Here is a 57,671-nt window from a genome sequence, read left to right on the forward strand (position 1 = left end):
CAGCACTGCCATCCATGATCGGGATTTCCGGAGCATCGACTTCGATAACAATGTTATCGATACCCAAACCCGCCAGAGCAGCGTTAAGGTGCTCAACGGTTGAAATCCGTACATCATGCTCATTAACCAGACATGTACAGAGCATGGTATCACGCACAGATTTGGCATCGGCCGGGAAATCTACCGGTGGATTCAAGTCGGTGCGACGATAGATGACCCCGGTGTTGGCCGGCGCAGGGCGTAATGTCAGGGTGACTTTCTTGCCGGTATGTAAACCGACACCAGTCGCCTGAACGATACGTTTAAGTGTCCTTTGTTTGATCATCGTATAATCTCGCCAAATTACCTATCCAACCGAAGTGTACTATACATTCGGTGGGCCAGTTTAGCACAAAGAGCCTCGAATCCCAAATTCCAGCCAATTCTTAATCGGCTTGCTTGCGCAGGAACGCAGGGATATCCAGATAATCCGGTTCTTTCGCGGTTTGCGGCGTATTATCGTTCACCACTTTCGCGACCGGTTTCTGCTCTTGCGTCAACGGCGCCATGCCATGCTGCTGGTAACGATCCATCACCGGCTGCTGCACCTGTTTATTGGTGACCAGGGTGATTTCAGGACGCTTGTCCATACCGATACCGGTAGCAACAACGGTCACGCGCAGCTCGTCGTTCATATCCGGGTCCAGAGAGGTACCGATCACCACGGTCGCGTTATCCGATGCAAAGGCACGGATGGTGTTACCCACGGTTTCGAACTCATCCAGACGCAGGTCGAAGCCCGCCGTGATGTTGACCAGTACGCCACGCGCGCCAGACAGATCGATATCTTCCAGCAGCGGAGAAGAGATCGCCATTTCAGCAGCTTCTTCTGCACGGTCTTCACCGCTCGCCACACCAGAGCCCATCATCGCGTAGCCCATTTCGGACATCACGGTGCGCACGTCAGCAAAGTCGACGTTCATCAGGCCCGGACGGGTAATCAGTTCCGCGATGCCCTGAACAGCGCCTTTCAGCACGTCGTTCGCCGCGCCAAACGCGTCGAGCAGGGAGATACCACGACCCAGCACTTTCAGCAGTTTGTCGTTCGGGATGGTGATCAGCGAGTCCACATGCTTGGACAGCTCAGTGATCCCCTGCTCCGCGAAAGCCATACGCTTTTTGCCTTCAAAATTGAAAGGCTTGGTCACGACCGCAACGGTCAGGATCCCTAAATCTTTAGCTACTTCAGCAACCACTGGCGCTGCACCGGTACCGGTACCGCCGCCCATGCCTGCTGCGATAAACACCATGTCTGCACCGTCAAGCGCTGCACGCAGAGCTTCACGATCTTCATCTGCTGCATTGCGACCGACTTCCGGGTTCGCACCCGCACCCAGACCTTTGGTAATACCGCTACCGATCTGAATAGTCTGGCCAACCGCCGTCTTGCGCAACGCCTGAGCGTCGGTATTTACCGCGAAGAATTCAACACCCTCAATGCGCTCGCGCACCATGTGTTCAACGGCGTTACCGCCGCCGCCACCGACGCCGATGACTTTAATCACCGCGTCGTTGGTCAGTTCCATAGGTTCAAACATAGTTTCTCTCTCCGTTGTGCCTGTCGCCTGAGGCCGTAATTTTCGCCGGCCTCATAAAAAATTAAAACTCTTTTCGCAGCCAGCTATTAAGACGTTTAATCCAAGAGCCAACTGAAGCCGTAACACGCTTTTCTACTTCAGCTTCACCACTTAAGTGGGACTCTTTCCCGTAGTGAAGCAGCCCCACCGCCGTTGAGTAATACGGCTCCTGAGCGTAATCCGTCAGACCGGTAATATTCAGCGGTGCGCCGATACGCACTTGCGTATGGAACACGCGTTGGGCACAGGCGGCAAGACCTTCAATTTGCGCCGCGCCACCGGTCAGTACAATCCCCGCCGCCAGATGATGTTTCACACCCTGCTGGCGAAGCTGTTCCTGTAATTGCAATATTTCTTCGTTGACCAGGTTGAGCAGTTCGGTATAACGCGGCTCAATCACCTCTGCCAGCGTCTGTCGTTGCAGACTGCGCGGCGGACGCCCGCCCACGCTTGGCACTTCAACGCTTTCGTCTTTCCCCACGATGGATCCCAGCGCGCAGCCGTGGCGAACTTTGATCGCTTCGGCGTCGCTCGGCGGCGTACCGAAGGCATACGCGATGTCGCTGGTGACCACATTCCCTGCATAAGGGATCACTTTGGTGTGGCGCAACGCCCCGCCAGTATAAACGGCGATGTCCATTGTACCACCACCAATATCGACGACGCAGACGCCCAGTTCGCGTTCATCTTCCGTCAAGACGGAATAACTGGCCGCCAGTCCGGCGAATATCAGTTGGTCAACTTTCAGGCCACAACGTTCCACAGCTTTAACAATGTTCTTCGCCATATCGTTGTGGCAGGTGATCAAATGCACTTTTGCCTGCATACGAACACCGGAAAGACCGACCGGATTTTTAATCCCTTCCTGATAGTCAATCGCATATTCCTGCGGGATGACGTGCAACACACGGTGCTCATCGCGAACACGCACTGATTTCGCGGTATGCACGACGTTTTCCACGTCTTCCTGCGTCACTTCTTCTTCCGAAATTGGCACCATGCCGATTTCATTCTGACAGCTAATGTGTTTGCCCGAAAGCGCCAGATAGACCGAGGAGATTTGGCAATCTGCCATCAGTTCTGCCTGGTCAATGGCGCGCTGTACGCATTTCACCACGGATTCGAGGTCGTTCACCCCGCCTTTATCCATCCCCCGTGATGGGCAACTGCCCACGCCAATGATATTGACCATACCGTCGGGCAGAACTTCCCCTACTAAAGCGGCGACCTTCGCGGTGCCAATCTCCAGTCCAACTACCAGTTTTCTGTCCGTCGCCTTGATCATTGTTGTTCTGCCTGTACCTGATTCTGTTGCTGATTAGATTCCTCAGGAGGCAAGGGAACCCACCCTACTGCCGCTCCTGAGTCATAACGCAAATCAACGTAGCTAATCCGTTTGCCATCGGTTTGCGCCTGCTGCTGTAAAACCGGATACAGTTCTACAAAGCGAGCCAAACGTTTCATCGTGTCGCCCCTGCCAAGATTGAGCTTAATATCGTTATTAAGCGTCAACTGCCAGGAACGACGAGCGGTCATTGCCGCCTCCTTCAGGGTAAACCGGTCCTTCGCCAACACCTGCGACATGTCACGATACCCTTGCAACACTTCACTCGCACTGCCTTCCGGGCCAGATAACATGGGTAAAACCTGCTTGCTGGTGCGATCGGCCGGCACGCTGAAGGCATTTCCTTCGGCGTCCACCATATGCTGATCATTCCAACGCGCAATCGGCACATATTCAACCAGATGAATCTTCAATTCATCGGGCCATTGCTTTCTGACGCTGGCCTGCTTGATCCACGGCAAGCGTTCGATCTGACTCTGGATGATATTCACGTCCTGGGTCATAAAGGTGCCGGGCGCACCCAGCGCCAGAATCGACTGGCGAATATCATCATTCTTCGTGTAATGGCGCTCACCGGTTAACACCAGCTTTGACAGCGGCAAACGCTGCGCATCTTCCATCCACCCCAACACCACCCAGCCGCTGACCAGCACGGTACACAGCACCGTCAGCAGGAAGAAAATACCTGCAAGACGCGTTCCATTATTGCGACGTGAGGAAGAAACCTCTTCATCACTGTTTCGCGTGTTCAGCGCAGCCTGCGACATATCAGTCCGCCAACTCCAGAATTCGTACTACCAACTGCGAGAAACTCATCCCCGCCTGACGCGCCGCCATCGGCACCAGGCTGTGGCTGGTCATACCCGGAGAGGTATTCGCTTCCAGCAGATAAAACTGGCCATCGTTATCCAGCATGACGTCAATGCGACCCCAGCCTTTACAGCCCAGAGTTGTCCATGCTTTCAGCACGACTGCCTGTAAAATATCTTCTTGCTCGCTTTCCAGACCTGCAGGGCAGAAATACTGTGTCTCATCAGACAGATACTTCGCCTCATAATCATAGAAGGTTCCGGCAGGTTGGATACGAATTGCGGGTAAAATTTCTTCACCCAGTATCGCGACCGTAAATTCCGGACCGCTGAGCCATTTCTCGATCAGAACGTCTTCATCATGCTGAAATGCCAGTGTTAATGCATCCTGTAAAGCGTCATATTCTGACACTTTCGACATTCCCACGCTGGAGCCTTCACGACTGGGCTTCACAATCAGCGGTAAACCCAGCGCAGAAATTTGCTTAACCAGTTCTTCGTCAAGACCTTTTTCAAACTGAGATCGCGTCAGCGCGACCCATGGCGCGACAGGTAATCCTGCCCCCTGCCACAGCAGCTTGCTGCGCAGTTTATCCATGGAGATCGCCGATGCCATCACGCCGCTGCCGGTATAAGGCAAACCAACCAGCTCCAGCAGTCCCTGTAAGGTTCCGTCTTCCCCACCACGGCCATGCAGGGCGATAAAGACTTTCTGAAAGCCCATTGATTTCAGCAGCGTCACGTCGACCTCTTTCGGGTCGACCGGATGTGCATCCACGCCGCCTTCCCGTAATCCGGCCAACACTGCCGCGCCGGAATTCAGCGACACATCACGTTCAGCAGAGGTACCGCCCAGCAGGACCGCGATTTTATCAGCCATGTTGTTCGTCCTCCTGAATTTGCGGCTTCAGTTTGATTTCGGCTAAGGAACGCGCGATTTTGCCGATATTTCCCGCGCCCTGTACCAGAATCAAATCGTTGCCGGTTAATACCGGTGCCAGCATTTCTGCGACCTGCGCCGGATCGGAAACCAGAATCGGGTCGATTTTACCGCGACCACGAATAGTGCGGCACAGCGAACGGCTGTCCGCTCCTGGAATCGGCGCTTCACCCGCTGCATAGACATCCAGCATCAGCAACGCATCAACCTGGGTCAGCACGTTGGCAAAGTCGTCATACAGATCACGCGTACGCGTGAAACGGTGTGGCTGAAACAGCATCACCAGATTTTTGTCCGGCCATCCCGCCCGCGCCGCTTTAATGGTCGCATCCACTTCCGTCGGGTGATGCCCGTAATCATCCACCAGCATTGCCGTACCGGCTTTACCGTTCACCGGCTCGAGCGGGTACTCACCGAGGAAGTCGAAGCGCCGCCCAGTCCCCTGGAAGCTTTCCAACGCACGCAGGATCGCATCGTCTGCAATACCTTCTTCCGTCGCAACCGCCACGGCCGCCGCCGCGTTCAGGGCGTTATGGCGGCCTGGCGCATTCAACGTGACGCGCAGGTCTTGCATCCCCTGACGCAGCAGAGTGAAGTGCCCTTGCGGGCCCACCTGCTGATAATCTTCGACGCGAACGTCTGCGTCATCGCTAAAGCCATAAGTAGTGGTCTGACGGCCCACGCGCGGCAAGAGCTCGCGGATCACCGGATCGTCAACACACATCACCGCACGACCATAAAACGGCAGGTTGTGCAGGAAATTAATAAACGTCTGCTTTAAATTTTCGAAATCGCCATGGTAGGTATCCATGTGGTCGGCTTCGATGTTGGTGACAATCGCCACCATCGGCTGCAGATGAAGGAATGACGCGTCGCTCTCATCCGCTTCCGCAATTAAGTAACGGCTATGGCCCAGACGCGCATGCACGCCTGCCGCTTTCACCAGACCGCCGTTAACGAAAGTGGGATCCAGTCCCGCTTCCGCGTAAATACTGGAGACCATCGCGGTGGTAGTCGTTTTACCGTGCGTCCCGGCAATCGCGATGCCATGACGAAAACGCATCAGCTCCGCCAGCATCTCCGCGCGGCGGATCACTGGGATGCGCGCTTCATGCGCCGCCACAATCTCCGGGTTATCAGCCGAGATGGCGCTGGAGACCACAACCACACTCGCATCTCGCACGTTTTCCGGGCGATGGTTGAAATAAATCGTTGCTCCCAGGTTCGTCAACTGCTGCGTCACCGGGTTAGGCGCTAAATCTGAACCACTGATCTGATACCCTTCATTGGCCAGAACTTCGGCAATACCGCCCATCCCGGCACCACCGATGCCGACAAAGTGGATGTGCCGAACGCGACGCATTTCGGGCACGATAGAACGCAGTTTTGCCAGTTGTTGTGTATTCATTCTTTACGCCATTCACTTCTCAATTCAGGCGATGCAAAAGGCACCGCTACAATTACGCCCGGGCAGCCCGGATCACTTCATTTGCGACACGCTCGGTGGCATCCGGAATGGATGCAGCGCGGGCACGTTCTGCCATGGTTAACAAACTTTCTCGCGACCACCCGGACAGGGTGCTGGCGACGGCATCCACAGTAAACTGCGGCTGCTCGAGAATTTTGGCTGCGCCCGCTTTTTCCAGCGGCAGCGCATTCCAGTACTGCTGTCGGTCTTTATGTTGAAACGGCACAAACAGCGCCGGTAAACCGGCGGCGGCAATCTCACTTACCGTCAATGCGCCAGAACGACAGACCACCACATCGGCCCACGCGTAGGCGGCCGCCATGTCATCAATAAATTCCGTTACCTTATGCTGGGGTTGCCCCACGTCGGCATAGGCCTGTTCTACGGTCTGCTGCGCGCCTTTCCCGCTCTGATGCCAGATAGTCACCGCATCACCCAGTCTGGCGGCAACCTGCGGCAGGGTCTGGTTCAGCACGCGAGCGCCCTGCGATCCGCCGACCACCAGCACACGAATCGGACCTTCGCGTCCGGCAAGACGATCCTGCGGCAACGGCAGCGCCAGTACGTCTGTACGTACCGGGTTCCCAACCACTTCCGCATTCGGAAACGCGCCAGGAAACGCCTGCATGACCTTGGTAGCAATTCTCGCCAGCCATTTATTCGTTAACCCGGCGATACCATTTTGCTCGTGCAACACGACTGGAATGCCCAGTGACCACGCGGCCAGACCGCCGGGACCGGAAACATACCCGCCCATCCCCAGCACCACATCGGGGTTAAAACTTTTCATGATTGCGCGCGCCTGACGCCATGCGTTGAAAATACGCAAAGGGGCGGCCAACAGCGCTTTCACGCCTTTTCCGCGCAATCCGGAGATACGGATAAAGTCAATATCGATGCCATGCTTAGGGACTAAATCCGCTTCCATACGGTCTGCGGTACCCAGCCAGCGAACTTCCCAGCCCTGGGACATTAAATGGTGCGCGACCGCCAGTCCCGGGAACACGTGTCCGCCGGTACCGCCCGCCATCACCATTAACCGCTTCGCTTGACCACTCATCGTGAACCTCGTGTAAACGCCTGTGCTTTTTCCAGGCGCGTTTCATAATCAATTCGCAACAAAAACATGATGGCCGTCGACATAATCAGCAAACTCGAGCCACCATAACTGATGAGCGGCAGCGTCAGACCTTTAGTTGGCAGCATGCCTGCCGCCGCACCGACGTTCACCAGAGCCTGAAAACTAAACCAGATACCGATGGAACAGGCCAAAAATCCGGAAAAACGGTGGTCGATCTCCAGCGCTTTGCGGCCAATCGACATCGCGCGAAAAGCGACGAAGAATACCATTAAAAGCGCCAATACCACACCGATATAACCCAGTTCTTCCCCAATGATGGCGAAGATAAAGTCCGTATGCGCTTCCGGCAGATACTCCAGTTTCTGTACCGAGTTGCCCAGCCCCTGCCCCCACATTTCACCGCGACCGAATGCCATCAGTGACTGGGTAAGCTGATATCCGCTACCAAACGGATCTTCCCACGGGTTCCAGAACGAGGTTACGCGGCGAATACGATACGGTTCGGCGAGAATCAGCAGTACGACCGCAGAAATCCCCATGCCGATAATGGCAATGAACTGCCACAACTTTGCCCCAGCCAGAAACAGCATCGCCAGCGTGGTCACGAACAGCACGACCACCGTACCGAGGTCAGGTTGCGCCAGCAGCAGGATCGCCAGTACCAGAATCACGCCCATCGGCTTTAAAAAGCCGCGCAGGTTATTACGAACTTCGTCAACCTTGCGCACCAGATAGTTCGCCAGATAGCAGAACAGCGACAGCTTGGTAAATTCCGCAGGCTGAATACGCAGAGGACCTAATGCAATCCAACGCGATGCCCCGTTCACCGAACTCCCCACCACCAGCACGATCAACAGCATAATGATCGAGGCGATCAGCATCGTGGTACTGTATTTCTGCCAGAACTCCATCGGCAGACGCAGCGTGATCATCGCCAGACAAAATGCCAGAAAAATATAGAGCGCATCACGCTTGGCAAACAGAAACGGATCGCCCGCCAGACGCTGCCCAACGGGCATGGATGCCGACGTCACCATGATGAAACCGATCGCCGCAAGGCCTAACGTCAGCCATAGCAGCACGCGATCGTACATGATCAGACTGTCAGAATCTTTGTCCCGTGAGGCCATCACCCAGCCTTTAAGCGCCGCAAAGATCCATCCCAGGATGCCAAATCCCGGCAGGCGCGGCAGTCTCAGGCGAGGGAGAGATAAACGCATCAACCCAGCTCCTTCGCCAGACGGGTAAAGACATCACCCCGTTGCTCAAAATTCTTAAACTGATCGAGGCTGGCGCAGGCCGGAGACAACAGCACCATATCGCCTGACTTCACGCGCGGCGCCAGCAGGCGCATCGCCTCTTCCATCGTCTCGGTTTGTTCCGCAATTTCCGGGCGCAGCGCCGCCAGTTGCGCGCCATCGCGACCAAAACAGTACAACCGCACGCGATCGCCTTCCAGATAACGACTCAGCGAAGAGAAGTCCGCCGATTTACCATCGCCGCCCAGCAACAGATGCAGCGTGCCATCAACATGCAGGCCGTTCAGCGCCGCTTCGGTGCTGCCGACGTTGGTCGCTTTCGAGTCGTTAATCCAGCGCACACCGTTATGATCCAGCGCTAACTGGAAGCGATGCGCCAGACCGGTGAACGTCGTCAGCGCTTTCAGGCTGCTGGCGCGCGGTAAACCTGCCGCATCCGCCAGCGCCAGCGCCGCCAGGGCGTTGGTGTAGTTATGCTGGCCGGAAAGCTTCATCTCTTTCACGTTCAGCACTTTCTCACCCTTCACCCGCAGCCAGGTCTCGCCCTGCTGACGGTTAAGGTGATAATCGCCCATGTTGACGCCAAAGCTCACACAGCGCGCATCGGCTCCACGAATCGGCATCGTCAACGCATCATCGGCATTGACCACACAGACTTTCGCATTCTCGTAAACGCGCAGTTTTGCCGCGCGATACTGTTGTAAACCAAACGGATACCGGTCCATGTGATCTTCAGTAACGTTCAGAATAGTGGCCGCGGCCGCCTGCAGGCTGAACGTGGTTTCCAGCTGGAAGCTGGAGAGTTCAAGGACATACAGTTCGCGTTCTGCATCCAGCAGCATCAAGGCGGGCAGGCCAATGTTGCCGCCAACGCCGACGTTCACACCTGCCGCTTTCGCCATTTCACCCACCAGCGTCGTGACGGTGCTTTTCCCGTTCGAACCGGTGATCGCCACAATCGGTGCCTGCGCTTCACGGCAAAACAACTCGATATCGCCAACAATCTCAACGCCCGCATCAGCCGCTGCGCTCAGTGACGGATGCGCGAGGGCGATACCAGGGCTTGCCACAACCAGATCCGCCGCCAGCAGCCAGTCGTCGTTCAGACTGCCGACATGACGCTCTACCGCCTCCGGTAACTTATCCAGTCCCGGCGGTGTCGCACGGGTATCCATCACGCGAGGGGTTACGCCACGAGCGAGGAAAAAGTCCACGCAAGAGAGTCCGGTTAACCCCAGACCGATAATGACGACGTTTTTACCCTGGTAATCAGCCATGATTAACGTACCTTCAGCGTTGCCAGGCCAATCAGGACCAGCATCAGCGAAATAATCCAGAAGCGCACAATCACGCGCGGTTCCGGCCAGCCTTTCAGTTCATAGTGGTGATGAATCGGCGCCATGCGGAAGATACGCTGCCCGCGCAACTTGAAGGAACCGACCTGCAATATCACCGACAAGGTCTCCACGACAAATACCCCACCCATGATCACCAGCAGGAACTCCTGACGCAGCAGCACGGCGATAATGCCAAGCGCGCCGCCCAGCGCCAGCGATCCGACGTCGCCCATGAAGACCTGCGCCGGATAGGTGTTAAACCACAGAAAGCCTAAGCCCGCGCCGACAATCGCCGTACAGACGATTACCAGTTCGCCGGCATGACGTAAGTACGGAATATGCAGATAGTTAGCAAAATTCATGTTACCGGTCGCCCACGCCACCAGCGCGAATCCCCCCGCGACGAAGACGGTTGGCATAATCGCCAGACCATCCAGACCGTCAGTCAGGTTCACCGCATTGCCGGTGCCGACAATCACGAAATACGCCAGCAGAACGTAGAACAGCCCCAACTGCGGCATGACGTCTTTGAAGAACGGCACCACCAGCTCTGTCGCTGGCGTGTCTTTCCCGGCGAGGTACAGTGCGAAAGCAACACCCAGCGCAATGACCGACATCCAGAAGTATTTCCAGCGCGCAATCAGGCCTTTGGTGTCTTTGCGGACCACTTTGCGGTAGTCATCGACGAAGCCGATAATGCCGTAACCAATCAACACCACCAATACGCACCAGACGTACGGGTTTGACGGATAGGCCCACAGCAGAACGGAAATAACGATCGCCGTCAGGATCATGATCCCACCCATCGTCGGCGTGCCGCGCTTGCTGAAGTGGGACTCCGGACCATCGTTACGTACAACCTGACCGAAGGAGAGTTTTTGCAGACGGGCGATCATGCGCGGGCCCATCCACAATGAGATGAACAGCGCGGTCAGCAGGCTGACAATGGCGCGAAACGTCAGATAGGAAAAGACGTTAAAGCCGGAATAATATTTGACCAAATGTTCGGCCAGCCAAACTAGCATGATCCTTTCTCCTGTAATGCGCGTACGACCTCTTCCATGGCGGCACTACGTGAACCTTTCACCAAAATGGTAATTATCTGTTGCTCTGCAATCAGCGTCTGCAGACGCGCGATCAGCGCGGCTTTATCCGCAAAATGTTCGCCGATGCCACTCGCATCGCTGATAGCCTTGCTCAGTTTCCCTGAACTCAATACGCAGTCGATGCCTGCCGCTTTCGCCGCCTCACCGACCTGCACGTGGCAGGCTTCGCTTTCTGCGCCCAGTTCGGCCATATCGCCGACAACCAGCACACGGTAACCCGGCATTTCGGACAGCACCTGTACCGCGGCGGTCATTGACCCGACATTGGCGTTATACGAATCATCAAGCAGCAGTTGGTTTTCCGCTAACTGGACAGGGAACAGACGGCCCGGTACCGCTTTTAAATTTGCCAGACCGGTTTTGATCGCCTCCAGCGTCGCGCCAACAGCCATCGACAACGCTGCCGCCGCCAGGGCATTGGCGATATTGTGACGTCCGGGCAATGGCAGCAGTACATCAATGCTTCCGCCAGGCGTTTGCAGTAAAAATTCGGTGCCATGTGACGTCACATGGACATTGGTGGCAGTGAAATCGCTGTTGGTGGCATTCGGTGAAAAACGCCAGACTTTTCGATCGCCGATAATGTTCTGCCAGTTCAACCAGTCATTGTTATCGGCATTCATAATGGCAATGCCGTTTTCAGGCAGACCGGTAAAAATTTCGCCCTTCGCCTTCGCCACTCCCGCCAGCGAACCGAAGCCTTCCAGATGCGCCGCCGCCAGGTTGTTGACCAGTGCCGCTTCCGGACGCGTCAGGCTGACGGTCCAGGCGATTTCGCCCTGGTGGTTGGCACCTAACTCAATGACCGCATAGTCATATTCCTGGGTTAAGCGCAGCAGCGTCATCGGTACCCCAATGTCGTTATTCAGGTTGCCTGCGGTATAGAGCGTATTGCCACACTGGCTGAGAATCGCCGCCGTCATCTCTTTCACAGAGGTTTTACCGGACGAGCCGGTTAACGCCACCACGCGTGCCGGAACCTGAGCGCGAACCCACGCAGCCAGTTCGCCGAAGGCCAGACGGGTGTCTTGCACAATCACCTGTGGCAAATCAACCGCCAGCGGACGGCTAACCAAGAGCGCGCCCGCCCCCCCCTCTTTTGCCTGTTCGGCAAAATCGTGAGCATCAAAACGTTCGCCTTTGAGCGCCACAAACAGGCAGCCCGGCGTCAGCTTACGCGTATCGGTGGTGACGGCATCGAGGGACAGATCGTCCCCTTTCAGTTCGCCGCCGAGAATACCGGCGAGTTGGCTGAGCGTTACGCGAATCATGCGATCACCCCCAACAAGCGCGCCGCAGTTACGCGGTCGGAATAGTCGAGACGCTGCGTACCGACAATCTGGTAATCCTCGTGCCCTTTACCTGCCACCAGCACTACATCGTTATCTTTCGCCTGCATAATGGCGTTGGTCACCGCTTCGGCACGGCCTTCCATCACTTTTACCCGACCGGCATCCAGCATACCTGCCAGAATGTCGTCGATAATGGCGCGCGGCTCTTCAGTACGCGGGTTGTCGTCCGTTACGACCACAACATCAGCGAACTCTTCGGCAATCGCCCCCATCAGTGGGCGCTTCCCTTTGTCACGATCGCCGCCGCAGCCAAAGACGCACCAGAGTTGCCCGGTGCAGTGCAGACGCGCCGCCTGTAGCGCTTTTTCCAGCGCATCAGGGGTATGGGCATAATCGACAACCACGGTGGTTTTACCCGGCGCGCTAAAGACTTCCATACGCCCGCAAACGGGTTGCAGACGCGCAGCAGTTTTCAGCAAGTCAGCCAGTGGATAGCCCAGCGCCAGCAGCGTGGCCAGCGCCAGCAACAGATTACTGACGTTAAACGCGCCCATCAGACGGCTTTCAATTTCACCCTCGCCCCAGCTTGAGGCGAAGCGGATGGTCGCGCCGCTGTCGTGATAATTCACCTCAACGGCCTTCAGCCACCGGCCATGACAGTTAGGGTTAATATGATCTTCCATTGAGACGGCCACGGCATCCGGCAGTTTCGCCAGCCAACGGCGACCGACTTCATCATCCGCGTTGATAATTGCCTGCCCACAACGGTGCGTGGAGAAAAGCAGCCATTTCGCCGCTTCGTAATGCTCCATATCGCCATGATAATCCAGATGGTCACGGCTTAAATTGGTAAACACCGAGGCGGCAAATTTCAGCGCCGCGACGCGATGCTGCACCAGACCGTGGGAAGAGACTTCCATCGCGCACAGAGTCGCACCCTGATCAACCAGCCCCGACAGCACCTGCTGAACGTCTACGGCCGAGCCGGTGGTATTTTCCGTTGGGATCACTTTACCGAGCAGGCCGTTGCCTACCGTGCCCATCACCGCGCTGGTTTCGCCGAGCAGTTGGCTCCACTGCGCCAGCAGTTGGGTCGTGGTGGTTTTACCGTTCGTGCCGGTGACGCCGACCAGACGCATGTTTTCAGATGGCTCGTGATAGAAGCGGCCCGCCAGCGCAGATAAACGCTCGTTAAGCTGGCTCAAATAGACAACCGGTACGCCGTGCATTTCACGCACTTCACCGTCGGTTGCCTCGTCTTTTGCCTCTGCAATAATGGCAGCCACACCTTGCGCTATCGCCTGCGGGATATATCGACGCCCGTCCGCCTGATGACCTTTCACTGCCACAAAGAGATCGCCCGCCGCAGCCACACGGCTGTCGAGTGTCATCTCTCGCAGTTCTCGCGCAGGTAAACCTGATACCCACGGAGCAAGAAGGTCGCGCAAATTACGATCTGCCACCTGTTCCCTCGCCTTGATTAATTACGAATTCACTTTTTTCGCCCGTTGCCAGCGCATCCGGTTCGATGTTCATGGTGCGCAGAACGCCGCCCATGATGGCACCGAATACCGGCGCGGAAACGGCGCCGCCGTAGTATTTACCCGCCTGCGGATCGTTGATAACAACAACCAGCGCGAAGCGCGGCTGACTCGCAGGCGCAACGCCTGCGGTATAAGCAATGTATTTGTTGATATAGCGACCATCCGGACCAACTTTCTTCGCGGTACCGGTTTTAATGGCGATGCGATAACCTTTAATCGCCGCCTTCACCCCACCGCCGCCCGGCAACGCCACGCTTTCCATCATGTGCACAACGGTACGTACAGTCGATTCCGGGAAAATGCGCTCGCCGGGAACCGGGGGATCAACTTTGGTAATCGACAGCGGACGATAAACGCCATAGCTGCCAATCGTTGCGTAGACTCGCGCTAACTGTAACGGGGTTACCATTAGCCCGTAGCCGAAAGAGAAGGTGGCCCTCTCTATGTCAGACCACCGTTGTTTTTGAGGATATAAGCCACTGCGTTCTCCGACCAACCCCAAATTGGTCGCCTTTCCTAGCCCAAAACGTGAGTAAGTATCTACTAACGCTGAGGACGGCATCGCTAACGCCAGCTTAGAAACACCGACGTTACTCGACTTCTGTAAAACCCCAGTCAGGGTCAATTCGCTGTAGCGCGCCACGTCTTTGATTTCGTGGCCGTTAATTCGGTAGGGAACGGTATTGAGCACGCTGTTTTCCCGCACCACGCCACGCTGGAGCGCGGTCATCACCACCATCGGTTTGACGGTAGAACCCGGCTCGAAAACGTCGGTAATGGTACGGTTACGCATCGCGTCTTTTGGCGTGCCGCTCAGGTTGTTCGGGTTGTAGGACGGGCTGTTCGCCATTGCCAGCACTTCGCCGGTACTCACATCAACCAGCACCGCGCTCCCGGATTCTGCCTTGTTAAACGCCACCGCATTGTTCAGTTCGCGATACACCAGCGCCTGTAGGCGTTCATCAATGCTCAGCGCAAGGTTATGCGCCGCCTGGCTGTCGGTAGAAGAGATATCTTCAATGACGCGACCGTAGCGGTCTTTACGCACAATACGCTCGCCCGGTTGACCGGTGAGCCATTTGTCAAAACTCTTCTCAACGCCTTCAATCCCCTGGCTATCCACGTTGGTAAAACCAATGAGGTGAGCGGTCACTTCGCCGGAAGGATAGTAACGACGGGACTCTTCGCGCAGATAAATACCCGGCAGCTTTAGCTTTTTGATGTAATCCGCCATATCCGGGTTTAACTGACGCGCCAGATAGATAAAACGCCCTTTTGGGTTGGCGTTGATCCGGGCAGACAGTTGGTCGAGGGGAATATTCAGGGCGGTGGAGAGCGCTCTCCAGCGGTCGCCAACGGTAATGCCCCCGGCTTCATGCACCTCTTTTGGATCGGCCCAGATAGCTTTCACCGGTACGCTGACGGCCAGCGGACGGCCCGAACGGTCGGTGATCATACCGCGCGACGTTGCCACTTCCTGTACGCGAAGCGAACGCATGTCGCCCTGACGGACCAGCATGTCCGGCGCGATAATCTGCAGCCAGGCGACGCGGCCCAGCAAGAAACCCAGCGCCAGTAAAATGCAGCCGCACAGCAACGCAAAACGCCAACTGATAAAGTTGGCCTGTTCTTCCTGACGTTTTGGTTTTAGCGTTTTTGCCGCTGCTTTCATGCGTCGCGTTTTTCCTTATTTTTGCACTACGATATTTTCTTGTGAGGGATCAACATGCTGCATTTGCAGCTTCTCCGTTGCGATCCGTTCAACCCGGCTATGATCGCCGAGGGCATTCTCCTCAAGAATCAGGTTGCGCCACTCGATATCCAGCGCATCGCGCTCCAGAACCAGTTGTTCGCGTTGCGCAGTCAGTAATCGTGTGTGGTGCGCGGTTGTTACCACCGTCACCGCCGTCACAATGATGCAAATGAACAGGCAGAGTGGCAGCTTCCCAAATCGCAAAAGATCGTCACCGATCACGCCAGGCAAAGCATGGCGCTCGTTGCTTCCAATCGATCCCTTAACTTTGCTGAGGGCCTCTGTCACTCTGCTGATCATGCGTTCGTCCTCTCTGCAATACGCAGAACTGAACTACGGGCACGAGGATTCTCTGCAACCTCTTCTTCACCCGGCATCAACTTGCCTAATGCTCTTAGCTCACGACCGCCCAGTTTTTTGAGCTGCTCTTCCGTCATCGGTAATCCTGCCGGAACCTGCGGACCACGGCTTTGCTCACGCATAAAGCGTTTCACAATGCGGTCTTCCAGCGAGTGGAAACTGATGACAGAAAGCCGCCCCCCCGGGGCCAGCACGCTGAGCGAGCTTTTTAGCGCCTGCTCTATCTCCTCCAGTTCACTATTCACCCAGATGCGCACCGCCTGGAAGGTACGGGTCGCGGGATGTTTGAATTTGTCTTTCACCGGCGTTGCCGCCGAGACCACTTCCGCCAGTTCTTTCGTGCGGGTCATGGGCTGTTCGCGGTTGCGCTCAACGATGGCGCGGGCAATACGTTTGGCAAAACGCTCTTCGCCAAAGGTTTTCAGCACCCAGGCGATATCGGCTTCTTCTGCGGTTTGCAGCCATTCAGCAGCCGACTGGCCGCGAGTGGGATCCATGCGCATATCCAGCGGGCCGTCACGCATGAAAGAGAAACCGCGCTCAGCGTCGTCAAGCTGCGGTGAAGAGACGCCAAGATCGAGAAGAATCCCGTCGATCTTGCCGGTCAGTTCGCGCTCGCCAACATAGTCAGACAGCGCGGAGAAAGGTCCATGAATGATGGAGAAGCGAGGATCATTGATGGTCTGGGCGACGGCGATCGCCTGCGGATCGCGATCGATTGCCAGCAGACGTCCCTCTTCGCCAAGCTGCGAGAGAATGAGACGCGAGTGACCACCGCGACCAAATGTTCCATCAATGTAGATGCCATCAGGACGAATATTGAGACCGTTTACGGCCTCGTCCAGCAGCACCGTGGTGTGTTTAAAATTTTCCATCATCTTATAGAGACAAGTCCTGCAGGCGCTCCGACAACGTCCCGGTCGCACTCTGCTCAGCGTCGATATCTTCCTTGACCTGTTGATACCAGGTCGTTTCATCCCACAGTTCAAACTTATTAAACTGTCCAACCAGCATCACTTCTTTTGTCAGCCCGGCATGTTGCCGCAGGACAGGCGCCACCAACAATCGCCCGGCACTGTCCATCTGACATTCACTGGCATGCCCCAACAGTAAACGCTGCACACGGCGTTCTACCGGGTTCATGCTCGACAGACGCGATAATTTTTGCTCGATAATTTCCCATTCAGGCAGGGGGTAAAGCAGCAGGCACGGGTGATGGATGTCAATGGTACAAACCATTTGACCGGTAGCACTCTCGATCAGTTGATCCCGGTAACGGGTAGGCACAGATAAGCGCCCTTTACTGTCGAGATTGACTAACGTTGCTCCCCGGAACATGCCAGTCTCCCCCCTCATTACCACTTTGCCCCACAAATTCCCACTCAAAGGAGTTTACGGAGCGGAGGAAAAGCTTGTCAAGCGAGTCACAACGCTTACCTGAGTAAAAAACCCAATGTTTACGGCTAATATCAGCGTTGATTAAATTCTGTCCAACGAACGAAGCAAATTAACGTCATGAATATTTGTAAGAAAAAATCCCAAAACTCATCACCGCTTTAAAACGAACAATTATTCTCAGGAAGGAATATAAAGTGTCAGTTTGCGACGCGAGCGGCATTTTAGGACATATTGCATCATGAATACAGTCCCTGTTTATGGCTGCAAACACCGCGCACCAACAAGCCCGCCGAGACATTCGTGCTACGGCGACAAAAAGTGTTTGTTAATTCGGCAATTCACGACAAGCATGTAACAAAATAATACATATCTAACCTGCCGTTACGTCTCAATAACCTGAAACCGCCTCTGTTTCGTTTAAATACGGATTATTTCGGTAAAGTTGAGAAAATTATAAGGAATAATCTTAATTATGGTGAGGGTATTGTGGAGAGGGGAGCGTTACGTTGCGCCAGAAAAATTGTCTTCTGGCGCAGAATTCAGAAATTAACTAGCTACGGCTTAATACGCCACGACGATAGAGATTACGTTTAATGCGCGTTAGACCTGGTTTTGGTTTACGCGGCTCATCCAGACTCGCCAGGACAATTTCCAGCACGCGCTCTGCAACATCACGATGGCGCTGCGCCACGGCCAGAACCGGGCACTGCAAGAAATCCAGCAGTTCGTTGTCGCCAAAGGTCGCAATCGCCAGGTCGGAAGGCAGCTTACCATCACGACGCAACGTCACATCCATCACCCCCTGCAACAGGGCAAATGAGGTGGTAAACAGCGCCTGCGGCATCGGATGCGTCTCCAGCCATTTTTCAAATAGCTGTGCCGCCGCGTCACGCTCATAGCTGTTGGCATACAGAAAATTCACTTCACGCGGATCGTCTTTCCAGGCCGCACGGAACCCCTGCTCGCGCAGGAAGCTGACAGACAACTCCGGCAGCGCGCCCAGATAGAGCACGGTGTCAGCCGGGAACTTACGCAACTCTGCGGCCAGCATTTCGGCATCGTCCTGATCGGCCCCCACGACACTGGTAAAATGTTCACGATCTAATGCACGATCCAGCGCCACAATTGGGAAGGTATCATTGGCCCAGCGTTGATAGAACGGGTGTTCCGGCGGCAACGATGTGGAGACAATGATCGCATCAACCTGACGCTGTAAAAGATGTTCAATGCAACGCATTTCGTTATCAGGCTGATCTTCCGAACAGGCAATCAGCAGTTGATAACCACGCTGGCGCGCCTGGCGTTCAAGATAATTCGCAATACGGGTATAGCTCGTGTTCTCCAGATCCGGGATCACCAGACCGATAGAACGTGTGCGTCCAGCACGTAGCCCGGCAGCCACAGCATTCGGGTGGTAATTATGCTCACGCACCACCGCCATGACTTTTTCGACAGTCTTGTCGCTCACGCGGTATTGCTTTGCTTTTCCGTTAATTACGTAGCTTGCAGTCGTTCGCGATACACCAGCCAGCCGAGCGATTTCATCCAGTTTCACAATTGCCCCTTGCGTAAAATGTACAAACCATAACCATTGTAACGGCATGGGTTAAAATCGGTAACATCTAAGCGCAGAATAGTTACTGCGGCAACCGCTTTTATTCCGGGTTACCACGGATTTCGCAAAAAAATGCCCAACGGAGGACGTTGGGCATATGAATTAACGAAAAGAGAATGATTAGCGCATTATTTTGTCGCCGCGCGATAGTCCCACCACACCGGAACGCGCAACCTCAACGATTTTCGCCACTTCGCGCAGCGTTGCCAGAAAAGCGTCCAGCTTATCGCTGGTCCCCGCCAGCTGAACGGTATAGAGGTTTGGCGTGACATCAATAATCTGCCCACGAAAAATCTCCGTGTTGCGTTTCACCTCTTCCCGACCATAGCCGCTGGCCTGAATCTTCACGAGCATGATTTCGCGCTCGACGTGCGCGCCGTGCCCAAGTTCGCTGACCCGCAACACATCCACCAGCTTGTGCAGTTGCTTTTCAATTTGCTCCAGTACTTTCTCGTCGCCTACCGTCTGGATGGTCATACGAGAGAGCGTCGGATCGTCCGTCGGCGCGACGGTCAGGCTCTCAATGTTGTAACCTCGCTGAGCAAAAAGGCCGATCACGCGCGACAGCGCACCGGATTCGTTCTCCAGCAGTACTGATAATATCCGGCGCATAATCAGGTCCTCTCCGTTTTACTTAACCACATTTCATCCATCCCGCCGCCGCGAATCTGCATCGGGTAGACGTGTTCGCTGCCATCGACGGTAACATCAACAAATACCAGACGACCGTTTTTCACTTGCGCCAGCGCTTCAGTCAATTGACTTTCCAGTTGATCAGGACGAGAGATCTGAATGCCGACATGTCCGTAGGCTTCCGCCAGGCGAACAAAATCAGGCAGCGACTGCATATACGATTGAGAGTGACGACCCGAGTAGATCATGTCCTGCCACTGCTTCACCATGCCCAGATAACGGTTGTTCAGGTTGAGCACCAGAACCGGCAGTTTATACTGCAGCGCGGTCGACAACTCCTGAATGTTCATCTGAATACTGCCGTCACCGGTCACACAGACCACCGTTTCCTCCGGCAGCGCCATTTTTACCCCCAGTGCCGCAGGCAGGCCGAAACCCATCGTACCGAGACCACCAGAGTTGATCCAACGGCGCGGTTTATCGAAGGGGTAATAAAGGGCGGCAAACATCTGATGCTGACCCACATCCGACGTCACATACGCATCGCCATTGGTCAGACGCCAGATAGCCTCAATGACCGCCTGCGGTTTGATACTTTCGCTGTGCGTGTCATATTTCAGGCACTGACGCGCGCGCCAGCGTTCAATCTGTTGCCACCAGTCACGAATATCATCCAGCGGCTGCTGAGCGGATTCCTGCGGCAATAATTCCAGTAACTGCTCCAGCACCTGACGCGCATCCCCGACAATCGGGATATCCGCCGTCACCGTTTTGGAAATTGACGTCGGGTCGATATCAATATGCAGCACCGTTGCATTCGGGCAATACTTGGCCAGATTATTCGTTGTGCGATCGTCAAAACGTACCCCAACGGCAAAAATCACATCGGCGTTATGCATCGTCATGTTGGCTTCATAAGTGCCATGCATGCCCAGCATCCCGAGCGACTGACGGTGCGTTGCGGGAAATGCCCCAAGCCCCATCAGCGAAGAGACCACCGGCAGGTTAAGCATTTCGATGGTCTGACGCAGCTGCTCATGGCACCCCGCCGTCACCGCCCCGCCGCCGACATAGACAACCGGTTTTTTTGCCGCAACCAGCGTTTGCAGAGCGCGCTTAATCTGCCCTTTATGGCCCGCCGTGGTCGGGTTATACGACCGCATGCTAACTGATTCTGGCCAGGAATAAGGCAGTTTTTTGCCGGGATTAAGAATATCCTTCGGCAAATCCACCACCACCGGTCCCGGACGACCGCTCGCCGCCAGCCAGAAGGCTTTTTTCAGCACCTGCGGAATATCTTCCGTCTGCTTCACCAGAAAACTGTGTTTCACGACCGGGCGGGAGATCCCCACCATGTCGCACTCCTGAAAGGCGTCGTAGCCAATCAACGAGGTCGCGACCTGACCGGAAAGAATCACTAACGGAATAGAATCCATATACGCCGTCGCGATTCCAGTAATCGCATTGGTGGCGCCTGGGCCGGAAGTTACCAGCACCACGCCCACTTCCCCCGTTGCCCGCGCCAGGCCATCGGCCATATGCACGGCCGCCTGTTCATGGCGGACGAGCACATGATCGATCCCACCGACCGTATGCAACGCATCATAAATATCGAGGACGGCGCCCCCGGGATAACCGAATACCTGCTTAACGCCCTGATCGATAAGCGATCGGACGACCATTTCGGCTCCAGACAACATCTCCATGGCTTGCCTCACTGAATGACGATTAATGATGTGTAAAACACCTTAACCGCTCCCCAGGACGCAGGCAATTCAGAGAAAGGGGGAAAGACGCCGGAAAATAAGCATAAAAGAAAGGTTAGCGACGAAGAAACGGTGAATTAAACTAAATTTTTCTCAGGTAATGATAATTAATCGGTTGAAAATGGGCGCATACAGCGAATCATCAATTTTTTCGCGAATGAAAGAAAGAACGGCAGACTCAATTCAGAATAAAATGCCAATAAATAAAAAACAGACAGGATAAACCGGATGTTTGCACCCGGTTTATCTCATTCATGCCTAACGCTTGCAGACGGAAGCTAACAGTTCTTCCATCCATTGGTGCCCTTTGTCCCGACCCGCAGCTTCATGCCATGACAGATAACAAGTTCTGCTATTCAATTTTAAAGGTAACGGTAATATTTGTAGATCCAGAGAGGGTGCAAACTCTTCAGCTAACCAGCGAGGGGCAATAGCCACCAGATGCGTTTGCGAAACAACATTAAGCACACTGATTAATGCCATCCCCTGATAGGCCACACACGATTGCGAATCAACCGAGTCATACCAGGGCCGACTAAACGAGTCAAAACGGTCAAGTGAAACGACCGCATGCTGTTCATTATAGACATCGCTTTCCACCAATGGTCCGTTAATGCGTGGATGCTTACGACTGGCGACCAGCACCATTTCGTCATTAAACAATGGAATACTTGTAAATTCAGGACGACGGAATTCTTCATAACTAATAACGAACTCAGTTTCCTGATAACGTAATTGGTGTTCAGTATCCTTATTTAAAGAGGACTTAAATACAACATGAATATTCGGGGCGATTTTTTCAATACGATTATAAATTAAAGAGGTCAGAATATTATCCAGCGGACTGCAAACGCAAAGATGAAACACGCGCTCACTGCTGCCAGGTTCAAATCCAGAACCGGGCAATTCATTCTGCACTAATTGCAGCGCCTGGCGGACGGAACCGAAAAGCTGGAAGGCCCGCGCGGTGGGTTGAATACCGCGACCGTAGCGCACAAAAAGTTCGTCATTAAACATCACTTTAAGACGCGCCACGGCGTTACTTACGGCTGGCTGCGACATGCCGAGAGCATGCGCGGCACGGGTAATATTCTGCTCCTGCATTACCGCATCAAATACAGTCAATAGATTAAGATCAACCATACGAAGTTGCGGTTTATCCATCTCTAAATGATGGGGATTAGGTTTATCAACGGTTACTTCTGGCATACTTAACTCCACTGTCACGCTTAACTCCCTTTTTGCTTGCCGGAATGCAGAGAAATAATCTCGGAAAATATGATTTACCATGCATATAAAATAAGAAAAAGGGCAGAGATAAAATTTCGGAAAACATAAAGGTGCGGGAAGATCGCCGTAAAAACCCCGCATCAACACGATGTGGAATCCTTCCCCGCACGATAAATCATAAATTTCAATGACGGGAGCAATATAAACATAAGCGACGCCAATAAACAATCATGAGCTTTATGAATAAAATGCTGGCATTCAATTAAATTTTTATATTACTCACGCGTTAATTCTTAACATTAGCTTATCAATTGCCATATTCACCCCCATTATTAATTTATTATTAATTACCATAAAATCTTCAAAATCATATGGATAACTAATTTATTGCATTCGTGACTTATCAGACTGCCGTGACAGCATTTGAAAAAAAGCGTGCTTAAATATGTCAAACGATGAAAAGTGTAAGCCCTCCGCCGTTTTTTCATCGGCAATAACAGAAAAAGTTCAGCACAATTAGCTAAATCAGCCCCTCCCTTTTCTTCTGACTGGGGCGGTGTTTTCAGCGGTGGGGTTGACATCAGTCATCGTATCCAGTACCACTAGAAGCATATCGCATTCGCCTGGAGTTGATTTAATGATTCGTATCGCTCGCTTTAACGGTCTACTACTACTAAACGCATCTTCGTTGCGCGGTAGACTGGTGAGCGGCATTCAGCATTAAGTCGTATCCAGTAAGATAAAAAACCCGCGCCGTTGCGCGGGTTTTTTTATGCTCGAAGCAAGGCGCCCTAAAGACTAAGGACCTAAAACATGAGCCAGCAAGTCATTATTTTCGATACCACTTTACGCGACGGTGAACAGGCGTTACAGGCAAGCCTGAGTGTGAAAGAGAAGCTGCAGATTGCGCTGGCCCTTGAGCGTATGGGTGTTGACGTGATGGAAGTCGGCTTTCCGGTCTCCTCTCCCGGCGACTTCGAATCCGTACAAACTATCGCTCGTCAGGTCAAGAACAGCCGGGTTTGCGCATTAGCCCGCTGTGTGGAAAAAGATATCGACGTAGCGGCTGAGTCGCTGAAGGTTGCTGAAGCCTTCCGTATTCATACCTTTATCGCCACCTCACCGATGCATATCGCTACTAAACTGCGCAGCACGCTGGACGAGGTGATTGAGCGCGCGGTCTATATGGTGAAACGCGCACGTAATTACACCGACGATGTTGAATTCTCTTGTGAAGATGCTGGCCGTACGCCGATCGCCGATCTGGCCCGCGTTGTGGAAGCTGCCATTAATGCTGGCGCTAAAACCATCAACATTCCGGACACCGTCGGCTACACAATGCCCTTCGAGTTTGCGGGCATTATCTCCGGTCTGTATGAGCGCGTACCAAACATCGATAAAGCGATCATTTCCGTCCACACCCATGACGACTTAGGTCTGGGCGTCGGCAACGCGCTGGCTGCGGTTCACGCTGGCGCACGTCAGGTAGAAGGCGCGATGAACGGCATTGGCGAGCGTGCCGGTAACTGTTCGCTGGAAGAGGTGATCATGGCGATTAAAGTTCGCCAGGATATCCTGAACGTCAATACTCGCATTAACCATCAGGAGATCTGGCGTACCAGTCAGTTGGTCAGCCAGATCTGCAACATGCCGATCCCGGCGAACAAAGCGATTGTCGGCAGCGGTGCGTTTGCCCACTCCTCAGGGATCCACCAGGACGGCGTGCTGAAGAACCGTGAAAACTACGAAATCATGACGCCGGAATCCATCGGTCTGAATCAGGTGCAGCTGAACCTGACCTCCCGTTCCGGGCGCGCAGCGGTAAAACACCGTATGGATGAGATGGGTTATAAAGAGAGTGAATATAGCCTGGACAATCTGTACGACGCCTTCCTGAAGCTGGCCGACAAGAAAGGTCAGGTGTTTGATTACGATCTGGAAGCGCTGGCGTTTATTGGCAAGCAACAGGAAGAGCCAGAGCACTTCCGCCTGGATTATTTCAGCGTCCAGTCGGGCTCTAACGATATCGCCACTGCCTCCGTCAAGCTGGCCTGCGGCAGTGACGTGAAAGCCGAAGCGGCTAACGGTAACGGCCCGGTCGATGCCATTTACCAGGCGATCAACCGCATTACCGATTACGACATTGAACTGGTGAAATATAGCCTGTCCGCCAAAGGGCATGGCAAAGACGCACTGGGTCAGGTCGATATCGTCGCCAACTATAACGGGCGTCGTTTCCACGGCGTCGGTCTGGCGACAGACATTGTTGAATCTTCCGCGAAAGCGATGGTGCACGTGCTGAACAACATCTGGCGTGCGGCAGAAGTCGAAAAAGAGTTGCAACGTAAAGCTCAGAACAACGAGAACAACAAGGAAACCGTGTGATGTCGAAGAACTACCATATTGCTGTTTTGCCGGGCGACGGTATTGGTCCGGAAGTGATGACGCAAGCCCTGAAAGTCCTGGACGCTATTCGCCATCGTTTTGAGATGCGCATTACCACCAGCCATTATGATGTCGGCGGCGCGGCGATCGACAACCACGGTCAACCGCTGCCGAAGGCGACGGTGGAAGGCTGCGAACAGGCCGACGCCGTTCTGTTTGGCTCAGTCGGCGGCCCGAAATGGGAACATCTGCCGCCAGACAGCCAGCCGGAACGCGGCGCGCTGCTGCCGCTGCGCAAGCACTTCAAACTGTTCAGCAACCTGCGTCCGGCAAAACTGTATCAGGGACTGGAAGCTTTCTGCCCTCTGCGCGCCGACATCGCCGCGAATGGCTTCGACATTTTGTGCGTCCGTGAACTGACCGGCGGGATCTACTTCGGTCAGCCAAAAGGTCGCGAAGGCAGCGGCCAGCATGAAAAAGCGTTCGATACCGAGGTCTATCACCGCTTTGAAATTGAACGTATCGCGCGCATTGCGTTTGAATCTGCGCGTAAACGCCGCCGTAAAGTGACCTCCATCGACAAAGCTAACGTTCTGCAAACGTCTATTTTGTGGCGCGAAATCGTCAATGAAATTGCTAAAGAATATCCGGACGTTGAGCTGGCGCACATGTACATCGACAACGCCACCATGCAGTTGATTAAAGACCCGTCCCAGTTTGACGTGCTGCTGTGCTCCAACCTGTTTGGCGACATTCTGTCTGATGAATGCGCGATGATCACCGGCTCAATGGGGATGTTGCCCTCCGCCAGTCTGAACGAGCAGGGTTTTGGTTTGTATGAACCGGCGGGCGGCTCCGCACCGGATATTGCCGGCAAGAATATTGCTAACCCGATTGCGCAAATTTTGTCGCTGGCGCTGCTGCTGCGCTACAGCCTGGATGCCGATGACGCGGCATCCGCCATTGAACGTGCGGTTAACCGCGCATTAGAAGAAGGTATCCGCACCGGTGATTTAGCCCGTGGCGCGGCTGCCGTCGGTACCGATGAGATGGGCGACATCATTGCTCGTTATGTCGCACAAGGGGTGTAATCATGGCTAAAACGTTATACGAAAAATTGTTTGATGCGCACGTCGTCTATGAAGCGCAAAACGAAACCCCGCTGCTGTATATCGACCGACATCTGGTGCATGAAGTGACCTCTCCGCAGGCGTTCGACGGCCTGCGTGCGCATGGTCGCCCGGTTCGCCAGCCGGGTAAAACCTTTGCCACGATGGATCACAACGTCTCCACGCAGACCAAAGATATCAATGCGTCCGGCGAGATGGCGCGTATCCAGATGCAGGAACTGATTAAGAACTGTAACGAATTTGGCGTTGAGCTGTACGATCTGAACCACCCGTATCAGGGCATCGTTCACGTGATGGGGCCCGAACAAGGCGTCACCCTGCCGGGAATGACTATCGTCTGCGGCGACTCGCATACCGCGACCCACGGCGCCTTTGGCGCGCTGGCGTTCGGTATCGGCACCTCCGAAGTCGAGCACGTGCTGGCAACCCAGACCCTGAAGCAGGGCCGCGCCAAAACCATGAAGATTGAAGTCAAAGGCACCGCAGCGCCGGGAATCACCGCCAAAGACATCGTACTGGCGATTATCGGTAAAACCGGTAGCGCCGGCGGTACCGGTCACGTCGTTGAGTTTTGTGGCGATGCCATCCGAGCCCTGAGCATGGAAGGCCGCATGACCCTGTGCAACATGGCGATTGAAATGGGTGCCAAAGCCGGATTAGTCGCCCCGGATGAAACCACCTTTAACTACGTCAAAGGTCGTCTGCACGCGCCGAAAGGTAAAGATTTTGATGACGCAGTCGCGTACTGGAAAACGTTGCAAACCGACGCCGACGCACGCTTTGATACGGTTGTCACCTTACAGGCTGAAGAGATTGCTCCTCAGGTGACCTGGGGAACCAACCCGGGCCAGGTGATCTCCGTGACGGACAACATTCCCGATCCAGCGTCGTTTACCGATCCGGTTGAGCGCGCCAGTGCTGAAAAAGCGCTGGCCTATATGGGCCTGAAACCGGGTGTACCGTTAACGGAAGTGGCGATCGATAAAGTGTTCATCGGCTCGTGCACTAACTCGCGTATTGAAGATTTGCGCGCCGCCGCAGAGGTCGCCAAAGGTCGTAAAGTCGCGCCGGGCGTCCAGGCGCTGGTGGTTCCAGGATCCGGTCCGGTCAAAGCGCAGGCAGAAGCGGAAGGGTTAGATAAGATCTTTATCGAAGCCGGATTCGAATGGCGTCTGCCGGGTTGCTCCATGTGTCTGGCGATGAATAACGATCGCCTGAATCCGGGCGAACGCTGCGCGTCAACCAGCAACCGTAACTTTGAAGGGCGTCAGGGCCGCGGTGGGCGTACCCATCTGGTCAGCCCGGCGATGGCTGCGGCTGCCGCCGTTACCGGTCATTTTGCCGACATTCGCAGCATCAAATAAGGAGACTCCCATGGCAGAGAAATTTACCCAACATAACGGCCTGGTTGTCCCGCTGGATGCCGCCAACGTCGATACTGACGCCATCATTCCTAAGCAGTTTTTGCAGAAGGTTACCCGCACCGGTTTTGGCGCGCACCTGTTCAATGACTGGCGTTTTCTGGATGAAAAAGGTCAGCAACCGAATCCGGAGTTCGTCCTGAACTTCCCTGAATACCAGGGCGCCTCGATTCTGCTGGCGCGTGAAAACTTCGGCTGCGGCTCTTCTCGTGAGCACGCGCCGTGGGCGTTGACGGATTACGGCTTCAAAGTGGTGATTGCGCCGAGCTTCGCGGACATCTTCTACGGCAACAGCTTTAACAACCAACTGCTGCCCGTGAAGTTAAGTGATGAAGAAGTCGACGAGTTGTTTACGCTGGTACAGGCGAATCCGGGTATTCACTTCGAAGTGGATCTGGAAGCGCAGGTCGTGAAAGCAGGCGAGAAAACGTATCACTTTAACATCGACGCCTTCCGCCGCCACTGCATGTTGAACGGTCTGGACGGCATCGGGTTGACGCTGCAACACGAAGACGCGATCGCCGCCTACGAAGAGAAACAACCGGCGTTTATGCGCTAAGCCCGCCATGCCGGAAGCACTGCACTTATCCGGCCTACGGATTTCTGTAGGTCGGATAAGGCGTTAGCCGCCATCCGGCAATCATAATTCAAACGTCTTTCACCCGCCCGGTCATCACCAGCGTAACAAGCGAAATCGCCGCAATCACCCAGTATACCGCGAAGTGACCATAGCTTTGGGCAACCGCGCCCTGGATCACCCCCGCCAGAATTACGCCGGTCGAAATACTGTTGGTAAATAGCGTCGTCGCCGATCCGGCCCTGCCCGGCATCAGATCCTGAAACCAGAGCATGCCAATACCGGCAATGATCCCGATAAACGCCGCATTAAACAGTTGCAATATCAGCAGCGCCTGATGGCTGTGGAAGAAAATCAGCCCGAGATAAAACAGCACGCCCGCGGTGACGGCAATAAGCATCATCCGGCGCTTACCGAAGCGTTTTACGTAAAAGCCGGCAAGGATCATGATCGGAATTTCCAGTCCTGCGGCGGTGCCCATCAGGATCCCGGCAAGCTTATCCGGCAGTCCAAGCTCCGCGCTAATCCATAGCGGCATATCGATGATATACATGGTGTTGCAGGTCCACATCAGCGTGGAAGCGATAAACAACATGCGTACGTTTTTATCCTGCCAGCCACCAGTCTGGATCACCGGCGCATCCGCCGGTTGTTCAACGCGGGCGACAGACGGCAGCATAAAGGCAATCAGGATGAAACTGAGCGCAAAAATCGCGGCGGCAATCGAAAACATCACGGTAAAACCGTATTTCAGCGCCAGCATAAAGGCCATCGGCGGGCCAATCACCCACGCCAGTGAAAGCTGCGCACGCATCACAGAGCTGAACATCACCACTTCACGCGCCGAGCTGTCGGCATATTCCCGCGCCAGCGCGAACAATTGCGGCATCGCGGTATTTGCCAGCGACGCCAGCAGTACGCCGCAGGTGATCAGCGTCAGGTAGTGGCGATTAAAGGCAAACAGCAGCGCATTACCGATGGCCATCAGGCAACAAAACAGAATCAGCTTGCGCCGGTCTCCCTGGCTGTCCGAGCGTTTTGCCAGCGCAAGACTTACGCCAATCCCGGCGATGGCGTTAACGGTGTAAAACAGCCCCACCCAGAACGGCTGCGCCCCGACCTCGCGACTGAGAAACAGGCTCAGCGTCGGCGCCTGTAGCGCCCCCGCCACGCCCATCATAAATGCGACGAGCATAAACGCCGCGTAAACACCGTTGAGACGTCGTCCCATCGTCATTAACCAGAGCATATCTTTCCTTAGTCAGCGCAGCCGAAACGAAAAAAGCCAGCAGATCATACCTGCTGGCGCGGTGATTAACACCAATACTCAGTCACACATGATGTCTGCTACTCCAGGGTCAGGCTGTCACCTCCCACTGCATCAGTTCTTCCAGCATCTTTAAGCGCTGCGGCGCGCTCAGGCAAGCCAACCAGGACAACCCTTCTGTCGCGGCAAAGTACTTCTGATAAAACTGGCGCATATAGATGACCCCGTCATAGTGCTTCATCGGAATGTATTATTGGCCTAATATAGGGATAATAAAATTGCTGAGTTTTCCGCAGGAGTTCCCCTTTTATGTCTTCTGGCCGTCTGCAACAACAGTTCATCCGCTTGTGGCAATGCTGCGACGGCAAAACACAGGACACCACGCTCAACGAACTGGCGGATCTGCTGAGCTGCTCGCGCCGTCATATGCGCACGCTGCTCAATACTATGCAGGAGCGCGGCTGGCTGACGTGGGAGGCGGAAGTGGGACGCGGAAAACGTTCACGCTTAACCTTCCTGTATACCGGACTGGCGCTCCAGCAACAGCGCGCGGAAGATCTGCTGGAGCAGGATCGCATCGATCAACTGGTGCAACTGGTCGGCGACAAAACGGCCGTGCGGCAGATGCTGGTTTCCCATCTGGGCCGCAGCTTCCGTCAGGGCCGTCACATCCTGCGCGTACTTTACTATCGTCCCATGCAAAATCTGCTGCCCGGCAGCGCACTGCGTCGCTCAGAAACCCACATTGCCCGCCAAATCTTCAGCGCCCTGACCCGCGTAAATGAGGAAAATGGGGAACTGGAAGCCGACATAGCCCACCACTGGCAGCAAATCTCCCCCCTGCACTGGCGCTTTTTCCTGCGTCCGGGGATCCATTTTCACCACGGTCGTGAACTGGAAATGGACGATGTGGTGTCGTCACTGACACGCATTAACGTCTTACCGCTCTATTCGCACATCAGCGAGATCGTTTCACCCACGCCCTGGACGCTGGACATTAATCTTTCGCAACCCGATCGCTGGCTCCCGTGGCTGCTGGGCCAGGTCCCGGCGATGATCCTGCCGCGCGAATGGGAAACCCTGAGCAATTTTTCCAGCCATCCGATTGGCACCGGCCCATACGCGGTGATACGGAATACTCGTAATCAGCTGAAAATTCATGCATTTGATGATTTCTTCGGTTATCGGGCCCTGATTGATGAAGTGAACGTCTGGGTTCTGCCGGATATCGGCGACGAGCCAAACGGCGGCCTGACGCTGAAAGGTCCCACGGAAGATGAGAAGGCTATCGAAAGCCGCCTGGAAGAGGGGTGCTATTACCTGTTGTTCGACGCTCGCACTCATCGCGGCGCCAATCAGGAGGTTCGGGAGTGGGTCAGTCGCGTACTGTCACCAAGTAACCTGCTTTACTATGCCGATGAACAGTATCAACGTCACTGGTTCCCGGCCTATGGCTTACTGCCCCGCTGGCATCACGCGCGACCGGGTCACGGCGAGAAACCTGCCGGGCTGGAGACGCTCACGCTGACCTATTATCACGAACACATCGAACACCAGGTGATTGCACAGATCTTGAGTCAGCTTCTGGCTGCACATCAGGTGAAGCTAGAGATTCAGGAGATCGACTACGATCAATGGCATGCCGGGGAAATCGAAAGCGACATCTGGCTTAACAGCGCCAACTTCACCCTGCCGCTCGACTTCTCTTTGTTCGCGCATCTGTGTGAAGTCCCGCTGTTACAGCACTGCATTCCGCTGGACTGGGAAGCCGACGCCGCGCGCTGGCGCACCGGCGAGATGAATCTGGCAGTGTGGTGTCAGCAATTGCTTGCCAGCAAAGCCATTGTCCCGCTGATCCACCACTGGCTGATTATTCAGGGTCAGCGCAGTATGCGCGGCCTACGCATGAACACCCTCGGCTGGTTCGACTTTAAGTCTGCGTGGTTTGCGCCGCCGGATCCATGATTGCCGCAACGCGGCAAAATCACTACACTAACGCCGTTCTCAACGGGGTGCTAATAAACATACACAAAATCATTCAAGCTGCAGCAAGGCGGCAAGCGAGTGAATCCCAAGGAGCATAGAACACTATGTGACTGGGGTGAGCGGACGCAGCCAACACAGAGGCTGCTTGAATGATGAAGCGTATGGGCTGAGATAATACCCGTCGAACCTGATCCGGATAACGCCGGCGAAGGGATTTGAGGCTACTGCTCAAAATCCTTTGCCACCCATCTTTTGAGGTGCAAAGTGTTAAAAAAATGTCTTCCCCTTTTACTCCTGTGCGCAGCGCCTGCCTTCGCAAAACCGGTTCTCACCGTCTACACCTACGACTCGTTCGCCGCAGACTGGGGCCCTGGCCCGGCGGTGAAAAAAGCTTTTGAAGCCGACTGCAACTGTGAACTGAAGCTGGTGGCGCTGGAAGATGGCGTGTCGTTACTTAATCGCCTGCGAATGGAAGGGAAAAACAGCAAGGCCGACGTGGTGCTGGGACTGGATAACAACCTGCTTGAAGCAGCGACGCAAACCCAATTGTTCGCGAAAAGCGGTGTCGCCAGCGAGGCGGTCAATGTCCCAGGCGGCTGGAAGAATGACACCTTCGTCCCGTTTGATTACGGCTACTTCGCTTTCGTGTATGACAAAAACAAACTGAAAAACCCACCGAAAAGCCTGAAGGAGCTGGTCGAGAGCGATCAGAAATGGCGGGTGATTTATCAGGATCCGCGCACCAGTACGCCAGGACTTGGGCTGATGCTGTGGATGCAGAAAGTGTATGGCGATAAAACACCGCAGGCGTGGCAGAAGCTGGCGGCCAAAACCGTCACTGTCACCAAAGGCTGGAGCGAAGCTTATGGCCTGTTCCTGAAAGGTGAAAGCGATTTGGTGCTGAGCTACACCACCTCTCCGGCGTATCACATCATCGAAGAGAAAAAAGAGAACTACGTGGCGGCCAACTTTAGCGAAGGCCATTACCTGCAGGTGGAGGTCGCCGCGCGTACTGCCGCCAGCAAGCAACCTGAGCTGGCAGAAAAGTTCCTCAAATTCATGGTGTCACCCGCGTTCCAGAATGCTATCCCGACCGGCAACTGGATGTATCCGGTGGCAAATGTCACCCTGCCTGCCGGATTCGAACAACTGACTCAACCCGCAACGACCCTGGAATTCACGTCAGCGGAAGTGGCGGCACAACGCCAGGCATGGATTAGCGAATGGCAACGCGCCGTCAGCCGTTAATTGCCGGCTGGCTGATCCCAGGCCTTTGTGCCGCCACGTTGATGGTGACGGTGGCGCTGGCCGCATTTCTGGCATTGTGGTTCAACGCGCCGCAGGCGGCGTGGTCCTCGCTGTGGCAGGACAGCTACCTGTGGCACGTGGTGCGTTTTTCCTTCTGGCAGGCCTTCCTGTCGGCGGTGCTTTCTGTTGTTCCAGCCATCTTCCTTGCCCGTGCACTGTACCGACGCCGTTTTCCGGGGCGTCTGGCCCTGCTGCGCCTGTGCGCCATGACGTTGATCCTCCCCGTGCTGGTTGCGGTGTTTGGTATTCTCAGCGTCTATGGACGCCAGGGGTGGCTGGCTTCGCTCTGGCACATGCTTGGACTGGAGTGGACCTTCTCGCCTTACGGGTTGCAGGGCATCCTGCTGGCTCACATCTTTTTTAATCTGCCGATGGCAAGCCGCCTGCTGTTGCAGTCGCTGGAGAATATCCCTGGCGAGCAGCGTCAGCTTGCCGCCCAACTGGGTATCCGCGGTTGGCAGTTCTTCCGCTTTGTCGAGTGGCCATGGCTGCGTCGCCAAATCCCACCGGTCGCTGCGCTGATTTTTATGCTCTGTTTTGCCAGTTTCGCCACCGTGCTGTCGCTGGGCGGCGGGCCGCAGGCGACCACCATTGAGCTGGCGATTTATCAGGCACTGAATTTCGACTACGATCCTGCCCGCGCCGCCATGCTGGCGCTGATCCAGATGGTGTGCTGTCTGGCGCTGGTGCTCCTCAGTCAGCGATTGAGTAAAGCTATCGCTCCCGGCACAACCCTGGTTCAGGGATGGCGCGATCCGGACGATCGGCTGCACAGCCGTTTAACCGATGCCCTGCTGATCGTCCTCGCGCTGCTGCTGTTGCTTCCACCGTTGTTGGCGGTGATGGTCGACGGGGTGAATCGCCATCTGCTGGACGTGCTCGCGCAGCCCATTTTGTGGCAGGCGGTGTGGACTTCGCTACGTATTGCGCTGGCAGCGGGTCTGCTGTGCGTGATCCTGACGATGATGCTGCTGTGGAGCAGCCGCGAACTGCGCGCCCGTCAGCAGTTGTTGGCAGGACAAGCGCTGGAGCTAAGCGGGATGCTTATTCTGGCGATGCCAGGCATCGTGCTGGCCACCGGCTTCTTCCTGTTGCTCAACAACAGCATCGGCCTGCCGGAGTCCGCTGACGGCATCGTGATTTTCACCAATGCGCTGATGGCCATTCCCTACGCGCTGAAAGTGCTGGAAAACCCGATGCGCGATATTACCGCCCGCTACACCATGCTGTGTCAGTCGCTGGGGATTGAAGGCTGGCAGCGGCTAAAAGTGGTAGAACTGCGGGCATTGAAGCGTCCGCTGGCGCAGGCGCTGGCCTTTGCCTGTGTGCTGTCTATCGGCGATTTTGGCGTGGTGGCGCTGTTCGGCAACGATGATTTCCGCACCCTGCCGTTTTATCTGTATCAGCAAATTGGCTCTTATCGCAGTGAGGACGGTGCCGTCACTGCGCTCTTATTGCTGATCCTGTGCTTTATTTTATTTACCGTTATTGAGACGTTACCGGGGCGAAATGCTAAGACTGACTGATATCACCTGGCTCTACCACCATCTGCCCATGCGCTTTACGCTGTCCGTGGCGCGCGGTGAACAGGTGGCGATTCTGGGGCCAAGCGGCGCAGGGAAAAGTACGTTACTGAGTCTGATTGCCGGTTTTCTCACGCCTGCCCGCGGCACCCTGTTGCTCGAAGGGGAAGACCACACCACCACGCCGCCATCACGTCGTCCGGTTTCGATGTTGTTTCAGGAGAACAATCTGTTCAGCCATCTAAACGTTGAGCAAAACATCGGTCTGGGGTTGGATCCAGGACTGAAATTAAGCGCCGAACAGAAAGAGAAGCGCCTGCATATCGCGCAACAAATGGGGATCGAGACGCTGATGGCCCGCCTGCCCGGAGAGCTTTCCGGCGGTCAACGCCAGCGTGTGGCACTGGCGCGCTGTCTGGTGCGCGAACAGCCGATCCTGCTGCTTGACGAGCCCTTTTCAGCCCTCGATCCCGCGCTACGCCAGGAGATGCTGACCCTGGTAAGCGATATCTGCCATGCCCGGCAACTGACGCTACTGATGGTGTCGCACAGTGTCGAAGATGCGGCGCGCATCGCCCCGCGCTCAGTGGTCGTGGCCGACGGTCGCATCGCGTGGCAGGGCGAAACGGATGAGTTGCTGAGCGGTAAAGCCAGCGCCTCAGCGCTGTTGGGGATTAAAAAATAATGGATTGCCGGATGGCGCTTACGCTTATCCGGCAGGAATATCAGTAGCCCACCACTTTTTGCAGAATATCAAGATACATCGGCATCAGCGGGTGGCGCAGCAACGTCACCAGCGCAACAATCCCCATCCCCAACACGATCGGCGCCAGCCAGAGCAGACGTCTTTTTGGCAGGTAATGCGTTAAGCGATCCGTCGCGGCTTTTCCACTACGCCACAGGCGCCAGCACAGCCAGCCACCGAACCACAGCAGGATGGCTGTCGCCAGCAGCAGCCACTTAAACTCGCCACTTTGCATACCCGCCGGAATATCAATTGCCGCACCAGCCAGAATCCCCGGCAGAAAATAAAATGGCGGCCAGAGCAGGCAGCCAATAATGTTGGGCGTGATGAATTTCGCCACCGGCAGATCGAGCATTCCGGCGACCATCGGCACCAGCGGGCGCGTTGGACCAACAAAGCGTCCCACCAGAATCGTGAACATACTGTGCTGATGCAGTGCGTGCTCGGTTTTATCGAGCAGCGCTTTGTTCTTTTTCATGAACGACCAGCGGTGCAGCGGTTTTTTGAAACGCCAGCCCAGCCAGAACGAGATCCAGTCGCCAAGCAGACAGCCGATAATTCCCGCCAGCCATGCATGCCAGAAGTTGAGTTCCCCGCTGCCTATCAGGGCGCCCAGCCCGGCCATCAATACCGTTCCCGGTAAAATCAACCCCACCAGCGCCAGCGATTCCAGGAAGGCCACCAGCGCCACAGCAATCAAAGCGTACATGGCGGACTGGAGAATAAAGTGTTCCAGCAATGCTTGCATAATGCGTCCGTCAGTTTTACGAAACAGGGATTCTGCAAACCCATCCCTGCGACGTCAAGCGACCAATCATCTGAATAGTTACAGGTTATGACATCTTCACGGGCACATCATTCACTTTTTCTTCACAACCGGCACGGAACTCGCTCGGACTGGCGCCAGTACATTTTTTAAAGACGCGGGAGAAATAGAGCTGGTCGTCGAACCCGACATTGCGTCCAACGGTAGCAATCGGCATGCGTGTTGTACTGAGCAGCAGCTTCGCCTGGCTGATCCGCTGATCCTCACGCCAGCTCAACACGCTGATACCCAACTGTTGACGGAACAGGTGCGACAGGCGCGATGGCGACAGGCAGACATGCTGAGCAACGCTGGCAATATCGAAATGGCTGTCCGCCAGATGATCGCTAATGTACTGACAGGCATCGCGCACGCGGTTATCCATCGGCGGATGCAGCGAAGCGTTGATCGCCTCCATGCGCCTCAGCAGTAACTGCTCCAGCAGGTTGATCGCCAGCAGTTCAGAGTAGCGCCCTTCCCCCTGTCCGGCGTGGATAATTTGGCCGAATAGCTCATTAAAGTGCGGCTGATGCGCTTCGTCCGGACGGAAAAAACCGGTCTGCGCAAAAATGGACGGCCAGGTGAGCCACTCCTGCCAGTAGGCGCGGGGACGAAAGTAAACCCACTGGTGATACCACTCGCTGGCATCCGGATGGCGTCCGTAGTGATGAATTTCACCCGGCGGGAACAACAAAATGTCACCGGGTCGGCAGACAAACTCCCGTCCCTGATTTTTAATCACCCCTTCCCCCCGAATCGTGAGGTTAAGGATATAGCCTTTCATCCCCAACGGCCTGTCGATAAAAAAATCCAGATATCCGTTGGCGTCTATCGGCGTTAAACCGGCGACCAGATGCGCGTTAAACGAGTACCCTGGCAGGAGAGGGTCATTTTGCGGTTCAGCCATAATTTCACGACTCCCGAGGTTCAGTGAGGAAACAAATTGTCCATATTACGCAGGACAGTATGGTTTGCGTCCTGCCTTGTTGCCGCACCATCACGGGCGGCCCCATCAACCCCGCTTGTGAAAAGCATTATGTCACGACTCAGTGCGATGACTGCCACAAAAACGGGTAACAAAAGTGTCTATAACCAGAGCAGAAATGTCCACATTGATTATTTGCACGGCGTCACACTTTGCGATGCCATAGCATTTTAATCCATAAGATTAGCGGATCCTACCTGACGGTTTTTATCCCCACTCACTACTGTTTCTCCATACCCGTATTTCTGGATGGAGCAAGAGGATGGCAATTGCAATTGGCCTCGATTTTGGCAGTGATTCTGTGCGCGCGCTGGCTGTGGAATGCGCCACCGGCGAAGAGATCGCCACCAGCGTTGAGTGGTACCCGCGCTGGCAGGAAGGACGTTTTTGTGACGCCCCGAACAACCGGTTCCGCCATCATCCCCGCGACTACATGGAGTCGATGGAAGCCGCACTGAAAAGCGTATTGGCGGAACTCAGCGCGGCGCAACGTGCCGAGGTCGTTGGAATTGGCGTCGACAGTACGGGCTCAACGCCAGCGCCGATTGACGCCGATGGCAACGTGCTGGCACTCCGGGAAGAGTTCGCGGAAAACCCAAACGCGATGTTCGTCCTGTGGAAAGACCACACGTCAGTGGAAGAAGCCGAAGCCATTACCCGTCTGTGCCATACGCCGGGCAACGTCGATTACTCCCGTTACATCGGCGGCATTTACTCCAGCGAATGGTTCTGGGCCAAGATCCTTCATGTCACCCGCGAAGACCGCGCAGTTGCCCAGGCTGCCGTCTCGTGGGTTGAGCTGTGCGACTGGGTGCCAGCCCTCCTTTCTGGTACTACGCGCCCGCAGGATATCCGCCGGGGTCGTTGCAGCGCCGGGCACAAATCATTATGGCATGAAAGCTGGGGCGGTCTGCCGCCTGCCAGTTTCTTCGACGAGCTCGATCCGCTGATTAACCAGCATTTGCAATACCCCCTGTTCACCGACACGTTCACTGCCGATCTGCCAGTTGGAACGCTGTGCGCCGAGTGGGCGCAGCGCCTTGGTCTGCCGGAGAACGTCGTCATCTCTGGCGGCGCGTTCGACTGCCACATGGGTGCCGTCGGCGCGGGCGCACAGCCCAATGCGCTGGTGAAAGTCATTGGAACCTCCACCTGCGACATCCTGATTGCGGACAAACAGAGCGTCGGCGAGCGCGCCGTGAAAGACATTTGTGGGCAAGTCGATGGCAGTGTGGTCCCCGGTTTTATCGGTCTGGAGGCCGGACAGTCTGCCTTTGGCGATATCTACGCGTGGTTTGGCCGCATTCTCGGCTGGCCGCTGGAGCAACTCGCCGCGCAGCATCCGGAACTGAAAGCGCAGATCAGCGCCAGCCAAAAACAACTGCTGCCCACGCTGACCGACGCCTGGGCGAAAAACCCATCGCTGGATCACCTGCCGGTGGTGCTTGACTGGTTTAACGGCCGCCGCACGCCGAACGCAAACCAGCGTCTGAAAGGGGTGGTGACCGATCTGAATCTGGCCACGGATGCCCCGGCGCTGTTCGGCGGTCTGATAGCCGCAACCGCCTTTGGCGCAAGAGCCATTATGGAATGCTTTACCGAACAAGGTATTGCGGTTAACAACGTCATGGCGCTGGGCGGCATCGCCAGGAAAAACAAGGTCATTATGCAGGCCTGCTGCGATGTCCTGAACCGTCCGCTACAAATCGTCGCCTCCGATCAGTGCTGTGCGCTGGGCGCAGCCATCTTCGCCGCCGTGGCTGCCGGGGTGCATGCCGATATTCCTGCGGCGCAGCAGAAAATGGCCAGCGCGGTGGAAAACACGCTGCAACCTCGCCCCGACCAGGCACAACGTTTCGAACAGCTTTATCGCCGCTACCAGCAGTGGGCGGTAAGCGCTGAGCAACATTATCTTCCGACTGCCACCCCGGTTAATACTGCGCCGGCTGACCAGGCAACCCTGACTCACTAAGGACACGACAATGACTATTTTTGATAACTATGAAGTGTGGTTTGTAATTGGCAGCCAGCATTTGTACGGCCCTGAGACGCTGCGTCAGGTTACTCAGCACGCGGAGCACGTCGTCAAAGCGCTGAATACCGAAGCGAAACTACCCTGCAAGCTGGTGTTAAAACCACTGGGGACCACACCGGATGAAATCACCGCCATTTGCCGTGACGCGAACTATGACGATCGTTGTGCGGGTCTGGTGGTCTGGCTGCATACCTTCTCTCCAGCCAAAATGTGGATCAACGGCCTGACTATCCTCAATAAACCGCTGCTGCAATTCCACACCCAGTTCAATGCGGCCCTTCCGTGGGACAGCATCGACATGGACTTTATGAACCTCAACCAGACTGCGCACGGCGGTCGTGAGTTCGGCTTTATCGGCGCACGCATGCGCCAGCAACATGCGGTAGTCACCGGTCACTGGCAGGATCAACAGGCTCATGCCCGTATCGGTTCCTGGATGCGTCATGCGGTGTCGAAACAGGATACCCGTCATCTGAAAGTGTGCCGCTTTGGCGACAACATGCGTGAAGTGGCGGTTACCGATGGCGATAAAGTCGCCGCGCAGATCAAGTTCGGCTTCTCGGTCAACACCTGGGCAGTGGGCGATCTGGTGCAGGTGGTGAATTCCATCAGCGACGGCGACATCAATGCCCTGATTGACGAATACGAAAATAGCTACACCCTGACCGCCGCCACTCAGGTTCACGGTGAAAAACGCCAGAACGTGCTGGAAGCGGCGCGTATTGAACTGGGTATGAAGCGCTTTCTGGAGCAGGGCGGCTTCCACGCCTTCACGACCACCTTTGAAGATTTGCACGGTCTGAAACAGCTTCCGGGTCTGGCCGTACAACGCCTGATGCAGCAGGGCTATGGCTTTGCTGGCGAAGGCGACTGGAAAACTGCCGCTCTGCTTCGCATCATGAAAGTGATGTCAACCGGTCTGCAGGGCGGCACCTCCTTTATGGAGGATTACACCTATCACTTCGAGAAAGGCAACGATCTGGTGCTCGGCTCCCACATGCTGGAAGTGTGTCCGTCGATCGCGGTGGACGAAAAACCGATCCTTGATGTTCAGCATCTCGGCATTGGCGGTAAAGACGATCCTGCCCGTCTGATCTTCAATACGCAGACCGGTCCGGCGATCGTGGCCAGCCTGATCGACCTAGGCGATCGCTATCGTCTGCTGGTCAACTGCATCGACACCGTGAAAACCCCGCATGCGCTGCCGAAACTGCCGGTCGCCAACGCGCTGTGGAAAGCTCAACCGGACCTGCCGACCGCGTCTGAAGCGTGGATCCTGGCCGGCGGCGCGCACCATACCGTCTTCAGCCATGCGCTGGATCTCAACGACATGCGTCAGTTCGCCGAAATGCACGATATCGAAATCACCGTGATTGATAACGATACCCGCCTGCCCGCCTTCAAGGACGCGCTGCGCTGGAACGACATGTATTACGGCTTTAAACGTTAAGCAAATGGTTGCCTGATGGCGTTTTGCTGAATCAGGCCTACATCTCTGTGTAGGCCTGATAACGCGTTTACACCGTCATCAGGCAGGGAGAAAAACATGCTAGAAGATCTCAAACGCCAGGTACTGGCAGCGAATCTGGCGCTGCCAAAGCACAACCTGGTCACGCTCACCTGGGGGAACGTCAGTGCCGTCGATCGCGACCACGGCGTCTTTATCATTAAACCTTCCGGCGTTGATTACAGCGTGATGACCGCAGACGATATGGTGGTTGTCAGCATCGCGACGGGTGAAGTGATTGAAGGTCAGAAAAAACCCTCGTCCGATACGCCGACGCATCGTCTGCTGTACCAGGCTTTTCCCACCATTGGTGGTATTGTGCATACCCATTCGCGCCACGCGACCATCTGGGCGCAGGCCGGACAGTCCATTCCGGCAACGGGCACCACGCATGCCGACTATTTCTACGGCCCCATCCCTTGCACCCGCAAAATGACCAGCCACGAGATCAACGGCGAGTATGAATGGGAAACCGGCAAGGTGATCGTCGAAACCTTTAAGATGCATGGAATAGACGCCGCGCAAATGCCAGGCGTACTGGTGCATTCACACGGTCCCTTTGCGTGGGGGAAAAATGCCGAAGACGCGGTGCATAACGCCATCGTCTTAGAAGAGGTTGCCTACATGGGCATTTTCTGCCGCCAGCTCGCGCCACAGTTACCCGAGATGCAGCAAACGTTGCTGGATAAGCATTACCTGCGCAAGCACGGAGCGAAAGCCTACTACGGGCAGTAGCAGCGCCAATAACTGTATAAAACCCCAGCACAACACGTTGAACCAGGCTATAATCATGCCTGGTTTTTTTGATGGATAAACAGCGTGGCGCAGGCAGGTTTTATCTTAACCCGGCACTGGCGGGATACGTCGCAGGGAACTGAAGTCTCCTTCTGGCTGGCAACAGACAGCGGGCCTTTGCAGGTCACGCTTGCGCCGCAGGAGTCCGTTGCGTTTATCCCTACCGCGCTAACCGCCCGCGTCACGTCGTTATTAAGCAGTGAAAATGGCTATCGTCTGACGCCGCTCAACCTCAAAGATTTTCATCGTCAGCCGGTTTCGGGTCTTTACTGCCGTTCGCATCGCCAGTTGATGCGACTGGAAAAGCTGTTGCGTGAGAATGGCGTGACGGTTTATGAAGGCGATGTCCGCCCACCGGAACGCTATCTGATGGAACGCTTTATCACCTCACCAGTGTGGGTCGAAGGTGAGACGCGCAACGGTGCGATCGTCAATGCGCGATTAAAGCCCCATCCCGACTATCGTCCACCGCTCAAATGGTTGTCTCTGGACATTGAAACCACCCGCCACGGCGAGTTGTACTGCATTGGGCTTGAAGGCTGCGGGCAGCGCATTGTCTATATGCTCGGCCCCGAAAATGGCGATTCATCAGCGCTCGATTTCCAGCTTGAGTACGTCAACAGCCGCCCACAACTGTTGGAAAAGCTTAACGAGTGGGTTGCCCGCCACGATCCCGACCTCATCATCGGCTGGAACGTGGTGCAGTTCGACCTGCGCGTGTTGCAAAAACATGCTGAGCGCTACCGTATCCCGCTGCGTTTTGGCCGCGATAACAGCGAACTCGAGTGGCGTGAGCACGGTTTTAAAAATGGCGTTTTTTTCGCCCAGGCGAAAGGTCGGCTGATCGTGGATGGTATTGAGGCGCTGAAGTCTGCCTTCTGGAATTTCTCGTCGTTTTCGCTGGAGACCGTTTCGCAGGAACTGCTGGGGGAAGGTAAATCGATCGATAATCCCTGGGATCGCATGGATGAGATTGACAGACGTTTTGCCGAAGATAAACCCGCGCTCGCCACCTACAATCTGAAAGATTGCGAGCTGGTGACGCGAGTCTTTCATAAAACCGAGATCGTGCCGTTCCTGTTAGAACGAGCCACGGTTAACGGATTACCTGTCGATCGTCACGGCGGTTCGGTCGCCGCGTTTGGCCATCTCTATTTTCCACGTATGCATCGCGCCGGTTACGTTGCGCCGAACCTTGGTGAAGTGCCGCCCCACGCCAGCCCCGGCGGTTACGTGATGGATTCGCGTCCCGGCTTGTATGATTCGGTGCTGGTGCTGGATTACAAAAGCCTGTACCCCTCGATCATTCGCACCTTTTTGATCGACCCAGTCGGACTGGTGGAAGGGATGGCGCACCCGGATCCCGAACACAGCACCGAAGGATTTCTCGACGCCTGGTTCTCGCGGGAAAAACACTGCCTGCCAGAGATCGTGACGTCGATCTGGCAGGGGCGTGACGACGCCAAACGGCACGGTAATAAACCGCTTTCTCAGGCGCTGAAGATCATCATGAATGCCTTTTACGGTGTGCTCGGCACGACGGCCTGCCGCTTTTTCGATCCGCGCCTGGCGTCGTCGATCACCATGCGCGGTCACGCGATCATGCGTCAGACCAAAGCGCTCATTGAAGCCCAGGGCTATGACGTAATTTATGGCGACACCGACTCCACCTTCGTCTGGCTGAAGCGCGCCCACACAGAAGAGGAAGCGGCGAAAATTGGTCGCGCGTTAGTGGCACACGTCAACGCCTGGTGGACGCAATCGCTTCAGGAGAAGAACCTTACCAGCGCGCTGGAACTGGAGTATGAAACGCATTTCTGCCGCTTTCTGATGCCCACCATTCGTGGCGCGGATACCGGCAGCAAAAAACGCTACGCGGGTTTGATTCAGGAAGGAGAAAACCAGCGGATGGTGTTTAAAGGGTTGGAAACCGTGCGTACCGACTGGACACCGCTGGCGCAGCAGTTCCAGCAAGAATTGTATCTGCGCATATTTCGTCACGAACCGTATCAGGATTACGTACGTGAAACCATTGATCGGCTGATGGCGGGCGAGCTGGACGAGCGTCTGGTCTATCGTAAGCGGCTGCGTCGACCGTTAAGCGAGTACCAGCGCAACGTTCCGCCACACGTGCGCGCCGCCAGACTGGCTGATGAAGAAAACCTGAAGCGGGGACGCCCGGCGCAGTACCAGAACCGCGGCACCATTCACTATGTCTGGACCCTGAACGGTCCGGAGCCAAAGGATTATCAACACTCGCCGCTGGATTACGAGCATTACCTGACGCGCCAGCTCCAGCCCGTCGCGGAAGGAATTCTTCCCTTCATTGATGATAACTTTGCTACACTACTGACAGGCCAATTAGGGTTATTTTGACGCGTGACGAATCCATCGCCATCCATTACCATAGCGCCCTTTCCATTCCTGGACCCCATTTACCGTTCTGCCATAGCATCTCCCTGGCAGAGGGTGGTTATTGCCTGCAATTAAAGATATAGAGCCGAACAAATATGCCTTTTACACTTGGTCAACGCTGGATCAGCGATACAGAAAGCGAACTGGGACTTGGAACCGTTGTCGCCATGGATGCGCGCACCGTCACTTTGCTTTTCCCCTCCACCGGTGAAAACCGTCTGTATGCGCGCAGTGACTCCCCCGTGACCCGCGTGATGTTCAACCCTGGCGATACCATTACCAGCCATGAAGGCTGGCAGCTGCAAATCGATGAAGTAAAAGAAGAAAATGGTTTGCTTGCCTACATTGGTACCCGTCTTGATACCGAAGAAGCCGGCGTCACGCTGCGTGAAGTCCTGCTCGACAGCAAACTGGCGTTCAGCAAACCGCAGGATCGCTTGTTTGCTGGTCAGATTGACCGCATGGATCGGTTTGCGCTGCGCTACCGCGCACGTAAATTTCAAAGTGAACAGTACCGCATGCCATGGAGCGGTCTGCGCGGCCAGCGCACCAGCCTGATCCCTCATCAGCTCAACATCGCCCACGATGTGGGTCGCCGTCATGCGCCGCGCGTACTGCTGGCAGATGAAGTGGGTCTGGGCAAAACCATTGAAGCCGGGATGATCCTGCATCAACAACTGCTTTCTGGCGCGGCAGAACGCGTGCTGATTATTGTGCCAGAAACCTTGCAGCATCAGTGGCTGGTCGAAATGCTGCGCCGTTTCAATCTGCGTTTCGCCCTGTTTGACGACGAACGCTACGCCGAAGCGCAGCACGATGCGTTTAACCCGTTCGAAACCGAACAACTGGTGATCTGTTCTTTGGACTTCGCCCGCCGTAACAAGCAGCGTCTGGAACACCTGTGCGATGCCGAGTGGGATCTGCTGGTTGTCGATGAAGCCCACCACCTCGTCTGGAGCGAAGAGGCGCCGAGCCGTGAATATGTGGCGATAGAACAACTGGCGGAACGCGTGCCAGGCGTACTGTTGCTGACCGCCACCCCGGAACAACTGGGTATGGAAAGCCACTTTGCGCGTCTGCGCCTGCTGGATCCCAACCGTTTCCACGATTTCGCACAGTTTGTTGAAGAGCAGAAAAATTATCGCCCGGTTGCCGACGCCGTCGCTATGCTGCTGGCCGGTAACAAGCTCAGCAATGAAGAGCTCAACATGCTGGGCGAACTGATTGGCGAGCAGGATATTGAACCGCTGCTGCAAACGGCAAACAGCGACCGCGACGGTGCGCAGAACGCACGTCAGGAGCTGGTTTCCATGCTGATGGACCGCCACGGCACCAGCCGCGTGCTGTTCCGTAACACCCGTAACGGCGTAAAAGGCTTCCCGAAACGCGAACTGCACACCATTAAGCTGCCGCTGCCGACGCAGTATCAGACTGCCATTAAAGTGTCCGGCATCATGGGTGCCCGCAAAAACGCCGAAGACAGAGCGCGTGACATGCTCTATCCGGAACAGATTTATCAGGAATTTGAAGGCGATACCGGTACATGGTGGAACTTCGACCCCCGCGTTGAGTGGCTGATGGGCTACCTGACCAGTCATCGCTCACAGAAAGTGCTGGTGATCTGTGCGAAGGCGGCAACCGCCCTGCAGCTGGAGCAAGTGCTGCGCGAGCGCGAAGGTATCCGCGCGGCGGTCTTCCACGAAGGGATGTCGATTATCGAACGTGACCGCGCCGCCGCCTGGTTCGGCGAAGAGGACAGCGGTGCACAGGTGCTGCTGTGTTCAGAAATTGGCTCGGAAGGCCGTAACTTCCAGTTTGCCAGCAACCTGGTGATGTTCGACCTGCCATTTAACCCGGACCTGCTTGAACAGCGTATTGGTCGTCTCGACCGCATCGGCCAGGCGCACGATATCCAAATCCATGTCCCGTATTTAGAGAAAACCGCCCAGTCGGTGCTGGTTCGCTGGTATCACGAAGGTCTGGATGCGTTCGAACATACCTGCCCGACCGGTCGTGCTATTTATGACACGGTTTACAGCAACCTGATTAACTACCTGGCGGCGCCCGAAGAGACCGATGGCTTTGAGGATCTGATCAAAAGCTGTCGCGAACAACACGAAGCGCTGAAAGCGCAGCTGGAACAGGGCCGCGACCGTCTGCTGGAGATCCACTCCAACGGCGGCGAAAAAGCGCAGCAACTGGCCGAAAGTATTGAAGAGCAGGACGACGACACCAGCCTTATCGCCTTTGCCATGAACCTGTTTGATATCGTGGGGATTAACCAGGACGATCGCGGTGAAAACCTGATTGTGTTGACCCCATCCGATCACATGCTGGTGCCGGACTTCCCGGGGCTGCCGGAAGACGGTTGTACCATTACCTTTGAACGTGACGTGGCGCTGTCGCGTGAAGACGCGCAGTTTATTACCTGGGAACATCCGCTGATCCGTAACGGGCTGGATCTGATCCTCTCTGGTGATACCGGTAGCAGTACCATTTCCTTGTTGAAGAATAAGGCGCTACCGGTCGGTACGCTGCTTCTGGAACTGGTATACGTTGTGGAAGCCCAGGCACCGAAGCAGTTGCAGCTTAACCGCTTCCTGCCGCCGACGCCGGTGCGCATGCTGCTGGATAAAAACGGCAACAACCTCGCGGCGCAGGTGGAGTTTGAAACCTTCAACCGCCAGTTGAGTGCCGTAAACCGCCACACTGGCAGCAAACTGGTTAATGCGGTGCAGCAGGATGTTCATGCGATTCTGCAACTGGGTGAAGCGCAGGTTGAGAAGTCCGCCCGCGCCCTGATTGACGCGGCGCGTAATGAAGCGGATGAAAAACTGTCTGCTGAACTGTCGCGCCTGGAAGCGCTGCGCGCCGTCAACCCGAACATTCGTGATGATGAACTCGCGGCCATTGAAAGCAACCGTCAACAGGTGCTGGAAAGCCTGAATCAGGCAGGATGGCGTCTGGACGCGCTACGTCTTATCGTCGTCACGCATCAGTAACGGAGTCAAATATGGCGATGGAAAACTACAATCCGCCGCAGGATCCCTGGCTGGTGATCCTGTATCAGGATGAGCACATTATGGTGGTCAACAAGCCAAGCGGCCTGTTATCCGTGCCCGGTCGTCTTGAGGAGCATAAAGACAGCGTGATGACGCGTATCCAACGCGACTATCCACAGGCTGAATCTGTGCATCGTCTGGATATGGCCACCAGCGGCGTAATTGTAGTGGCCCTCACCAAGGCGGCAGAGCGAGAGCTGAAGCGTCAGTTTCGCGAGCGCGAGCCGAAAAAACAGTATGTGGCGCGGGTATGGGGACATCCTGCGCCCGCAGAGGGACTGGTGGATTTACCGCTCATCTGCGACTGGCCGAATCGTCCGAAACAGAAAGTGTGTTATGAAACCGGCAAAGCAGCGCAGACCGAATATGAAGCGGTGGAGTGTGCGGAAGATAACACCGCGCGAGTAGTGTTGAAGCCCATCACCGGACGTTCACACCAACTGCGCGTACATATGCTGGCGTTAGGCCACCCCATTCTCGGCGACCGTTTTTATGCCCCGCCTGAGGCGCTGGCAATGGCTCCCCGACTGCAACTGCATGCCGAGATGCTGACCATCACCCATCCCGCATACGGCAACAGCATGACGTTTAAAGCGCCAGCGGATTTTTAATCTTATAACGTAGCCCCTTTGAATTACGCTCGCGAATAGACACAAATCATTCGAGATGCATCGAGGCGGCAAGCGAAGAAATCCCCAGGAGCATAGATAACTATGTGACTGGGGTTTCACAGCGCGGCCAACAAAGAGGCAGCTTGAAGGATGCCGTGTATATTTATTTAAAGCCTTTCTGCTCTTTGATCAGCTCGTAAGCCTTCTGAATTTCCTGCGCTTTTTGCTTCGCCATTTCCATCATTTCCGGCGGCAGACCTTTCGCCACCAGCTTATCCGGATGGTGCTCGCTCATCTGCTTACGGTAAGCACGTTTAATGGTAGTCGCATCGTCAGTAGGTTTAACCCCGAGGACGTTGCAGGCGTCCTCCAGCGTCGGGCCGCGTTGCGCCTGCTGCCAGCCACCGCCGCCGGACTGCTGCTGATAACCACCGCCAAACTGGGCTCCCCCTTGCATCATGCGCAGGAACTGATCGAACTGAGTGCGGGAAATACCCAACTCTTCGGCAATCACATACAGCACTTCACGCTCGTTGGGATGCAGTGAACCATCGGCAAACGCCGCCTGAATCTGAATTTCAAGAAACATACGAATAAGATCGAAGCGACCAAAACAGACGCTACGAAACTGGCGCATTTTTTCACGTAACGGGTAATTATCTGATTTTCCGATACGAAACGCATTTTGCGCAGCCGATCGCGATTCACCGTGCAAATTCATCCTGTCCATCAGCACATTGGCGACATGGATATCGGCTTCGGTAACCCGTCCTTTCGATTTGGTTAAGTGCCCCATCACCTCAAAGGTGGTGGCAAAAAAAAGCGCCTGACGCTCACGCTGGTTGGCAAACCACGCCATTTTGCGGCTGCGGGCTTTGTCGAACATGTGGCCAACCAACAGCCCCAGCACCACGCCCCAAAAGCCGCCGCCCATGAGCAGAGCCACGGCCACGCCAATTATTTTTCCCCAGTACTGCATAGACTCCCCAATTTGTCTCACTCTCGGTGAGGCCAGGTCCCACAAAATAAGCGGCTTTTAACGATCTTTCGGCTACGGTCAATTGTGGGACATCGCCTATAATTTGCATTATCATACCTGTCATTCACAGCCGTGACTAACACCACAGACGCTATAGCGGCAGGATTAACACTAGCGCTACGAACATGAGTAAGTTAGGCTGTGGCGGTTTGTCACGCGCGACGCTACTGATGATGGAACAATAAAATACAACGTATGAAAAAACGTATTCCCACCCTCCTGGCCACCATGATTGCCACTGCCCTTTACAGTCAACAGGGTCTGGCAGCCAGTCTCGCCTCACAATGTATGTTAGGCGTGCCAAGCTATGACCGTCCTCTGGTGCAGGGCGAGACAAATGAACTCCCCGTCACGATTAATGCCGATCATGCGAAAGGAAATTATCCTGACGACGCGGTGTTTACCGGCAATGTAGATATCATGCAGGGCAACAGCCGTCTGCAGGCCGACGAGGTGCAGCTTCATCAGAAAGAGGCTCAGGGCCAGCCTGAGCCTGTACGTACCGTCGATGCGCTCGGCAACGTCCATTACGATGACAACCAGGTTATTCTGAAAGGACCGAAGGGCTGGGCGAACCTGAACACCAAAGACACCAACGTCTGGGAAGGCGACTACCAGATGGTGGGCCGTCAGGGCCGCGGTAAAGCGGATCTGATGAAACAGCGCGGCGAAAACCGCTATACCATTCTTGAGAACGGGAGTTTCACCTCCTGTCTGCCAGGTTCTGATACCTGGAGCGTCGTCGGTAGCGAAGTGATCCATGACCGTGAAGAACAGGTCGCGGAAATCTGGAACGCCCGCTTTAAGCTGGGTCCGGTTCCTGTCTTTTACAGTCCGTATTTGCAATTGCCGGTCGGGGATAAACGCCGCTCCGGTTTCCTGATCCCCAACGCCAAGTACACGACAAAGAACTATTTTGAGTTCTATCTGCCGTATTACTGGAACATTGCGCCAAACATGGATGCGACCCTGACGCCGCACTATATGCACCGTCGCGGCGGCGTAATGTGGGAGAACGAATTCCGCTACCTGAGCCAGGCAGGCGCCGGTATTATGGAATTCGACTATCTGAACTCCGATCGCGTCTACGACGATGAGCATCCGAACGATGACAACTCGCGCCGCTGGCTGTTTTACTGGCGACATGCGGGGGTGATGGATCAGGTGTGGCGTTTCAACGTCGACTACACCAAAGTGAGCGACTCCAGCTACTTTAATGATTTCGATAACAAGTACGGTTCGAGTACCGACGGTTACGCGACGCAGAAATTCAGCGTCGGCTATGCGGTGCAGAACTTTGACGCCACTGTCTCAACCAAACAGTTCCAGGTGTTCAGCGATCAGAACACCAGCAGTTATTCCGCTGAACCACAGTTAGACGTCAACTTCTATCAGAACGACCTGGGTCCGTTTGATACCCGTATTTATGGCCAGGCCGTGCATTTTGTGAATACCAAAGACAACATGCCGGAAGCGACGCGCCTGCACCTGGAGCCGACTGTCAGCCTGCCGTTGTCAAACCAGTGGGGCAGCATCAACACCGAAGCGAAACTGCTGGCAACCCATTATCAGCAAACCAATCTGGACTGGTATAACAACCGTAATACCACTCAGTTGGATGATACCGCCAACCGTGTGATGCCGCAGTTCAAAGTCGACGGCAAGATGGTGTTTGAACGGGATATGAACATGCTCGCGCCGGGTTATACCCAGACGCTGGAGCCGCGCGCGCAGTATCTGTACGTGCCGTATCGCGACCAGAGCAACATCTACAACTACGACTCTTCCCTGCTGCAATCTGACTATACCGGCCTGTTCCGTGACCGCAGCTATGGCGGTCTGGACCGCATTGCCTCCGCCAACCAGGTCACGACGGGCGTCACATCTCGCGTATATGATGAGGCAGCAGTTGAACGTTTTAACGTTTCTGTTGGTCAAATCTACTATTTCACGGAGTCTCGCACTGGCGATGACAACATCCAATGGGAGAATGATGACCAGACGGGTTCATTAGTATGGGCGGGTGACACTTACTGGCGTATTTCGGATCGTTGGGGGCTGCGTGGCGGTATTCAGTACGACACCCGTCTGGATAGCGTCGCGACCAGCAGTTCCAGTATCGAATATCGTCGTGATGAAGACCGTCTGGTTCAGTTGAACTACCGTTACGCCAGCCCGGAGTATATTCAGGCGACATTGCCAGCACGATATTCCACGGCAGAGCAGTACAAAAACGGGATTAGCCAGATCGGTACCGTCGCCAGTTGGCCGATTGCCGATCGCTGGTCAATTGTTGGTGCCTACTACTTCGACACCAACGTGAATAAACCCGCCGACCAGATGTTAGGTGTGCAGTACAACTCCTGCTGTTATGCGATCCGCGTCGGTTACGAGCGTAAGCTGAACGGTTGGGATAGCGATAAAGAACACGCGGTGTATGACAACGTGATTGGCTTTAACATTGAACTTCGTGGTCTGAGTTCCAACTATGGTCTCGGCACGAGCGAGATGTTACGTTCCAACATTTTGCCGTATCAAAACTCTTTGTGATCTGATTGATTTACCACGTAATCCGCAGTGCGGTTAATTGAAATGGAAAAAGTATGAAGAACTGGAAAACGCTGCTTCTCGGTATCGCCATGATCGCGAATACCAGTTTCGCTGCCCCGCAGGTAGTCGATAAAGTCGCAGCCGTCGTAAATAACGGTGTGGTACTGGAAAGCGACGTTGATGGCCTGATGCAGTCTGTCAAATTGAACGCTAACCAGGCAGGTCAACAGCTTCCGGACGACGCTACGCTGCGTCATCAGATCCTGGAACGTCTGATCATGGATCAGATTGTCCTGCAGATGGGTCAGAAGATGGGCGTAAAAATCTCTGACGAACAGCTTGATCAGGCGATTGCCAATATCGCTAAACAGAACAACATGACGCTGGACCAGATGCGCAGCCGTCTGGCTTACGATGGTCTGAGCTACTCAACCTACCGTAATCAGATCCGCAAAGAGATGACCATCTCTGAAGTGCGTAACAACGAAGTGCGCCGCCGCGTGACGATCCTGCCGCAGGAAGTGGATGCGCTGGCGCAACAGGTTGGCAATCAAAATGATGCCAGTACGGAGCTGAACCTGAGTCACATCCTGATCCCACTGCCGGAAAACCCAACGTCTGACCAGGTGAACGAAGCAGAATCTCAGGCGCGTTCCATTGTCGATCAAGCCCGTAACGGCAGCGACTTCGGCAAACTGGCGATCACCTACTCTGCTGACCAGCAGGCGCTGAAAGGCGGCCAGATGGGTTGGGGTCGTATTCAGGAACTGCCAGGCATTTTTGCTCAGGCGCTGAGTACCGCGAAGAAAGGCGACATCGTTGGCCCGATTCGTTCCGGTGTCGGCTTCCATATCCTGAAAGTGAATGATATGCGCGGCCAGAGCCAGAGCATCTCCGTGACCGAAGTTCACGCCCGCCATATTCTGTTGAAGCCGTCGCCGATCATGACCGATCAGCAGGCGCGTCTGAAGCTTGAGCAAATCGCCGCTGATATTAAGAGCGGTAAAACCACCTTTGCTGCCGCAGCGAAAGAGTTTTCTCAGGATCCCGGCTCGGCTAACCAGGGCGGCGATCTGGGCTGGGCGGCTGCGGACATTTTCGATCCGGCATTCCGTGATGCGTTAACCCGCATGAACAAAGGCCAGATGAGCGCACCAGTGCACTCCTCTTTCGGTTGGCACCTGATCGAACTGCTGGATACGCGTAACGTCGATAAAACCGACGCCGCGCAGAAAGATCGCGCTTACCGTATGCTGATGAACCGGAAGTTCTCAGAAGAAGCAGCAACCTGGATGCAGGAACAACGCGCCAGCGCTTACGTTAAAATCCTGAGCAATTAATGACGGTTGCTCAACGCGTAGTGATCACTCCCGGCGAACCCGCCGGGATAGGTCCGGATCTCGTCGTTCAACTTGCCCAGCGCGACTGGCCGGTTGAACTGGTGGTCTGTGCCGATGCCACGGTATTGACTGACCGGGCGACAATGCTCGGTCTTCCCCTCACGTTACGCCCTTACTCCCCGCAAAGCCCTGCTAAACCGCAGACAGCCGGCACGCTGACGCTGTTACCGGTCTCGCTTCGTGCGCCCGTCGTTCCAGGGCATTTGGCCGTGAAGAATGGCGAGTATGTGGTACAGACGCTGGCCCGTGCCTGTGACGGTTGTATAGAGGGTGAATTTGCGGCGCTGATTACGGGCCCTGTGCATAAGGGCGTTATCAACGACGCGGGCGTGCCTTTCACCGGTCACACCGAGTTTTTTGAAGAGCGCTCACAGGCGAAAAAAGTGGTGATGATGCTGGCGACGGAGGAGTTACGCGTCGCACTGGCAACGACCCATCTGCCGCTGCGTGATGTCGCCGATGCCATTACGCCGGCGCTCCTGCACGAAGTGATTGGCATTCTGCATCACGATCTGCGCACCAAATTTGGCGTAAACGATCCGCACGTGCTGGTCTGTGGTCTGAATCCACATGCCGGTGAAGGGGGGCATATGGGCAGCGAGGAGATCGACACGATCGTTCCGGTGCTCGATACGCTCCGCGCGCAGGGGATGAAATTGACAGGTCCATTACCCGCCGACACGCTGTTTCAGGCCAAATATCTGCAACATGCTGATGCGGTGCTGGCGATGTACCACGATCAGGGTCTCCCCGTGCTAAAATACCAGGGATTTGGTCGTGGCGTGAATATCACGCTGGGCCTGCCCTTTATTCGTACCTCGGTGGATCACGGCACCGCGCTTGAACTGGCGGGTCGGGGTGAAGCTGATGTCGGCAGTTTTATTACGGCGCTTAATCTCGCCATCAAAATGATTGTTAATACCCAATGAATAATCGAGTCCATCAGGGCCACTTAGCCCGTAAACGCTTCGGGCAAAACTTCCTCAACGATCAGTTTGTGATCGACAGCATTGTCTCCGCCATTAACCCGCAAAAGGGTCAGGCGATGGTCGAAATCGGCCCCGGTCTGGCTGCGTTGACGGAGCCGGTTGGCGAACGTCTGGATGCGCTGACGGTCATTGAACTTGACCGCGATCTGGCCGCGCGTCTGCAAACGCATCCCTTCCTGGGCCCCAAGCTGACTATCTATCAGCAGGACGCCATGACCATGAATTTCGGCGAATTGTCTGAAAAGATGGGTCAACCGCTACGCGTGTTCGGTAACCTGCCTTATAACATCTCTACGCCGCTGATGTTCCACCTGTTTAGCTATACTGATGCCATTGCCGATATGCACTTTATGTTGCAAAAAGAGGTGGTGAATCGTCTGGTTGCAGGACCAAACAGTAAGGCGTATGGTCGCTTAAGCGTCATGGCGCAATATTATTGCAACGTGATCCCGGTGCTTGAAGTGCCGCCGTCCGCCTTCACGCCGCCGCCAAAAGTCGATTCCGCCGTGGTGCGCCTGGTGCCGCACACTACGATGCCCTATCCGGTCAACGATATTCGCCTGTTGAGCCGCATCACCACAGAAGCGTTCAACCAGCGCCGTAAAACGATTCGTAACAGCCTCGGCAATCTGTTCAGCGTTGAGGTCTTGACGGAACTGGGTATTGACCCGGCAATGCGAGCGGAAAATATCTCTGTCGCGCAGTACTGCCAGATGGCGAACTATCTGTCAGAACACGCGCCATCGAAGGAGAGTTAAGCATGATCAATTCGCCCCGAGTGTGTATTCAGGTCCAAAGCGTCTATATTGAAGCGCAATCCTCACCTGAAGATGACCGTTACGTTTTTGCCTACACCGTAACCATCCGCAATCTGGGGCGAGCGCCCGTGCAGTTACTGGGACGCTATTGGTTGATCACCAACGGTCATGGCCGAGAAACTGAAGTCCAGGGAGAAGGTGTGGTTGGCGTTCAGCCGCACATTGAGCCTGGCGAAGAGTACCAGTACACCAGCGGCGCTGTTATCGAAACGCCGCTGGGCACGATGCAGGGTCATTACGAAATGATTGATGAGAACGGCGTCGCCTTTACCATCGATATTCCGGTTTTCCGACTCGCCGTTTCCACTCTCATTCACTAAAACAATAGCTATGGCAACATACCTTATTGGCGACGTTCACGGTTGCTACGACGAACTGATCGCATTGCTACAACAAGTCAATTTTACCCCTGAAAGCGATACCCTGTGGCTGACGGGGGATCTGGTTGCTCGTGGCCCAGGTTCACTGGACGTGCTGCGTTATGTGAAATCACTCAGTGACTGCGTGCGCCTGGTGCTGGGTAATCACGACCTGCATCTGCTGGCGGTCTTCGCCGGTATCAGTCGTAACAAACCGAAAGACCGCCTGAGTCCGCTGCTGGAAGCGCCGGACGCAGACGAACTGCTCAACTGGCTGCGTCGCCAACCGCTGTTGCAGATAGATGAAGAGAAAAAACTGGTGATGGCGCATGCGGGTATCACACCGCAGTGGGATTTGCAGACTGCCAAAGACTGCGCGCGCGATGTTGAAGCGGTGCTGTCGAGTGACTCTTACCCCTTCTTCCTCGACGCCATGTATGGCGACATGCCAAATAACTGGACGCCGGAACTGACCGGACTGGCACGCCTGCGCTTTATCACCAACGCCTTTACCCGGATGCGTTACTGCTTCCCGAACGGGCAACTGGATATGTACAGCAAAGAGTCCCCGGAGGATGCCCCGGCGCCGTTGAAACCGTGGTTTGCCATTCCCGGACCGGTCAGCGAAGCCTACAGCATTGCGTTTGGTCACTGGGCGTCTCTGGAAGGAAAAGGAACGCCGGAGGGAATCTATGCGCTGGATACCGGGTGCTGCTGGGGAGGAAATTTAACCTGCCTGCGCTGGGAAGATAAGCAGTACTTTGTGCAGCCGTCAAACCGGCAGATGGATCTGAATGAAGGCGAAGCTGTTAACGCCTGATCTGTTTGCCTGATGGCGCTACGCTTATCCGGCCTACAAACCATCTCGTAGGCCGGATAAGACGCTAAGCGTCGCCATCCGGCACTCATCGCTTAGCGACGCTCCAGAATTTCGAAGCAATAGCTGTGTGAATTCTGCCCATCAGCGTCGTGAAACTCGCTGAACACCGATTCCCAGTCGTCCGGCTCATAATCCGGGAAATGCGTATCCCCTTCCACTTCCGCATCGATGTGCGTCAGATACAGTTTCTGCGCTTTGGGCAGGAACTGCTCGTACACGCGACCACCGCCAATCACCATAATTTCTGGTGCATCACCACAGGCGGTAATCGCTTCATCAACCGATTTCACCCACTGCACGCGATCGTCAGTACCCGGCTGGCTGCTGATGACGATGTTCTTACGTCCCGGCAACGGTCGGCCGATGGATTCCCAGGTATGGCGTCCCATAACGACAGGTTTATTTAACGTATTACGTTTAAACCAGGCGAGATCCGCAGGCAGATTCCACGGCATGGCGTTTTCCATGCCAATAACGCGATCTACCGCTAACGCAGCAATCAGACTGATCATTGAATATTTCCCGGAGCAAAAAAAATTGTCGCCACTATACGGAAAGAGCAATCTTTCGTCGACTAACGAACAGAAGAAGAGCACGAAAATTTTCCGATCTGCTGGCGAGTCCACGACTTGTCAGTGGACTCCCGGCATTACAGTAGTTCAAAAACAATTGGTTAACAGTAAAGTTTGCAGTACATCACATTTTTGACTTAGGTTGACGGTTTAACTTCTGGCTCATCGGCAACGTCTCCCGTGTGTTTGCCTTCCTCAGTCCCCTGCCAGCCATGACGCTGAATCAACGACAGATGTTCGCGATCCTCGGTGATGATTTCGCTCAGCATCGCGCTGGTCCGTTTATAGACTGCCGCACGGGAGGTGGCATCATCTTCACCTTTCGCCATCTCTTCTACCATTTGCGTATTAAAGCGACGGAACAGGTCCGCACGTTCACGCGCTTCATAGCGGCCAAGCCCAAGACTTTCCAGCGCCAGACGCCCGGTTTTAAGCGCGCCTTCAAACGTTTCACGTTCCGGTTGCTCCACGCCCGCCTGGCGCAAACGAATGTAATGATCGACATCGCGTGCCCGGGCTATAATTTGCAGGTTCGGGAAGTGGTCTTTTACCATCTCCGTCAGCTCCAGGTTGGTTTGCGGATCGTCAATGGCATTGATCAGCACTTCCGCTTTCGCCGCCCCGGCGGACTCCAGCAGATCCATCCGCGTCGCATCACCGTAGAACACCTTCATGCCAAATTTACGCAGCGTCTCGATGTGGTCCGGATCGTGATCGAGAACGACCATCTTCACACCGCTGGAGAGCAGTAAACGACCGGTGATCTGCCCGAAGCGGCCAAATCCGGCAATAATCACCCGCGGCTGTTCTTCATCAATTTCATCGGCTTCCCGCTCTTCACCGGAAGCGGATTTCTCCATTCGCGTAAGGATGACCAGGAAAATCGGCGTCGCGGCCATCGACAGTGCCACCGCCAGCGTTAGCGCCTTCGCCCATTGTGGATCGAGCACGTTCGCCATCTGCGCCGCGCCAAAGACCACAAACGCGAACTCACTGCCCTGTCCGAGCAGTACCGCAAACCAGCGGCGCTGCTTGTTCGGCACCTGTAAAGGACGGGCAATCAGCCACAGCATCCCGGTTTTAATCACCAGGAAACCGACCAGCAGAATGATGATACGGAGCGGATTATCGATAAACGTCCCGAAGTCGATAGACATGCCGACACCGATGAAAAACAGCCCCAGCAGCAGCCCCTTAAACGGCTCGATGTCGCTTTCCAGCGCGTGGCGATACTCAGAGCTTGCCAGCAATACGCCAGCCAGGAACGCCCCCATCGCCATCGACAGCCCAACTTCTTCAAGCAACAGCCCGAAGCCAAAGACCAGAAACAGCGCCACGGCGCTGAAGACTTCGCGCAGGCCAGAACGCGCAACGAAACGCAGCGCCGGGCGGGTCACATAGCGCCCCAGCAGTACCACCAGGACTAACGCACCAGCCACTTTCAGTGCCGACAGCGCGAATGCGCCAAGCGTGGTTGACGCCCCGCTGGTCGCCAGTAGCGGAATCATTGCCACCAGCGGAATCGCCGCGATGTCCTGGAACAGCAGCACAGCAAAGGCGCTGCGTCCCATCTGCGAAACGGTCAGGTTGCGCTCATTCATCGCCTGCATAGCTATCGCCGTGGAGGAGAGCGCCAGCGTCATACCAATCAGTTCCGCCACCTGCCAGCGCAGACCGAGGAACATACAAAACAGACCAATCAGGCCGCCGCAGACCACCATCTGTAGCGCGCCGCCGCCAAACACTGAAGCGCGCAGTTTCCATAGCCGCTGGGGATCAAGCTCCAGGCCAATGACAAACAGCATCAGCACCACGCCGATTTCAGCAAAGTGCAGAATAGATTCGGCATCGGTCACCAGACGTAACCCCCAGGGGCCGATGATGCACCCCGCAATGAGATAACCCAGCACCGAGCCTAAGCCCAACCGGACGGCAATCGGCACGATCAGCGCCGC

General features: G+C 55.2%; 48 protein-coding genes and 1 riboswitch (2 of these 49 only partly in view). Of the genes, 21 read left to right on the forward strand and 27 right to left on the reverse strand.

Annotation, left to right across the window (positions count from 1 at the left end):
* The 20 genes from lpxC to leuO form a co-directional block, all read right to left on the reverse strand.
* Positions 1–325: the 5' portion of a UDP-3-O-acyl-N-acetylglucosamine deacetylase gene (lpxC, locus tag JTI98_RS00670; protein WP_000595473.1), read on the reverse strand. The gene continues 593 nt to the left of window position 1, outside the view; 325 of the gene's 918 nt are visible here — the first part of the coding sequence; its start codon is at positions 323–325; its stop codon lies beyond the left edge, outside the window.
* Positions 326–425: 100 nt separating this feature from the next.
* Entirely contained in the window at positions 426–1,577 is a 1,152-nt protein-coding gene (ftsZ, locus tag JTI98_RS00675) for a cell division protein FtsZ (RefSeq protein WP_004857884.1), read from the reverse strand.
* 61 nt (positions 1,578–1,638) lie between these two features.
* Complete coding sequence (gene ftsA / locus JTI98_RS00680) at positions 1,639–2,901, reverse strand: cell division protein FtsA (protein WP_003018755.1); 1,263 nt, start codon at positions 2,899–2,901, stop codon at positions 1,639–1,641.
* Positions 2,898–3,728: a cell division protein FtsQ gene (ftsQ, locus tag JTI98_RS00685; protein ID WP_042997932.1), complete on the reverse strand. Its 831-nt coding sequence runs from the start codon at positions 3,726–3,728 to the stop codon at positions 2,898–2,900. Before ftsQ ends, ftsA begins: the two co-directional genes overlap by 4 nt.
* 1 nt (position 3,729) lies before the next feature.
* Positions 3,730–4,650: a D-alanine--D-alanine ligase gene (locus JTI98_RS00690; RefSeq protein ID WP_192502905.1), complete on the reverse strand. Its 921-nt coding sequence runs from the start codon at positions 4,648–4,650 to the stop codon at positions 3,730–3,732.
* A complete protein-coding gene (gene murC / locus JTI98_RS00695; protein ID WP_042997934.1) occupies positions 4,643–6,118 on the reverse strand; it encodes a UDP-N-acetylmuramate--L-alanine ligase in 1,476 nt (491 codons plus the stop codon). The genes JTI98_RS00690 and murC overlap by 8 nt, the downstream gene beginning before the upstream one ends.
* 52 nt (positions 6,119–6,170) lie before the next feature.
* The gene (gene murG, locus JTI98_RS00700; protein WP_042997935.1) at positions 6,171–7,238 is read right to left on the reverse strand and encodes an undecaprenyldiphospho-muramoylpentapeptide beta-N-acetylglucosaminyltransferase; all 1,068 of its coding nucleotides are present in this window, start codon (positions 7,236–7,238) and stop codon (positions 6,171–6,173) included.
* Complete coding sequence (gene ftsW / locus JTI98_RS00705) at positions 7,235–8,479, reverse strand: cell division protein FtsW (RefSeq protein WP_042997936.1); 1,245 nt, start codon at positions 8,477–8,479, stop codon at positions 7,235–7,237. Before ftsW ends, murG begins: the two co-directional genes overlap by 4 nt.
* Positions 8,479–9,795 (reverse strand): UDP-N-acetylmuramoyl-L-alanine--D-glutamate ligase, encoded by a 1,317-nt coding sequence (gene murD, locus JTI98_RS00710; RefSeq protein WP_216081807.1) that lies wholly within the window; start codon positions 9,793–9,795, stop codon positions 8,479–8,481. The genes ftsW and murD overlap by 1 nt, the downstream gene beginning before the upstream one ends.
* A gap of 2 nt (positions 9,796–9,797) precedes the next feature.
* Positions 9,798–10,880: a phospho-N-acetylmuramoyl-pentapeptide-transferase gene (mraY, locus tag JTI98_RS00715; RefSeq protein ID WP_042997938.1), complete on the reverse strand. Its 1,083-nt coding sequence runs from the start codon at positions 10,878–10,880 to the stop codon at positions 9,798–9,800.
* Positions 10,874–12,232, reverse strand: a complete 1,359-nt coding sequence (gene murF / locus JTI98_RS00720) for a UDP-N-acetylmuramoyl-tripeptide--D-alanyl-D-alanine ligase (protein ID WP_044327648.1) — start codon at positions 12,230–12,232, stop codon at positions 10,874–10,876. The genes mraY and murF overlap by 7 nt, the downstream gene beginning before the upstream one ends.
* Positions 12,229–13,716 carry a UDP-N-acetylmuramoyl-L-alanyl-D-glutamate--2,6-diaminopimelate ligase gene (murE, locus tag JTI98_RS00725; protein WP_044327649.1) on the reverse strand — a complete coding sequence of 496 codons (1,488 nt, stop codon included), beginning with the start codon at positions 13,714–13,716 and terminating at the stop codon, positions 12,229–12,231. Before murE ends, murF begins: the two co-directional genes overlap by 4 nt.
* On the reverse strand, positions 13,703–15,469 hold the full coding sequence (ftsI, locus tag JTI98_RS00730; protein ID WP_042997941.1) for a peptidoglycan glycosyltransferase FtsI: 1,767 nt from the start codon (positions 15,467–15,469) through the stop codon (positions 13,703–13,705). The genes murE and ftsI overlap by 14 nt, the downstream gene beginning before the upstream one ends.
* Positions 15,470–15,484: 15 nt before the next feature.
* Positions 15,485–15,850 carry a cell division protein FtsL gene (ftsL, locus tag JTI98_RS00735; protein ID WP_012904474.1) on the reverse strand — a complete coding sequence of 122 codons (366 nt, stop codon included), beginning with the start codon at positions 15,848–15,850 and terminating at the stop codon, positions 15,485–15,487.
* A complete protein-coding gene (gene rsmH, locus JTI98_RS00740; RefSeq protein WP_216081808.1) occupies positions 15,847–16,788 on the reverse strand; it encodes a 16S rRNA (cytosine(1402)-N(4))-methyltransferase RsmH in 942 nt (313 codons plus the stop codon). The genes ftsL and rsmH overlap by 4 nt, the downstream gene beginning before the upstream one ends.
* A gap of 1 nt (position 16,789) precedes the next feature.
* Positions 16,790–17,248 (reverse strand): division/cell wall cluster transcriptional repressor MraZ, encoded by a 459-nt coding sequence (mraZ, locus tag JTI98_RS00745; protein ID WP_044255498.1) that lies wholly within the window; start codon positions 17,246–17,248, stop codon positions 16,790–16,792.
* A 610-nt stretch (positions 17,249–17,858) separates the two neighbouring features.
* Complete coding sequence (cra, locus tag JTI98_RS00750) at positions 17,859–18,863, reverse strand: catabolite repressor/activator (RefSeq protein WP_042997944.1); 1,005 nt, start codon at positions 18,861–18,863, stop codon at positions 17,859–17,861.
* 180 nt (positions 18,864–19,043) lie between these two features.
* Positions 19,044–19,535, reverse strand: coding sequence for an acetolactate synthase small subunit (ilvN, locus tag JTI98_RS00755; protein WP_042997945.1), 492 nt, complete (start codon positions 19,533–19,535; stop codon positions 19,044–19,046).
* Positions 19,536–19,537: 2 nt separating this feature from the next.
* Positions 19,538–21,262, reverse strand: coding sequence for an acetolactate synthase 3 large subunit (gene ilvI, locus JTI98_RS00760; protein ID WP_216081809.1), 1,725 nt, complete (start codon positions 21,260–21,262; stop codon positions 19,538–19,540).
* A gap of 318 nt (positions 21,263–21,580) precedes the next feature.
* The gene (leuO, locus tag JTI98_RS00765) at positions 21,581–22,531 is read right to left on the reverse strand and encodes a transcriptional regulator LeuO (protein WP_042997947.1); all 951 of its coding nucleotides are present in this window, start codon (positions 22,529–22,531) and stop codon (positions 21,581–21,583) included.
* Between the two features lie 658 nt (positions 22,532–23,189).
* Here leuO and leuL point away from each other — a divergent pair.
* The 5 genes from leuL (at position 23,190) to leuD (ending at position 28,047) form a co-directional block, all read left to right on the forward strand.
* Positions 23,190–23,276, forward strand: coding sequence for a leu operon leader peptide (leuL, locus tag JTI98_RS00770; RefSeq protein WP_042323878.1), 87 nt, complete (start codon positions 23,190–23,192; stop codon positions 23,274–23,276).
* Between the two features lie 89 nt (positions 23,277–23,365).
* A complete protein-coding gene (gene leuA / locus JTI98_RS00775) occupies positions 23,366–24,937 on the forward strand; it encodes a 2-isopropylmalate synthase (protein ID WP_044255506.1) in 1,572 nt (523 codons plus the stop codon).
* Positions 24,937–26,028, forward strand: coding sequence for a 3-isopropylmalate dehydrogenase (gene leuB / locus JTI98_RS00780; protein ID WP_042997949.1), 1,092 nt, complete (start codon positions 24,937–24,939; stop codon positions 26,026–26,028). Before leuA ends, leuB begins: the two co-directional genes overlap by 1 nt.
* 2 nt (positions 26,029–26,030) lie before the next feature.
* Positions 26,031–27,431: a 3-isopropylmalate dehydratase large subunit gene (leuC, locus tag JTI98_RS00785; RefSeq protein WP_042997950.1), complete on the forward strand. Its 1,401-nt coding sequence runs from the start codon at positions 26,031–26,033 to the stop codon at positions 27,429–27,431.
* Positions 27,432–27,441: 10 nt separating this feature from the next.
* On the forward strand, positions 27,442–28,047 hold the full coding sequence (leuD, locus tag JTI98_RS00790) for a 3-isopropylmalate dehydratase small subunit (RefSeq protein ID WP_216081810.1): 606 nt from the start codon (positions 27,442–27,444) through the stop codon (positions 28,045–28,047).
* Positions 28,048–28,135: 88 nt separating this feature from the next.
* Here leuD and JTI98_RS00795 read toward each other — a convergent pair whose 3' ends face one another.
* Together JTI98_RS00795 and sgrT are read right to left on the reverse strand one after the other, a co-directional pair.
* Entirely contained in the window at positions 28,136–29,314 is a 1,179-nt protein-coding gene (locus JTI98_RS00795; protein WP_216081811.1) for a sugar efflux transporter, read from the reverse strand.
* A 109-nt stretch (positions 29,315–29,423) separates the two neighbouring features.
* Positions 29,424–29,546, reverse strand: a complete 123-nt coding sequence (gene sgrT, locus JTI98_RS00800) for a glucose uptake inhibitor SgrT (protein ID WP_042323887.1) — start codon at positions 29,544–29,546, stop codon at positions 29,424–29,426.
* A gap of 95 nt (positions 29,547–29,641) precedes the next feature.
* Here sgrT and sgrR point away from each other — a divergent pair, with 95 nt between their 5' ends.
* The 4 genes from sgrR (at position 29,642) to thiQ (ending at position 34,834) form a co-directional block, all read left to right on the forward strand.
* Positions 29,642–31,297, forward strand: coding sequence for an HTH-type transcriptional regulator SgrR (gene sgrR / locus JTI98_RS00805; protein ID WP_216081812.1), 1,656 nt, complete (start codon positions 29,642–29,644; stop codon positions 31,295–31,297).
* 33 nt (positions 31,298–31,330) lie between these two features.
* A riboswitch (TPP riboswitch) is annotated at positions 31,331–31,550 on the forward strand.
* Positions 31,551–31,582: 32 nt separating this feature from the next.
* Entirely contained in the window at positions 31,583–32,566 is a 984-nt protein-coding gene (gene thiB / locus JTI98_RS00810; RefSeq protein ID WP_061070528.1) for a thiamine ABC transporter substrate binding subunit, read from the forward strand.
* Positions 32,542–34,152 carry a thiamine/thiamine pyrophosphate ABC transporter permease ThiP gene (thiP, locus tag JTI98_RS00815; RefSeq protein ID WP_216081813.1) on the forward strand — a complete coding sequence of 537 codons (1,611 nt, stop codon included), beginning with the start codon at positions 32,542–32,544 and terminating at the stop codon, positions 34,150–34,152. Before thiB ends, thiP begins: the two co-directional genes overlap by 25 nt.
* A complete protein-coding gene (thiQ, locus tag JTI98_RS00820; RefSeq protein ID WP_216081814.1) occupies positions 34,136–34,834 on the forward strand; it encodes a thiamine ABC transporter ATP-binding protein ThiQ in 699 nt (232 codons plus the stop codon). Before thiP ends, thiQ begins: the two co-directional genes overlap by 17 nt.
* 40 nt (positions 34,835–34,874) lie before the next feature.
* Here thiQ and JTI98_RS00825 read toward each other — a convergent pair whose 3' ends face one another.
* Positions 34,875–35,642, reverse strand: a complete 768-nt coding sequence (locus JTI98_RS00825; protein WP_042997957.1) for a DedA family protein — start codon at positions 35,640–35,642, stop codon at positions 34,875–34,877.
* An 85-nt stretch (positions 35,643–35,727) separates the two neighbouring features.
* A complete protein-coding gene (araC, locus tag JTI98_RS00830) occupies positions 35,728–36,606 on the reverse strand; it encodes an arabinose operon transcriptional regulator AraC (RefSeq protein WP_042997958.1) in 879 nt (292 codons plus the stop codon).
* A gap of 340 nt (positions 36,607–36,946) precedes the next feature.
* On the opposite strand from araC, the gene araB reads away from it, so the two are divergent.
* The 6 genes from araB (at position 36,947) to rluA (ending at position 47,109) form a co-directional block, all read left to right on the forward strand.
* Complete coding sequence (gene araB / locus JTI98_RS00835) at positions 36,947–38,656, forward strand: ribulokinase (RefSeq protein WP_216081815.1); 1,710 nt, start codon at positions 36,947–36,949, stop codon at positions 38,654–38,656.
* Positions 38,657–38,666: 10 nt separating this feature from the next.
* Positions 38,667–40,169: an L-arabinose isomerase gene (gene araA / locus JTI98_RS00840; RefSeq protein WP_042997960.1), complete on the forward strand. Its 1,503-nt coding sequence runs from the start codon at positions 38,667–38,669 to the stop codon at positions 40,167–40,169.
* A 96-nt stretch (positions 40,170–40,265) separates the two neighbouring features.
* Entirely contained in the window at positions 40,266–40,961 is a 696-nt protein-coding gene (gene araD, locus JTI98_RS00845; protein ID WP_044327795.1) for an L-ribulose-5-phosphate 4-epimerase, read from the forward strand.
* 84 nt (positions 40,962–41,045) lie between these two features.
* Positions 41,046–43,397 carry a DNA polymerase II gene (gene polB / locus JTI98_RS00850; protein WP_216081816.1) on the forward strand — a complete coding sequence of 784 codons (2,352 nt, stop codon included), beginning with the start codon at positions 41,046–41,048 and terminating at the stop codon, positions 43,395–43,397.
* A gap of 134 nt (positions 43,398–43,531) precedes the next feature.
* Entirely contained in the window at positions 43,532–46,438 is a 2,907-nt protein-coding gene (gene rapA, locus JTI98_RS00855) for an RNA polymerase-associated protein RapA (RefSeq protein WP_044267394.1), read from the forward strand.
* A gap of 11 nt (positions 46,439–46,449) precedes the next feature.
* Positions 46,450–47,109 (forward strand): bifunctional tRNA pseudouridine(32) synthase/23S rRNA pseudouridine(746) synthase RluA, encoded by a 660-nt coding sequence (gene rluA, locus JTI98_RS00860; protein WP_216081817.1) that lies wholly within the window; start codon positions 46,450–46,452, stop codon positions 47,107–47,109.
* A 163-nt stretch (positions 47,110–47,272) separates the two neighbouring features.
* Here rluA and djlA read toward each other — a convergent pair whose 3' ends face one another.
* Positions 47,273–48,088, reverse strand: coding sequence for a co-chaperone DjlA (gene djlA, locus JTI98_RS00865; RefSeq protein WP_042997965.1), 816 nt, complete (start codon positions 48,086–48,088; stop codon positions 47,273–47,275).
* A gap of 255 nt (positions 48,089–48,343) precedes the next feature.
* Here djlA and lptD point away from each other — a divergent pair, with 255 nt between their 5' ends.
* Genes lptD through apaH form a run of 6 tightly spaced genes read left to right on the forward strand, consistent with a single transcriptional unit; the run spans position 48,344 to position 55,084 of the window.
* A complete protein-coding gene (gene lptD, locus JTI98_RS00870; protein WP_044255544.1) occupies positions 48,344–50,698 on the forward strand; it encodes an LPS assembly protein LptD in 2,355 nt (784 codons plus the stop codon).
* Between the two features lie 53 nt (positions 50,699–50,751).
* Positions 50,752–52,038: a peptidylprolyl isomerase SurA gene (gene surA, locus JTI98_RS00875; protein ID WP_042997967.1), complete on the forward strand. Its 1,287-nt coding sequence runs from the start codon at positions 50,752–50,754 to the stop codon at positions 52,036–52,038.
* Positions 52,038–53,027, forward strand: coding sequence for a 4-hydroxythreonine-4-phosphate dehydrogenase PdxA (pdxA, locus tag JTI98_RS00880; RefSeq protein ID WP_216081818.1), 990 nt, complete (start codon positions 52,038–52,040; stop codon positions 53,025–53,027). Before surA ends, pdxA begins: the two co-directional genes overlap by 1 nt.
* Positions 53,024–53,845, forward strand: coding sequence for a 16S rRNA (adenine(1518)-N(6)/adenine(1519)-N(6))-dimethyltransferase RsmA (rsmA, locus tag JTI98_RS00885; RefSeq protein ID WP_042997969.1), 822 nt, complete (start codon positions 53,024–53,026; stop codon positions 53,843–53,845). Before pdxA ends, rsmA begins: the two co-directional genes overlap by 4 nt.
* A 2-nt stretch (positions 53,846–53,847) precedes the next feature.
* Positions 53,848–54,225, forward strand: a complete 378-nt coding sequence (apaG, locus tag JTI98_RS00890; protein ID WP_042997970.1) for a Co2+/Mg2+ efflux protein ApaG — start codon at positions 53,848–53,850, stop codon at positions 54,223–54,225.
* A 10-nt stretch (positions 54,226–54,235) separates the two neighbouring features.
* The gene (gene apaH, locus JTI98_RS00895; RefSeq protein WP_216081819.1) at positions 54,236–55,084 is read left to right on the forward strand and encodes a bis(5'-nucleosyl)-tetraphosphatase (symmetrical) ApaH; all 849 of its coding nucleotides are present in this window, start codon (positions 54,236–54,238) and stop codon (positions 55,082–55,084) included.
* A gap of 92 nt (positions 55,085–55,176) precedes the next feature.
* On the opposite strand, the gene folA is transcribed toward apaH, so the two are convergent.
* Together folA and kefC are read right to left on the reverse strand one after the other, a co-directional pair.
* Positions 55,177–55,656, reverse strand: coding sequence for a type 3 dihydrofolate reductase (folA, locus tag JTI98_RS00900; RefSeq protein ID WP_042997972.1), 480 nt, complete (start codon positions 55,654–55,656; stop codon positions 55,177–55,179).
* 197 nt (positions 55,657–55,853) lie between these two features.
* A protein-coding gene (kefC, locus tag JTI98_RS00905; protein ID WP_046401622.1) for a glutathione-regulated potassium-efflux system protein KefC crosses the window boundary here: on the reverse strand, positions 55,854–57,671 show its 3' portion. 45 nt of this gene lie beyond the right edge of the window; the window shows 1,818 of its 1,863 coding nt (coding positions 46–1,863); its start codon lies beyond the right edge, outside the window — the gene reads right to left on this strand; its stop codon occupies positions 55,854–55,856.

The sequence above is a fragment of the Citrobacter sp. MGH 55 genome, from assembly GCF_016906145.1.
GTDB classification, from domain to species: domain Bacteria; phylum Pseudomonadota; class Gammaproteobacteria; order Enterobacterales; family Enterobacteriaceae; genus Citrobacter_A; species Citrobacter_A amalonaticus.

Bases quoted from the DNA above. Each gene is read 5' to 3' on its own strand.
- ftsZ (WP_004857884.1), bottom strand. From the start codon at position 1,577: ATGTTTGAACCTATGGAACTGACCAACGACGCGGTGATTAAAGTCATC.
- ftsA (WP_003018755.1), bottom strand. From the start codon at position 2,901: ATGATCAAGGCGACGGACAGAAAACTGGTAGTTGGACTGGAGATTGGC.
- ftsQ (WP_042997932.1), bottom strand. From the start codon at position 3,728: ATGTCGCAGGCTGCGCTGAACACGCGAAACAGTGATGAAGAGGTTTCT.
- JTI98_RS00690 (WP_192502905.1), bottom strand. From the start codon at position 4,650: ATGGCTGATAAAATCGCGGTCCTGCTGGGCGGTACCTCTGCTGAACGT.
- murC (WP_042997934.1), bottom strand. From the start codon at position 6,118: ATGAATACACAACAACTGGCAAAACTGCGTTCTATCGTGCCCGAAATG.
- murG (WP_042997935.1), bottom strand. From the start codon at position 7,238: ATGAGTGGTCAAGCGAAGCGGTTAATGGTGATGGCGGGCGGTACCGGC.
- ftsW (WP_042997936.1), bottom strand. From the start codon at position 8,479: ATGCGTTTATCTCTCCCTCGCCTGAGACTGCCGCGCCTGCCGGGATTT.
- murD (WP_216081807.1), bottom strand. From the start codon at position 9,795: ATGGCTGATTACCAGGGTAAAAACGTCGTCATTATCGGTCTGGGGTTA.
- mraY (WP_042997938.1), bottom strand. From the start codon at position 10,880: ATGCTAGTTTGGCTGGCCGAACATTTGGTCAAATATTATTCCGGCTTT.
- murF (WP_044327648.1), bottom strand. From the start codon at position 12,232: ATGATTCGCGTAACGCTCAGCCAACTCGCCGGTATTCTCGGCGGCGAA.
- ftsI (WP_042997941.1), bottom strand. From the start codon at position 15,469: ATGAAAGCAGCGGCAAAAACGCTAAAACCAAAACGTCAGGAAGAACAG.
- ftsL (WP_012904474.1), bottom strand. From the start codon at position 15,850: ATGATCAGCAGAGTGACAGAGGCCCTCAGCAAAGTTAAGGGATCGATT.
- rsmH (WP_216081808.1), bottom strand. From the start codon at position 16,788: ATGATGGAAAATTTTAAACACACCACGGTGCTGCTGGACGAGGCCGTA.
- mraZ (WP_044255498.1), bottom strand. From the start codon at position 17,248: ATGTTCCGGGGAGCAACGTTAGTCAATCTCGACAGTAAAGGGCGCTTA.
- ilvN (WP_042997945.1), bottom strand. From the start codon at position 19,535: ATGCGCCGGATATTATCAGTACTGCTGGAGAACGAATCCGGTGCGCTG.
- ilvI (WP_216081809.1), bottom strand. From the start codon at position 21,262: ATGGAGATGTTGTCTGGAGCCGAAATGGTCGTCCGATCGCTTATCGAT.
- leuO (WP_042997947.1), bottom strand. From the start codon at position 22,531: ATGCCAGAAGTAACCGTTGATAAACCTAATCCCCATCATTTAGAGATG.
- leuL (WP_042323878.1), top strand. From the start codon at position 23,190: ATGATTCGTATCGCTCGCTTTAACGGTCTACTACTACTAAACGCATCT.
- leuA (WP_044255506.1), top strand. From the start codon at position 23,366: ATGAGCCAGCAAGTCATTATTTTCGATACCACTTTACGCGACGGTGAA.
- leuB (WP_042997949.1), top strand. From the start codon at position 24,937: ATGTCGAAGAACTACCATATTGCTGTTTTGCCGGGCGACGGTATTGGT.
- leuC (WP_042997950.1), top strand. From the start codon at position 26,031: ATGGCTAAAACGTTATACGAAAAATTGTTTGATGCGCACGTCGTCTAT.
- leuD (WP_216081810.1), top strand. From the start codon at position 27,442: ATGGCAGAGAAATTTACCCAACATAACGGCCTGGTTGTCCCGCTGGAT.
- JTI98_RS00795 (WP_216081811.1), bottom strand. From the start codon at position 29,314: ATGCTCTGGTTAATGACGATGGGACGACGTCTCAACGGTGTTTACGCG.
- sgrT (WP_042323887.1), bottom strand. From the start codon at position 29,546: ATGCGCCAGTTTTATCAGAAGTACTTTGCCGCGACAGAAGGGTTGTCC.
- sgrR (WP_216081812.1), top strand. From the start codon at position 29,642: ATGTCTTCTGGCCGTCTGCAACAACAGTTCATCCGCTTGTGGCAATGC.
- thiP (WP_216081813.1), top strand. From the start codon at position 32,542: ATGGCAACGCGCCGTCAGCCGTTAATTGCCGGCTGGCTGATCCCAGGC.
- thiQ (WP_216081814.1), top strand. From the start codon at position 34,136: ATGCTAAGACTGACTGATATCACCTGGCTCTACCACCATCTGCCCATG.
- JTI98_RS00825 (WP_042997957.1), bottom strand. From the start codon at position 35,642: ATGCAAGCATTGCTGGAACACTTTATTCTCCAGTCCGCCATGTACGCT.
- araC (WP_042997958.1), bottom strand. From the start codon at position 36,606: ATGGCTGAACCGCAAAATGACCCTCTCCTGCCAGGGTACTCGTTTAAC.
- araB (WP_216081815.1), top strand. From the start codon at position 36,947: ATGGCAATTGCAATTGGCCTCGATTTTGGCAGTGATTCTGTGCGCGCG.
- araA (WP_042997960.1), top strand. From the start codon at position 38,667: ATGACTATTTTTGATAACTATGAAGTGTGGTTTGTAATTGGCAGCCAG.
- araD (WP_044327795.1), top strand. From the start codon at position 40,266: ATGCTAGAAGATCTCAAACGCCAGGTACTGGCAGCGAATCTGGCGCTG.
- rapA (WP_044267394.1), top strand. From the start codon at position 43,532: ATGCCTTTTACACTTGGTCAACGCTGGATCAGCGATACAGAAAGCGAA.
- rluA (WP_216081817.1), top strand. From the start codon at position 46,450: ATGGCGATGGAAAACTACAATCCGCCGCAGGATCCCTGGCTGGTGATC.
- djlA (WP_042997965.1), bottom strand. From the start codon at position 48,088: ATGCAGTACTGGGGAAAAATAATTGGCGTGGCCGTGGCTCTGCTCATG.
- lptD (WP_044255544.1), top strand. From the start codon at position 48,344: ATGAAAAAACGTATTCCCACCCTCCTGGCCACCATGATTGCCACTGCC.
- surA (WP_042997967.1), top strand. From the start codon at position 50,752: ATGAAGAACTGGAAAACGCTGCTTCTCGGTATCGCCATGATCGCGAAT.
- pdxA (WP_216081818.1), top strand. From the start codon at position 52,038: ATGACGGTTGCTCAACGCGTAGTGATCACTCCCGGCGAACCCGCCGGG.
- rsmA (WP_042997969.1), top strand. From the start codon at position 53,024: ATGAATAATCGAGTCCATCAGGGCCACTTAGCCCGTAAACGCTTCGGG.
- apaG (WP_042997970.1), top strand. From the start codon at position 53,848: ATGATCAATTCGCCCCGAGTGTGTATTCAGGTCCAAAGCGTCTATATT.
- apaH (WP_216081819.1), top strand. From the start codon at position 54,236: ATGGCAACATACCTTATTGGCGACGTTCACGGTTGCTACGACGAACTG.
- folA (WP_042997972.1), bottom strand. From the start codon at position 55,656: ATGATCAGTCTGATTGCTGCGTTAGCGGTAGATCGCGTTATTGGCATG.